Source organism: Mycobacterium sp. IS-1496 (genome assembly GCF_001499995.1).
Classification (GTDB): Bacteria; Actinomycetota; Actinomycetes; order Mycobacteriales; family Mycobacteriaceae; genus Mycobacterium.
This window is the reverse complement of the sequence record NZ_LQIU01000024.1, coordinates 1-57,671: the sequence shown is the minus strand read 5'-3', so window position 1 is coordinate 57,671 and position 57,671 is coordinate 1. Positions and strand designations below refer to the sequence as shown.

Here is a 57,671-nt window from a genome sequence, read left to right as displayed (position 1 = left end):
CGATCACTGATGGGTGAGGTCATCGCCGACGACGTCGAGGTCGCCGAGCGGGCGCTGGCCGACTACGACCTGCCGGCGAACTCGACCCTGCGCCTGCTGAACCTGTCGGAGAACGCCACCTACCTCGTCGAGTGCGCCGACGACCAGAGTTGCTCGATACTTCGGGTGCACCGCCAGAACTACCACCGTCCGCACGAGATCGAGTCGGAACTCGACTGGCTCGAGGCGCTGCGCCGGGACAGCGACGTCACGGTGCCGACGGTGCTGCCCACGCGGGACGGCCGGCGGGTCGTGACCGTCGACCACAACGGAACAGCCCGGCACGTCGTGCATTTCGGGATGGTCGGCGGCGCCGAACCCGATGAGGGGTCGGTGACGCTGGACGACTTCCGCACGCTCGGCGCGATCACCGCGGCGCTGCACGACCACTCCCGGTCCTGGACCCGGCCCGAAGGTTTCGGGCGCTTCGCCTGGGACTGGGAGCACTGCCTGGGTGACCGACCCCGCTGGGGCCGTTGGCATGACGCCGAAGGCGTCGGGTCCGAGGAGCGCCATCTGCTCGAACGCGCTCAGGAACTGCTGCGGCAACGCCTGGCCGAGTACGGCAGCGGACCGGACCGCTACGGGCTCATCCACGCCGACCTGCGGTTGGCCAATCTGCTGGTCGATCCGCCCACGATCACCGTCATCGACTTCGACGACTGCGGGTTCGGCTGGTTCTTCTACGATTTCGGCACCGCGGTGTCGTTCATCGAGGACGATCCGGCGCTACCCGAGTGGCAGGCCTCCTGGGTGGAGGGCTACCGCAGCCGGCGCCCGATGACCACAGCCGACGAGGACATGCTGGCCTCGTTCGTGTTCCTGCGGCGCTTGCTGCTGCTGGCGTGGATGGGCACCCACAGCCATTCCAGGGAATCCAAGACGAAGGCCATCAGTTACGCCGCGGGCAGTTGCGCGCTCGCCGAACGCTATCTGAGCACCGACGGCCGCCGACTCGCCTGACCCCACCTCCCCCACCCCCCCCCGCGACCCCATAGGACCGCACATGTTCACATCACTGCAGGGCCGCTCCGCGATCGTCACCGGCGGCAGCAAGGGCATCGGCCGAGGAATCGCCGAGGTCTTCGCCGACGCCGGCGTCGACGTGCTCATCACCGGACGCAACCATGCCGACATCGACACGACGGTCGCCGACCTGTCCGGTAAGCCGGGGACGGTCAGCGGGCTGGCCGCCGACGTCGCGGACCCCGCCGACTGCCGCCGTGTGGTCGACACCGCCGTCGAGCGCCACGGCGGGCTCGACATCGTCTGCGCCAACGCAGGCATCTTCCCGTCCGGCCGGCTCGAGGAACTCACCCCCGAGGACATCGAGCAGGTCCTGTCGGTGAACTTCAAGGGCACCGTCTACATCGTGCAGGCCGCGCTGTCGGCGCTGGCGGCCGGCGGGCACGGCCGCGTCATCGTCACCTCGTCGATCACCGGACCGGTCACCGGATACCCCGGCTGGTCGCACTACGGTGCGAGCAAGTCCGCGCAGCTCGGCTTCATCCGCACCGCCGCAATGGAACTGGCGCCCAAGCGCATCACCATCAACGCGGTGCTGCCCGGCAACATCATGACCGAGGGCCTGGTCGACATGGGTGAGGACTACATGAACCAGATGGCCGCGGCGATCCCCGCCGGACGCCTGGGCAGCGTCGCCGACATCGGCAACGCCGCGCTGTTCTTCGCGACCGAGGAGGCCGGCTACATCACCGGCCAGAGCCTCATCGTCGACGGCGGGCAGATCCTGCCCGAGTCTCATCAGGCGATCGCCGAGTTGTAACCTTCCCGGCCGACGGGGGGCCGCTAGAATTGGTTCTACCAAATCACCGCGACACGGGAGGTCAGCCGGTGCCGACGCACAGCGAGGAGTTGCGGCGCCGGATCGTGGCCGACATCAACGCAGGCGTCCCCGGGGCGAAGCTGGGCAGTGAACGCGACCTGGCCGATCGGTACGGGACCAGCCGGTCGAGCCTGCGGCAGGTGCTGGCCGCCCTGGAAGAGGCCGGCATGGTGCACCGGGTGATCGGGCGCGCGGGCGGGATCTTCATCAGCCACGGCCAGGTCGAGCGCAACCTCGCCGACGTGGTCGGGGTGCCGGCGTTCCTGGCCAACCAGGGCTACGTCGCGGGCACCCGGGTGCTGTCGACGAAGATCGCGGCGGTCGACGGCGCCACCCAGACCGCCCTGCGGCTGCAACCCACCGACTTCGTGGTGGAGATCCAGCGGCTCCGGCTGGCCGACGGGTCACCGATCTCGTTGGAGCTCGCCCAGTTCCCGGCCGAGGCGTTCCCCGGGCTGCTCGAACAGCAACTCGGCGGCTCGATCTACGAGGTCCTCGAAAGCCGCTACGGCCTGGTGCCGGGTCGGGCGGACGAGCGGATCGAGGCGGTCAACGCCACCACGACGGAGGCGTCGCTGCTCGGGGTGAAGCCGAAGTCCGCACTGCTGTTGATCACCCGGGTCACCTACGACAGCGCGGGGACGCCGTGTGAGTTCTCACGCGACCTGTTCCGCGGTGACCGCATCTACCTCGCCGTCACGGCGCAGGGCAGGGGCATCGGCAAGGGGCTCGGCAACGGGCCCGACGCGAACACCGCCTCGGTCACACTCCAGAGCCAGCTCGCCGTCTAACCCTGCCCGGTCGCCTTCATCAGCTGTTCGGAGACCATTGCCAGCACCGGCCGCGGCGCGATCCGTAACCGAGCGCGAGGATGCGGTTGTGCAGACCGGACACCACCGTCGGGAACGGGCGGTCGAGCGCCTTGAGCGCCGTGTCCACCACCTGCGCCGAACTCTGACGCCCGCGCGTCATGAAGCTCTTGCCCGTGCGGTCGAAGAACTCCGTCTCGGTGGCGCCCGGGCACAGCGTCAACACCTTGACGCCCGACCCGCGGGTCTCCTGCCACAGCGCCTCGGAGAACGACAACACGAACGCCTTGGTCGCGCCGTACACCGCCATGCTGGGTACCGGCTGGAAGCCGGCGGTCGACCCGACGTTGAGCACGACCCCGTGTCCGGCGGCGATCATCGCCGGCAGGAAGTGGCCGGTCAGTTCGACGAGGGTGACGCAGTTGAGCTGGATCTGCGCGGCGTTGGCCGCCGGGTCCTGTTCGGCGAAGCGGCCGTGCAGGCCGATGCCGGCGTTGTTGATCAACACGTCGACGCGACGCCCGAGAGCGTCGACCTGCTGGGCGAGCGAGGAGGCCGCCCCGGGCACCCCCAGATCGGCCGACAGGACGTCGATGTCGATGCCGGGGTGGCGCCCGAGCAGCCTGGTGCGTAACTCCTCGAGCCGTTCGGTGCGCCGGGCGACGAGGATCAGATTGGCGCCGTCGGCGGCGAGCCGGGCGGCGAACTCCTCGCCGATCCCGCCGCTGGCGCCGGTCACGAGTGCGGTGTATCCGGTGAGCTTCATCGTTGGACCTTCATTGGTCCAACGTAACCACCCGCGCGCACCGACCGTCGTATCGTCGGGCACATGGAGGACCTCGAATTCCGGGTCCTCGACGCACACGGCTCAACGAGGAGCGCACGGTGACCATCCACGCGGAATCTCAGGCGACAGCATCTTTCGACGAACAGGTCGCCGACACGCAGCGGTATTTCGACAGCCCGCGGTTCGAGGGCATCACCCGCCTCTACACGGCCCGGCAGGTCGTCGAACAGCGCGGCACAATCCCCGTCGACTACACCGTGGCCCGGGAGGCCGCCAAGGCCTTCTACCCGCGCCTTCGCGAGTTGTTCTCGCAGGGCAAGAGCATCACCACCTTCGGCCCGTACTCGCCGGGCCAGGCCGTGACCATGAAGCGGGTCGGCATCGAGGGCATCTACCTGGGCGGCTGGGCCACCTCCGCCAAGGGGTCCACCGACGAGGATCCCGGACCCGACCTGGCGAGCTACCCACTGAGCCAGGTGCCCGACGAGGCCGCCGGTCTGGTGCGCGCGCTGCTCACCGCCGACCGCAACCAGCACTACCTGCGGCTGCGGATGAACGACCAGCAGCGTGCGACGACCCCGGTGTACGACTTCCGGCCGTTCATCATCGCCGACGCGGACACCGGACACGGCGGTGATCCGCACGTGCGCAACCTGATTCGGCGGTTCGTCGAGGCCGGGGTGCCCGGCTACCACATCGAGGACCAGCGGCCCGGCACCAAGAAGTGCGGACACCAGGGCGGCAAGGTGCTGGTGCCGTCGGACGAACAGATCAAACGCCTCAACACCGCCCGCTTCCAGCTCGACATCATGGGCGTGCCGGGCATCATCGTCGCCCGCACCGACGCCGAGGCCGCGAACCTGATCGACAGCCGCGCCGACGAACGCGATCAACCGTTCCTGCTCGGCGCGACGAATCTGTCGATCCCGTCGTACAAGTCGTGCTTCCTGGCGATGATGCGCAGCTTCTACGACGCCGGCGTCACCGCGCTGAACGGCCACCTGCTCTACTGGCTGCCCGACGGGGAGTACGAGACCGCGCGCGCCTGGCTGGAACGCCACGGCATCGCCGAGGTCATCGCCAAGGCGGCCGACCAGTGGCGCTCCGACGGCGACCCCAGCAACGACGCGCTCTACGACGACGTCGAATCGCAGTTCATCGCCGCCTGGGAGGAGGACGCCGGGCTCAAGACCTACGCCGAGGCGGTGGCCGCCCGGCTGGAGTTCGCCGAACGCGACGGCGAGGCGTTCGCGATGGGTGTCGACGAGTGGCAGCAGTTCGCCAAGCGGGCCTCGCTGTACACCGCCGGGAGGAAGGCCCGCGAGCTGGGCGTCGACGTCGAGTGGGACTGTGAGCTGGCGAAGACCCCCGAGGGGTATTACCAACTGCGCGGCGGCATTCCGTATGCGATTGCCAAGCAGCTGGCCGCCGCGCCGTTCGCCGACATCCTGTGGATGGAGACCAAGACCGCCGACCTCGCCGACGCCAGGGAGTTCGCCGAGGCCGTCCACGCCGAATTCCCCGACAAGATGCTCGCCTACAACCTGTCGCCGTCGTTCAACTGGGACACCACCGGGATGACCGACGACGAGATGCGGGCCTTCCCCGAGGAACTCGGCAAGATGGGCTTCGTCTTCAACTTCATCACCTACGGCGGACACCAGGTCGACGGTGTGGCCTCCGAGGAGTTCGCCACCGCGCTGCGGCAGGACGGCATGCTCGCGCTGGCCCGGCTGCAGCGCAAGATGCGGCTGGTCGAATCGCCTTACCGCACACCGCAGACACTGGTCGGCGGGCCGCGCAGCGATGCCGCCCTGCTCGCGTCGTCCGGCCGCACGGCCACCACCAAGGCGATGGGCAAGGGCTCCACCCAGCATCAGCACCTGGTGCAGACCGAGGTGCCGAAGAAGCTGCTCGAGGACTGGCTGGCGCTGTGGGGTGAGCACTATCAGCTCGGGGAGAAGTTGCGCGTCGCGCTGCGTCCGCGGCGCGCCGGCGGTGAGGTGCTCGAACTCGGCATCTACGGCGAGCGCGACGGCGGGGAGGAGAAGCTCGCCGACGTGCTGGTCGACCCGATCAAGGACCGGTACGGCCGCAGCATCCTGACGGTGCGCGACCAGAACACCTACGCCGAGAAGCTGCGCCAGAAGCGGTTGATGACGCTGATCCACCTGTGGCTCGTGCACCGCTTCAAGGCCGACGCGGTCTACTACGTGACGCCTACGGAGGACAACGTCTACCAGACCGAGAAGATGAAGTCCCACGGCATCTTCAGCGATGTGCACAAGGACGTCGGGGAGATCATCGTCGCCGAGGTCAACCGCGCGCGCATCGAGGAGCTGCTGGCGCCCGACCGCGAAGCGCTCGGACGGCTGATCCGCAAGGAGGACTGACGTGCAGCGCTGAGCCGCTGCTCAACGCCTCCCGCGATGGGTGATGGACGGACATCTGCGCAAACGCACGCCCGGCGATCGAGGGGACGCCTCAAATGGAGTGGACAGCCGCGGTGGTCGGCATCGTGCTGATCGCCGTCATCGTGCGGGACGTCTTCCACACGCTGTTCCACCCGGTCGGCAACGGCAGTATCGCGCCGCTGGTGATGAGGGTGAATTGGCGGCTGCTGGGTCTATTGCCCGCGCAGCGCCGGATGGCCGGGCTGACAGGGCCGCTCGGCATCGCCATGGTCGTGCTCGCCTGGGGTGTGATCGCCGTGCTCGGCTGGACGCTCATCTACTGGGCGCAGATGCCTGAGGGCTTCGCGTACGGCTCTGAGCTGAAACCGGATCAGCGGCACGCTTTCGTCGACTCGCTGTACCTGTCGCTGGTCACCATCTCGACGCTCGGGTTCGGCGACGTCGTGCCGACGTCGGTGACACTGCGGCTGGCCGCCCCCGTCGAGGCGCTCTTCGGCTTCATGCTCCTCACGGCCGCAGTGTCCTGGGTGCTCGAGATATACCCTGCGCTGCACCGCCGACGCGTGCTGGCGCTGCAGCTCTCGACGCTGCGGCGGGCGCGGGAGGCCGATCCCGGACTGACGATCGACAGTGTCCCGGTCGACGTCCTCACGTCGCTGGCGGGCAGCATCGTCGAAGCGCGAAACGACTTCAACCAGTACAGCGCCACCTACTACTTCCGCGACCTGGAAACCGATGCGTCATTGGCGGTATCGCTGGACTACGCGACCCAGCTCGCCGCCGAGGCGGCAGCCAGTGCGCAGCCAACGACCCGTATGGCGGGACTGCTGATGACCACCGCCGTCGACAGCCTCGCCGAAGTGCTCGACCAGGAGTTCCTACAGCTCGGCGGTGGCACCGTCGCCGTCGTGCAGGCCTATGCCGTCGATCACCGGCACACCGGCTGAACCCGGCTTCTCACGTCCACTCGGCGGCTCTCCAGACCACCGCACCCCCGACGATCGTCGTCCGCACCCGGTCGCCGTCGAGGTCGGCCAGCACGTCCCGCGGCGAGCCCTCCAGCACGCACAGGTCGCCGGTTTGCCCGGGGGCGACGGTGCGCGGTGTCGCGGGGTTCTCGGCGGCGCCCAGGAACAGGGCCAGAGCCGTTGCGGCATCGACACATTCGCGCGGGCCGAGGGTGGCCCCGGACGGTGTTCGGCGGTGTACGGCGGCCCGCATCGCCGCCCACGGGTCGCCGTCACCGAACGGGGTGTCGGTCGAGAAGGCCACCTCGACACCGGCATCGAGAAGGGTTGCCACACGCCACAGTTCGTGGTGTTCGGCGGCCGGGACGTCGGTGCGGTACTGATCTCCGCGCTCGGCGACGAAAGCGGGTTGCGTCACCACTGTCGCGCCGAGGCGTGCCAGATCGACGAGGCAGTCGTCGGGCACCACGGCGGCATGTTCGATCCGGTCACGTGGATGCACGCCGGCGACGCGCAGCGCGGCGAGTGTGACCACCAGTTGGGCGGCGGTGACACAGTGCACCGCGACCGGCACACCGTCGCCGTGGCGGCCCTCGATCCACCTCGTCAGCTCGTCGAGGTCGAGTCCGTCGTCGTGCAGGATCCGCTTACCCGGCGCCAGAACGTGCAGGCGTTGCTGGATCTCCCCACTCCACTGCCCCACCGCCCCGACATCGAGATCGGGTGTGGCGTCGGTGAAACCAACGACGCCGCGGCGTGCCAGTCGTCTGCTGAGCTCACCGAGCGGAACCGCTCGGCGCTCCAGTTCGGCACCCCACTGCGGGTCGGCGCTGCGGAGCCGCCCGTCGGGGTGGTCGCCTCGGCCGAGGCGTTCGAGCCCCGCAGAGTTGACCGTCCACAGCACCCCGCTCCGGTGCTGTACGCGCACCGGCACTGCTGGGTTCAGCTCGTCGAGCAGCGCTCGGTCCAGAGATCCGGCGACCGCCTCGTGGTAGCCGACCGCGCGGATCCAGCCGTCGTCGCCGGGTACCGCGAGCCTCAGCGCCCGCGCCAGTCCGTCGCGGTCCCGTACGTCGGCGGGTCCGACCCGCACCGAGTCGAGGGCGGCCGCGGCCGCGTGCAGGTGGACGTGGTGGTCGTATAAGCCGGGGATCACCGTCGCGCCGCCCGCGTCGAGCACCGTCTCACCGCGCGCAGGCGTCAGGCTCGCGGCGACGTCCACGATGCGGTCCGTCGTCCGAATGTCCACGCGTGCCCTGTCGAGCAGGGTGGCTCGCCGTATCAGCATGTCGCCCTGCGGCTTTCGAGTAGCCGGCGGACTGCGGCATTGTCGGCACCCAGGCGCGATGCGGGCTGCGACGGGCCGGGACGGCGGGCGACCAGCTCGACGACACCGGTGGCGGCATGTGCGGTATGAGTCGCCGCGACGGCCGCCATCGAGACCTCGACCAGTTCCCCGCCGCCGCGGCGCAGCGACTCGGTCACCGCGTGCGCGGCGGTCAGCCCCGTGAGCGGATCGGCGATCGCGTCACCGACGAAGACCGGCCCGGGGCCGGACCCGCCGACCAGACCGCCCGCTACGGCGGCGTCGTCGCCGAACGCCACCCAGTCCGCGCCCGGCCCGGAGGTGCCGTGGCCGGTGATCCGCGCCCACACCCGCCCGTCCCGCGCCGGGGCCGTGCCCGGGCCCAGACCGCGCCGCGCCAACGCCGCGGGCCGAGACCCCTCGATCACCACGTCCGCCGCCGCGAGCAGGGTGGCCAGTTCGGCATTATTCTCGAAATCGACTGTGATGCACTGTTTCCCGTTGTTCATCCAGTCGAAGAACTCGGAGGGTCCGCCCCGCGTGCCGTCCGGGCGTGACGCGCTCTCGACCTTGACGACTGTCGCGCCTGCGCGGGCGAGCAACCGGCCCAGCAGCGGCCCGGCCCACATCGATGCGAGCTCGACCACCAGCAGGTCCGCCCACGGACGCGGCGCGGCCTGCGGGGCGATCCGTGTGACGACCGGCGGTGCCTGGGCCGTCTCGGCGAGCACCGCGGCGGGCAAACCGAGCAGACGAGCCCGCCCGACGGCTTCGACCGCCGGGTGGCCGGCCGTCCACTCGGCGACCGCCCGCCACGGGTCCGCACCGATGCCGTCGGTCTCCACCAGGGCGGGGACGGCGGCGATGTCGTCGGGGCGGGACAGCGTGAACGCACACCACCCGTCGCGCGCCCGCATCAGCCGCGACGCTCCGCCCGCGGAGATCCGGCCGGGTGCGGGCAGGCCGAGCAGTGCGGCGCGGCCCGTCAGCAGTTCCGGGACGTCGACCTCGACCGGCAGCGCCTCGGCGGTGCGTGCGGCATGCGTGAGCACCGCAGCCGGGATCGCGAACACACTCACCGGTCCATTGTCCCGCGCGCGCTGATCCGGGTCAGAAGTGCAGCGCGGAGAACTTCCAGTCCAGCACCGGGCGGTCCGCTTCGTCGTCGACGGCGTAGACCAGCGACCGCAGGTCGAGAACCCCGCCACGCCCACCGGGCAGCGGCCTGGCGCCCTCGACGTGCAGGGCGCTGTAGAGCGTGTCGCCCTCGTACACCGGACCGGTGTGGTCACACGACTCCCACGCCAACACCGTCACCAGATCCGGCAGCAGACGCGTCGCCTGCGCCAGCGCCAGCCCGATGGTGTGCCCGCCGTAGACCAGTCGCCTGCCGCCGCCGACCCGTGAATCATGATGTGTGGCAGCGATGTTCAGGGTCAGACGGACCAGCTCCGGGGCGCTGCTGACCACGTCGGCGGTGCTGTGCAGCACCGTGCCGGCCAGCCCGGAATCGAACGACGCGGACGGCACCCGGGTCCGGTAGGCCGGCGCGTCCCAGTCGGCGGTCGGATCGGGCACCGGGGTGGCGGCGCCGATGGTCGAGAGGTCGTCGGCGTGGCCGGTGTCGGCGGCGGCGTCGCGCAACGGCAGCATCGCGCAGCGGTGGAAGTCGAGCACCAGCCGGCCGACCTGGTCGACGGTGGTCATCCGCAACGCCGCCAACCCTGTCGGGGCGCGGCCCGGTTTCGCCGAGTTCTGCTTCAGCCCGACGACCTCGGTGCGGGTGAACAGGCTGTCGCCCAGGACGGGATAGCGGTGGAACGCCAGCCCGCGGTAGAACAGATTCGCCCTGACGCGCTGGGTCACCAGCGTCGACTGGCCGATCGCCACGTCGCACACCAGGCCGGGGTGGGCCAGCGGGGCGGTCGCACCGGTGACCGCGGCGGCGAGTTCACCGTCGAGCGCCAGTCGCAGGCGGTCGCCGAGGATCGACTGGTGCACGGCGGCGGCGCCGGCCGACAGCGTCATCGTCGGCGCCGAGTCGAACACCTGCCCATGCGCGAGGTCGTCGAAGTAGGGCCCACCGGCGAAATGGCCGTACAAAGTCACAGCCGCACATGCTGGCAGTGGTTCATTCGCTGTGTCAATATGGCCGTACATTTGCGAGGGGAACCATGAGCCGGTTGAGTGAAGAAGAGACCATGCTGGTCGAGACGGTCCGCACGTTCGTGGACCGCGACGTCAAGCCGACCGTGCGCGAGGTCGAACACGCCAACGAATACCCCGAGGCGTGGGTCGAGCAGATGAAGCGCATCGGCATCTACGGGCTGGCGATCCCCGAGGAGTACGGCGGCTCTCCCGTCTCGACGCCCTGCTACGTCGAGGTCACCCAGGAGCTCTCCCGCGGTTGGATGAGCCTGGCGGGTGCGATGGGCGGACACACCGTCGTCGCGAAGCTGTTGACGCTGTTCGGCACCGAGGAACAGAAGCGCACCTACCTGCCCGGCATGGCCACCGGCGAGATCCGGGCGACGATGGCGCTCACCGAACCGGGCGGCGGATCCGACCTGCAGAACATGATCACCACCGGGATGCCGTCCGAGGGCGGTGGCCTGGTCATCAACGGCTCGAAGACCTGGATCAGCAACGCCCGCCGGTCCGGGCTGATCGCGCTGTTGTGCAAGACCGACCCGACCGCCACCCCGCGGCACAAGGGCATCTCGGTGGTGCTCGTCGACCAGGGCACGACCGGGCTGTCGGTGTCCCGCGACCTGCCCAAACTCGGCTACAAGGGCGTCGAGAGCTGTGAGCTCGTCTTCGACGACTGCCGGGTGCCCGCGTCGGCGATCCTCGGCGGAGAACCCGGCCGGGGCTTCGCGCAGATGATGAAGGGCCTGGAGACCGGCCGCATCCAGGTCGCCTCACGCGCGCTGGGGGTGGCGACGGCCGCGCTCGAGGACGCGCTGCGCTATGCCCAGGAGCGCGAGAGCTTCGGACAGCCGATCTGGAAGCACCAGTCGATCGGCAACTACCTGGCGGACATGGCGACCAAGCTGACCGCCGCCCGGCAGTTGACCCGCTATGCCGCCGAACGCTACGACAGCGGCGAGCGCGCCGACATGGAGGCCGGGATGGCCAAGCTCTTCGCTTCCGAGGTCGCGATGGAGATCGCGCTCAACGCCGTTCGCATCCACGGCGGTTACGGCTATTCCACCGAGTACGACGTCGAGCGCTACTTTCGCGACGCCCCGTTGATGATCGTCGGCGAGGGCACCAACGAGATCCAGCGCAATGTGATCGCCGCCCAACTGGTCGCCAGGGGCGGGATCTAGGAGCCCGCGATCAAAGCCGAGCCGGCCTACCGGGCGCTGCGCGACCAGCTGCGCGGCGACATCGCCGCGGGTCGCTACCGCGGTGGCATCCGGCTGCCCACCGAATCGGAACTCGTCGCCCGGCACGGCCTTTCACGTCAGACGGTGCGGCGGGCCTTCCAGGACCTGGTGGCCGAAGGCGTGGTGTACCGGGTTCCGGGACGGGGCACCTACGCCCGCGAGGCGGGTCGTTATCTGCGCCAACTGGGTTCCATCGAGGATCTGATGAGCCTGTCGCAGGACACCACGATGGAGGTGGTGTGCGGGCTGGGGCGGCGCGTCGACGTCCAGGCGGCGAGCCGGCTGCGCCTCGATGACGACATCGTGCACACGGTGGTCTTCCGTCGGCTGCACGGACCACCGGGCCAGGGGGTGCCGTTCGTCTCGACGACCGTGCACCTACCGCCCGACGTCGCGTGCCACGTCGCCGGGGACGAGGCGCTCAGAACCGGCGCGGTGAGCACGCACACCGTCATCGGGCTCCTCGAACCGCACCTCACCGCGCCGATCGCCCAAGCGGCGCAGTCGATCACGGTCTCCACGGCCGACGAGGCCGTCGCCGAGGCGGTCGGCTGCACCCCCGGACATCCGATGCTGCGCGTCGACCGGCTCTACTCCGACGAGGCGGACCGGCCGGTCGAGTTGTCGGTCAGCCACTTCGTGCCCGAGCAGTACACCTATCGGGTGACGTTGCGCCGCTCGAGCTGAGGCGCGGCGGTGGCGGCGATGCTGCCGAGCAATCTGAGCGCATCGGCGTTCGGACTGTCCGGTTCGGCGTCGTACACCACCAATTCCTGGCCGGGCGCCGACCGAACGTCGAACGTCTGCATCGTCAGCTCGAGCACCCCGACGTCGGGATGGCGGAACGATTTGCGCGTCAACGACTTCCCACGGGCGTCGTGCCGCTCCCAGAGCGCGCGGAATTCGGCGCTGTTGTTCAGCAGTTCGGCGAGTACCGCCTGGACGCGTGAATCCGCAGGCGCGGCAGCGTAGTTCAACCGGAACCCGGCGACGGCGTTCTCCGCGATGTCCTGCCAGTCGACGTAGAAGGCGCGGGCGCGGGGCTCCTCGAATGCCAGCAGCATGAGGTTGCCACCGGATCCGAAGTCGCCGAAGAGCGCGTGCGCCAGCGGGTTCGCGGCCAGGACATCGTACGCACGGTTGTAGACCAGGGCGGGGTTGTCCGGCCACGCCGCCATCAGCCGCAGCAATGCCGGGTCGACGCGGTCGGAGGTCTTCACGGCCGCCGGCCGGGGCGCCAGACCGGCCAGCCGGAAGAGGTGCCGATGGCCGTCGTGGTCGAGGCGCAGTGCCGCGGCGAGGGCGTCGAGGACCGATGCCGACGGTGAGCGCTCCCGGCCCTGCTCCAACCGCACGTAGTAGTCAACGCTGAGCCCGGCCAGCCACGCGACCTCTTCGCGGCAAGGTCCCGGTACCCGCCTGGTACCCGTCGACACCAGACCCGCGTCGGCGGGCCGAACCTGCGCCCGCCGGCTGCGCAGATAGTCACCCAGTTCGGACATGTCCCCACGATAGGGGCGCGCCACGGCGTCTGCCTGGGTGTGGCGCACCCAGGCACACCGCATCCTGGTTGCGCGCCGCGCACCGCCCGAGGCTGGGATTCATGACCGATTCGAAGATCATCCTCGTCACCGGAGCCAGCAGCGGGATCGGCGCCGCCGTCGCCACCCACCTCGCCCGCGCCGGCCACCATGTCATCGCAGGCGCGCGCCGGGTGGACCGCCTGCGCGAACTCGCCGACGGTACCGCCGATCTCGAGCGCGGCAGCCTGTCGGTGCGTCGGCTCGACGTCACCGACCGCGCCGACGCGGCCGCGTTCGTGGACGACGCCGTGGCCACCCATGGCCGCATCGACGTCATCGTCAACAACGCCGGGATCATGCCTCTTTCGCGTCTCGACGCCCTCCTGGTCGACCAGTGGGACGCGATGATCGACGTCAACGTCCGTGGTCTGCTCCACGGCATCGCCGCGGCCCTGCCGCACTTCCGACGGCTCGGCGGCGGACACTTCGTCATCGTGGCGTCGATCGGCGCGCACGAGGTGGTGCCGACGTCCGCGGTGTACAGCGCGACCAAGTACGCCGCCTGGGCGATCACCGAAGGACTGCGGCAGGAGTCCGACCCGTCGATCCGCGTCACGACCGTCTCACCCGGGGTGGTCGAATCCGAGCTCGCGGACACCATCACCGACCCGGGCGCCGCCGAGGCGATGCGCGAATACCGCGCCGCCGCGATCCCGCCGGAGGCGATCGCCCGTGCCGTCGCCTACGCCATCGGAGAACCCGACGCCGTCGACGTCAACGAGGTGATCGTGCGGCCCGCGCGCCAGCGCTGACGGTAGTGGCGGTTTTCGCACGAGCAGTCAATCACTGCCATGGGAACTAAAACCGGGCCGGACCCGTTTGAATACTTGCGGACGGGTCGGTACCGACCCTCCCCGAAGCGCGAGGAGCGCCCATCCCCCCGGGCGCTCCTCGCCCCTTCTCCCGGTCACTCGACGGCGTCGATCAGACCCCAGTGCAGTGCGGTCGACGGGTCGATCGTGCGCCCCGAGAGCACCAGATAGCCGGTTCGCCACCGTCCGATGCGGCGGGTGATGCTGACCGTGCCGCCCGCGCCGGGGATCAGGCCGAGGGCCAGTTCGGGGAGACCGAACACCGCGTCGGGGGCGCTGACGAGCCACCCGCAGAAGGCCGCCATCTCCAGTCCGCTGCCCAGCACCTGACCGTGCACGTGTGCGCGGCAACCGCGGCCGAGACGTGCCGTCACCTCGTCGAGAACCAACGCCGGGCTGTGCCGGGTGCGGGCGAGGTGAGCCGAGGCCGGGTCGTCGAAGCTGCCGAACTCGGCGAGATCACCTCCGCTGCAGAAGGACCGGCCGATACCGCCGAGCACCACCTCCTCGACCGAGGGGTCCAGACGGGCCACCTCGAGGGCCTCGAGCAGTGCGGCGCGGGCGCCGGTGGAGAAGGCGTTGTGGCGTCCGGGCCGGTTCAAGAGAATGGTCAGGCGACCGTCCTGGCGTTCGGCCACAACGGGATCCGATGTCTCCGGGACGTGCGTCGGACCACGGTCGGCGAGCCAGCGGCCGAACTCCGGCCCGGACTGCAACGTCGAGTAGGCCAGCGATTCGGTGATCACGCCGGCGAACGTGGACCGCGCCGGATCGAAGGCCCGCAGCACGTCGTCGCACACGGCGGCGGCCAGCGGCCAGCGACGGCAGCGCTGGTCGAGTTCGGCCAGCGTGTCGGCCACCGAGGCGACCGTGACCACACGCCGATCGTCGGACGGCTCCTCGGTCAGTGTGAACGAGGCGTCGTCACAGGGGGTTTCGACGGCGACACGGATGCCGCCGCCCAGTTCGACCAGATCGCTCACGAGTACTTCTTGATCAGCTCCTGCTTGTAGAGCTTGCCGGTGTCGGTGCGCGGCAGTTGCGGCTCGAACGACAACGACCGCGGACACTTGTAGTGCGCGAGCCGATCCCGCAGCCACGCGATCAGCTCCTCGGCGAAGGCATCGGTGGCGTCGGCGGGGTCGACGGTCTGCACCACGGCCTTGACGCTCTGCCCCATGTCGTCGTCGGGGACACCGAACACCGCGGCGTCCATCACCTTGGGATGGGTGACCAACATGTTCTCGGCCTCCTGCGGATAGATGTTCACCCCGCCGGAGATGATCATGTGGTGGCGCCGGTCGGTGAGGTAGAGGTAGCCCTCCTCGTCCAGGAATCCGATGTCGCCCACGGTCTTCCAGCCGAGCGGATGCCGTGAGGAGGCGGTCTTCTCGGGGTCGTTGAGGTACTCGAAGTCGTAGCCGCCCTCGAAGTAGATCTCACCGGCCTGCCCCGGCGGCAGTTCGCTGCCGTCCTCCCCGACGATGTGGAGGACGCCGGTCAGCGGCCTACCGACCGAACCGGGGTGCGTCAGCCACTCCTCGGCGGTGATCAGCGTGGAACCGTGCGCCTCCGAGGAGGCGTAGTACTCGTCGATGATGGGGCCCCACCAGTCGATCATCTGTTTCTTGATCTCCACCGGGCACGGAGCCGCCGCGTGCATGACCCGCTCCAGGCTCGACACGTCGTAGGAGGTGTGCACCTGCTCCGGCAGTTTCAGCATCCGGGTGAACATCACCGGCACGAACTGGCCGTGGGTCACCTTGTGTTTCGCGATGGCGTCGAGCGCGCCCTCCGCGTCGAACTTCTCCATCACGACGGTGGTGATACCGCCGGCCTGGGTCTGCATCGACCACACCGACGGCGCGGTGTGGTACAGCGGAGCGGGGCTGAGATACACGGCGTCCGGGTGCATCCAGAACTCGACCAGCGCGGCCATCATGCCGGGCGACTCCGACGGCGGCAGATGCGGCAGTTCGCGCTTGATGCCCTTCGGGCGCCCGGTGGTGCCGGAGGAGTACTGCAGCAGGTCGCCCTCGATCTCGTCGGCGATCGGGGTGTCCGGCTTGTCGGCCACGCACTCGGGGTAGCTCTGCCAGCCGTCGAGCTCGCCCCCGACGATCAGCAGGACGGGCGGCAAGCCGTGCGGGAGTTCGGCGCCCAGCCCGCTCAGGGTCTCGGCGAGCTTCGCCGACCCGACGATCGCCTTGGCGCCGCTGTTGTCGACGATGTAGGCCACCTCGGGCGCGGTGAGATGGGTGTTGATCGGCACGTAGTACAGCCCGGCGCGACGCGCGGCCCACATCACCGCGTGCATGTGCTCGTTGTTCTCCATGAGGATCGCGACGGCGTCGCCCTCGACCAGGCCGGCGTCGCGGAACAGGTGAGCCAGCCGATTGGCCCGCGCCTCGAGCTCCCCGAACGTCACGACGGTGCCGGCGGGATACATGATGACGGCGGGCTTGTCGGGAGTGGCGACGGCGGTGTCACGGATCTGCATGCGCTGACTGTACTAAAGGTGATTTGACAGGTGTCAAGAGCCTGACTATGGCGGTGAACACACCCGTCGACCGAGCGCGAACGTGCGCAAAAAGCACACCGCGAGCGGCGTGTCGGGGATCAGACACGGCACGCTCGCGGTGGAAAGAACTACGCCAGACGGTGCTTGAGTGCGTCGAACTCGTCGCGGATGCCGGTGGGCAACTTCTCGCCGACGAACTCGAACCACTCCTCGATCAGCGGCAGCTCCTGGCGCCACTCCTCGGGCTTGACCTCGAGCGCGGCGTCCACGTCCTCCGGGTCGACGTCCAGGCCCTCGAGGTCGAGGTCCTGGGCTGTCGGCACGATGCCGATCGGGGTGCTGCGACCGTCGGCCTTGTGCTCGATGCGCTCGATGGCCCACTTGAGCACGCGGCTGTTCTCCCCGAAGCCCGGCCACAGGAAACGCCCGTCGTCGCCGCGGCGGAACCAGTTGACGAAGAACACCTTCGGCAGCTTCGACTCGTCGGCCTGCTTGCCGATGTTGATCCAGTGCTGGAAGTAGTCGCCCACGTTGTAGCCGAGGAACGGCAGCATCGCCATCGGGTCGCGCCGTACCGTGCCGACCTTGCCCTCGGCGGCGGCGGTCTGCTCCGAGCCGAGCGTGGCGCCGATGAACACCCCGTGCTGCCAGTCGCGCGCCTCGGTGATCAGGGGGACCGTCGTCTTGCGGCGGCCGCCGAACAGGATCGCCGAGATCGGCACGCCCTGCGGGTCGTCCCATTCCGGCGCCAGCGTCGGGCACTGCGAGATCGGCGTGCAGTACCGCGAATTCGGGTGCGCCGCCTTGGTCTCGGTCTCCCGCAGGATGTAATCGTTGCCCTTCCAGTCGATCAGGTGGTCGGGCTCGCCCTCCAGGCCTTCCCACCACACATCGCCGTCGTCGGTCAGCGCGACGTTGGTGAACACCGTGTTGCCCGCGGCGATGGTCTTCATCGCGTTCGGGTTCGAGTCCCAGTTCGTGCCGGGCGCGACGCCGAAGAACCCGAACTCGGGGTTGGTGGCGTAGAGCCGGCCGTCCTTGCCGAACCGCATCCAGGCGATGTCGTCGCCGACGGTCTCCGCGCGCCAGCCTGGGATGGTCGGCTGCAGCATCGCGAGGTTGGTCTTCCCACAGGCCGACGGGAACGCCGCCGCGATGAAGTACGCCTTGTTCTCCGGCGAGATCAGCTTGAGGATCAGCATGTGCTCGGCGAGCCAGCCCTCGTCGTGCGCCATCGCCGAGGCGATCCGCAGCGAGTAGCACTTCTTGCCCAGCAGCGCGTTGCCGCCGTAACCCGAGCCGTAGCTCCAGATCTCGCGCGTCTCCGGGAAGTGGGTGATGTACTTCGTGTCGTTGCACGGCCACGGCACGTCCTGCTGGCCGGCCTCGAGCGGGGCGCCGACCGAGTGCAGCGCCTTGACGAAGAAGCCGTCGGTGCCCAGCTTGTCGAGCGCCGCCTGCCCCATGCGGGTCATGGTCCGCATCGAGATCACGACGTACTCGGAGTCGGTGATCTCGACGCCCAACTTGGGATCCTCGGCGTCGAGCGGACCCATGCAGAACGGGACGACGTACATGGTCCGGCCCCGCATGGAACCGCGGTACAGGTCGGTCATGATGCCGCGCATCTCGGCCGGGTCCATCCAGTTGTTGGTCGGACCGGCGTCGACCTCACGCTCGGTACAGATGTAGGTGCGCGACTCCACGCGCGCCACGTCCGACGGATCGGACAGCGCGAGGTAGGAGTTCGGCTTCTTCTCGTCGTTGAGCTTCTTGAAGGTGCCTGCGTCGACCAGCTGCTGGGTCAGTCGGGCGCACTCCTCCTCGGAACCGTCGGCGAACACCACACGATCGGGTTGCGTCAGCTCGGCGACCTCCCGAACCCAGGCCAGCAGTCCTTCGTGTTTCGTCGGAGCGGTGTCCAGACCCGGAATGGTGGCTGAAGTCATACTGTGATTCTCCTGCATCTTCCTGCACTAGGTTCCGCCAGGACGCAGGCCCACGATGACGCCGAAGAACGAGATCAACGGCGATCACGGTCGTCCCTTGTTCCCGAGGTTAACGTGGGTGACATACCCGAAGGAATTCGGATCTATGTCCGATGACTCACAGGAACGATTCAGAAAAGCAAATAACGCACGTACCGATCAGTAACCGACGGTTTTTCCGGAATTTCGTTCGCGCACGTCGGTGAATTCGTCGGGTGATTTGTCGTACAACTCGGCACGGACGGCCTCCAGGGCGCGCAGCAAGCTCGGTAGCCGACGGTCGCGCAGGGCCGCGGCGCGGGCCGTGGCGGCCGCGTGCTCCCGCAGTTCGGCGTCGATCTCGGCGATCCGGGCAGCGGCGGAATCGGCGTCGGCCTCCTCCTCCGCGGCCAGCGCGGCGGTCAGCGCCGCCTCGGCGGCCAACACCCGGGTGGCGACCGCCTCCTCCGCCGCCGACCGCAGCGTCGCGGTGACGTCGACGACCCATCGGTCCAGGATGCCGCGGTCGTGCAGCAGTCCGCGGATGCCGACCACCCACACCGCGACCGCCAGCCCGGCCGCCGCACCGGCGAGCACACCGGCGACCGCCAGACCCGGGGCCACCCCGGTGAACAGCCGGCTCACCGCGAGCGCGACCCCGAGTCCGAAGCCGGCGCCGAGCAGCATCATCAGCCGCGTCTCCAGGCGACGCGCCCGCAGCGGCGGCCCGGCGAAGTCGGGGACGGCGACCGGCTCGCCGGTCGGCGGCGCCGGGTCCAGGTGCAGGTCGGCGGAGACGGCGGTGAGGTGGGTGGTGATCCCCTCGTCGACTTCGGTCATCACCTCGGCCGCGCGTCCGCGCACGACGTCCTCGAAGGCCGTGAGCCGCCGTCGGCCCAGTTCGGCGATGTCCTCCTGCAGTTCACCGCGCACCGACGCGCACCGGTTGCGCGCGAAGTACGCCAACTGCACGCGGGCCTGCTGGATCTGACTGCGCAGCGCGATCGTGCGCTGCGACTTCTCCAGCCGTCTTTCGCGGCGGATCTCGTCGCGCTGGGACCGCAGCGCCGACACCCGTGCCTGCCGGTCGGCGCCGTCACCGTCGGCGCGGTAGCGCGCGATCACTTTCTCGAGTTGACTCTCCCACGCCCGCAATCGATTTCGCCGCACCATCTTCGGACCGCCGAGGGTCTCGCGCAGCAGCGCGACCAGATCGTCGACCGCAGGATCGCCGTCTTCTGGGGCGGCCGCCACCCCGACCCACGGCAGTTCGGCGTAGCGCGGGCGGTGCGCGCCGAGCAGGTCGCGGTCGGCGGCCAGGACCTCACGCCAGTCGAGGTGGACGTCGACCTTGGTGACGACGCCGATCACGCAGTCGGTGTGGTCGGCCGCCAGGTCGAGCAGTTCGCAGTCGGAGTCGGCCAGCGGAGACACCGCCGAGACGGCGAACACCACGGCCAGCGGTGCGGTGCCGGCGGGCAGTTCGTCGGCTTCGACGAACGACACCTCGGGCAGCCGGGCGCGCAGGACCGCGATCAGGCTGCTGACCCCGGCCAGCCATGGACCGGTGACCAGGACGGTGTCGCTGCGCTGCACCCCCGGCGAGCTCAGCGCGGGGTCCACGGCGGCGACCACGGCATCGGCGGCCGCGACCGGATCGGGGGCGGCGGTCACCGGCGACGCTCGAACAGTCGTAGCGAGCCACGGCAGATGTCGGCGCCGCACGCACGGTGCAGTGGGCCGACCGGTCCGCGGCTGTAACCGCGCCACCGCACCGCCCGGCGCAGATGCGCGACGGGATCGTCGCCTCGGTCCACCTCCAGTCCTGCGGCCTGCACCACGTCGACGGCCGCCGTCATCACCGCGAGCACCACGTCGTCGCCGGTCAGGAACTGCGCCACCCGCTCGTCGCCCGCGGCGCGGCCCTGTAGATCGGCGAGGGCGGCGCGCACCCGGCGGTACCGCACCGGCGCGGCGAGGGTGTCGATGCGGCCGAGTACCCGGTCGATACCGCTCAGCTCGCGCCACCGCGCAGGCAGATCGCGCGGGTCGGCGCCGTCGCGGAGCGCGCGCACGCCGTACGCGATACCGCGCCGGTCGAGGGCGCGCAGCAGACGCAGGCGGACGTCGCGAGGCAGTGGGTGGGCGCCGTCGAGGAAGGCGTCCGCCGACCGCAGATCGGCCGGGTGCGCGGCCAGCGTCCGCAACGCACTCAGTTCGGCGGCGTCGAGGCCGACGTCGGCGAGCAGCGCGACCGCGGGCTCCACCGGCACCCCGGCGAGCAGGCGCCGCAGCGGACCGGACGGGATCGGCCCGGCGAGGTCGGCCTTGTTGGGCACCACCAGCACGGGCACGCCCGCGTCGCGCCACGCCGCCACCGACGACACGTCCTCCGGTTTGACCGCCTCGGCGACGACCACCACAGCGATGTCGGCGCTGCCGGGACCGTCATCGGCGCGAGCGATCCGACGCCCTTCACCGGCGAGCGCGCGGATCAGCGTGCTCCGGCCCACCCCGGCGCGACCGCTGACCGCCACCCGCAGCGGCGCCCGCGCCCTGGCGGCGACCGCCGACACCGCGGTGTCCCCATACTCCTGCGCGAAGCGTGTCAGCACGTCGACGAAAATGGCGGCACCCTCCCTCCGTCGACCCGTCACGGCTTCCGGGTCCCGGGGAAATCGTGGCATCTGTCGGGGCGCCTCACATACGGATGTTTGGCATACCAGCCGAAGGCAACTGTTGGGTATCAATCTGTACCACGATGGGGGTGGTCCGGCACCGATGAGACACCATGGACGGATGCACGCGCGCGAGTCGGACACCGCCGGCGGGCCGGCGCTCGACTCGGCCGGCGGGCCGGCGCTCGACTCGACCGGTTCACCGGCGCCAGCCGGGGACGACGCCCCCTCAGCGCACCGCCACCGCCGGGTGACGAGCTTCCGGTCGCGCCGTTCGGCGCTGTCCGGTGGGCAGCAGGAGACCTGGGAGCGGCGGTGGCCCGAGCTGGGCACCGAGGCACGCGACGACGACGGCCGGCCCGCAGCGCTGCTCGACACGGCGGCGTGGTTCGGCCGGACTGCACCGCTGGTGCTGGAGATCGGTTCGGGCACCGGCACCTCGACGCTGGCGATGGCGCAGGACGAACCGGACATCGACGTCATCGCGGTGGAGGTGTACCGGCGCGGCCTCGCCCAGCTGCTCACCGGCATCGACCGGGCCGGGGTGCGCAACATCAGGATGATCCGCGGTGACGGCGTCGACGTGCTCGAGCACATGCTCGCGAGCGGCTCGTTGACCGGCGTGCGGGTGTACTTCCCCGATCCGTGGCCGAAGGCCCGCCACCACAAACGCCGCCTGCTGCAGCCGTCGACCGTGGCGCTGATCGCCGACCGGCTGCGGCCCGGCGGCATCCTGCACGCGGCCACCGACCACTCCGGCTACGCCGAGCAGATCGCCGAGGTGGGCGACGCCGAACCGCTCCTGCGCAGGGTGAGCGCCGACGCGGACCTGCCGATCTCGACACACCGGCCCGTCACGAAGTACGAGCGCAAGGCCCTAGCGGGTCCCGACGTCACCGAACTTCTCTGGGAGAAGGCGCCATGAGCGTCACCGAGGACATCCCGCAGGTCGCGCCGCCACCACCGCCCGCGGGTCCGCCCGTAGGCACACAGCGGGTGCTGCTGGTGTGGGACGCGCCGAACCTCGACATGGGTCTCGGCTCGATCATCGGCGGCAGGCCGACGGCGGCGCACCGGCCGCGGTTCGACGCGCTGGGCCGTTGGCTGCTCGCCCGCACGGCGGACCTGTCCGCCGGTCGCGAGGACGTCACGCTGGAGCCCGAGGCGACGGTGTTCACCAACATCGCCCCCGGAAGCGCCGACGTCGTCAGGCCGTGGGTGGAGGCGCTGCGCAACGTAGGTTTCGCCGTGTTCGCCAAACCGAAGATCGACGAGGACAGCGACGTGGACAGCGACATGCTGGACCACATCGCGCTGCGCCGCCGCGAGGGGCTGGCCGCCGTGCTGGTCGCCTCGGCGGACGGTCAGGCGTTCCGGTTGCCGCTGGAAGAGATCGCCCGCGAGGGGATCCCCGTGCAGGTGCTCGGATTTCGCGAACATGCGAGCTGGGCGCTAGCGTCGGATACCTTGGAGTTCGTCGATCTGGAAGACATTCCTGGTGTTTTCCGGGAGCCGTTGCCGCGGATCGGACTCGATTCGCTGCCTGAGCAGGGAGCATGGCTGCAGCCGTTCCGGCCGCTGTCCGCGCTGCTGACCTCGCGTGTGTGACAACTGTGGCCACAGCGCGGTCGACATGAATTGGTAAGGAGCTTACGTGTTCGCCTGGTGGGGTCGAAACGTATACCGATATCGGTACATAGTGATCGGTGTCATGGTGGCGCTGTGCCTTGGCGGCGGCATCTACGGGATCAGTCTCGGTAACCACGTCACGCAGAGCGGGTTCTACGACGAGGGCAGCCAGTCGGTGCAGGCCTCGGTCGCCGGTGACGAGGTGTACGGCCGCGACCGCACGAGCCACGTCGTGGCGATCCTGACCCCGCCGGACGGCGAAAAGGTCGACAACCCGGAGTGGCAGCGCGAGGTCGTCGGCCAGCTCGACACCTTCGTCTCCGACCATCCGGACCAGGTGGTCAGCTGGGTCGGCTGGCTCCGCGCTCCGGACGCCGCCAGCGAGACCGTGCAGCAGATGAAGACCGAGGATCTGTCGAAGACCTTCGTCAGCATCCCGCTCAAGGGCGAGACCGACGACGAGATCCTGAAGAACTACCAGGTCGTCGAACCTGCCCTGCAGGAGATCAACGACGGCGACATCCAGCTGGCCGGCCTCAACCCGCTGGCCAGCGAGCTCACCGGCAGCATCGGCGAGGACCAGAAGCGCGCCGAGGTCGCCGCCATCCCCCTGGTCTGCGTGGTCCTGTTCTTCGTCTTCGGCGGTGTCATCGCCGCCGCGCTGCCGGGACTGATCGGCGGCCTGACCATCGCCGGCGCGCTGGGCATCATGCGCCTGGCCGCTGAGTTCATCCCGGTGCACTTCTTCGCCCAGCCGGTGGTGACGCTCATGGGCCTGGGCATCGCCGTCGACTACGGCCTGTTCATGGTGAGCCGGTTCCGAGAGGAGCTCGCCGAGGGGTACGACACCGAGGCGGCGATCCGCCGAACGGTGATGACCTCGGGCCGCACGGTCATGTTCTCGGCGGTGATCCTGGTCGCCTCGTCGGTCCCGCTGCTGCTGTTCCCGCAGGGCTTCTTGAAGTCGATCACCTACGCGATCATCGCCTCGGTCATGTTGGCGGCGATCCTGTCGATCACCGTGCTGGCCGCCGCCCTGGCCATCCTCGGGCCCCGGGTCGACGCGCTGGGCGTCAGGACGCTGATCAAGTTCGCCCAACCGGACCCGATCGCGTCGGACCCGTCGGTGCAGAAGACCAACACCTTCGCCATCGCGTCGATCCCGCTGGGGCTGTTGGTCCCACCGGTGGGCATCGCGCTCGGCCACATCGCCCGCAAACGCATCAAGCAGACGGGTGAGCAGGGCGCCCACCTGGCTCTCATCGGCCTGGTCCTCGGGTACACGGCGCTCTACGGCGCCATGGCCTACGGCATCACCGCGTTGCGGGACAACGACGTCATCGGCAGCGGCGTCTACGGGATGTTGCTCGGCATCGTGCTGTTCCTCGTCATCGTCACGTTCGGCCTGGCCCTGGCGCGGTACGTGCCGCTGGCGCGTCGCCCCATCGTGTGGTGGCTGAACTGGCTGTCGGACAAGACGCAGAAGACCAAGACCCGCGCCGAGGTGGAGCGCGGATTCTGGGGGAAGCTCGTCACCCGCGTGATGAAGCGCCCCGGCGCCTTCGCCTTCCCGATCATCATCGTGATGATCCTGCTGGTCATCCCGCTGGGACAGCTGTCCCTGGGCGGCATCAGCGAGAAGTACCTGCCTCCGGACAACTCGGTCCGGCAGGCGCAGGAGGACTTCGACCGCAGCTTCCCCGGATTCCGCACCGAACCGCTGACGATCGTGCTCAAGAACGACAACGGTGAGCCGGTCACCGATCAGCAGGTGGCCGACATGCGCGCCAAGGCCATGTCGATCAACGGCTTCATCGACCCGGAGAACGATCCGTCGAAGATGTGGCAGGAGCGGTCGGTCCAGGAGGGCGGCTCCAAGGACCCGTCGGTCCGGGTGATCCAGAACGGTCTGGAGAACCGCAACGACGCCGCGCAAAAGATCGACGAGTTGCGGGCCCTGTCGCCACCGCGCGGAGTCACCGTGTGGGTCGGCGGCACCCCGGCGCTCGAGCAGGACAGCATCCACAGCCTGTTCGACCGGCTGCCGCTGATGGTCACGATCCTGATCGTCACGACCACGATCCTGATGTTCCTGGCGTTCGGCTCACTGGTGCTGCCGATCAAGGCCGCGTTGATGAGCGCCCTGACCCTGGGCTCGACGATGGGCATCCTGACGTGGATGTTCGTCGACGGGCACGGATCCGGGCTGATGAACTACACCCCGCAGCCGCTGATGGCGCCGATGATCGGCCTGATCATCGCGGTCATCTGGGGTCTGTCCACCGACTACGAGGTGTTCCTGGTGTCGCGCATGGTGGAGGCCCGTGAACGCGGGCTGTCCACGGCGGAGGCCATCCGGGTGGGTACGGCCACCACGGGCCGCCTGATCACGGGCGCCGCGCTGGTGCTGGCCGTGGTCGCCGGAGCGTTCGTGTTCTCGGATCTGGTGATGATGAAGTACCTCGCGTTCGGCCTGCTGCTGGCGCTGCTGCTGGACGCGACGATCATCCGGATGTTCCTGGTGCCCGCGATCATGAAGATGCTCGGCGACGACTGCTGGTGGGCGCCGCGCTGGATGAAGCGCCTGCAGGAACGACTCGGCCTCGGCGAGACCGAACTGCCGGACGAGCGCAAGCGTCCCGCCGTCCGCGACCCCGCGGACGATCAGGCCCTCGTCGGTGCCGGCGCTCCGGTGCCGCCGCGGCCGCGTCCCCCGCACGATCCGACACACCCCGGTATCGAGGGCCGTGTCGGACCGACCCGCATTCCCCCGGGTCCGCCTCGTCTGAACGGTCCGTCGGTCGCCGGCACGAGCCGGATCCCGACCAACCGGCCCACCTCCGGACAGGAGCCGCCGACGACGCGGCTGTCGATGGCGAAGAACGCGGTGCGCGGTGCGGTGAACACCGCGACCACACAGCGGACTCCGCGGCCCACCGGTCCGGCCCCGAAGCGCGAGGAACGCGAGATCGAGTCCTGGCTCGGTGAGCTGCGCGGCGGCCCCGCGGGTCCGGGTGGCCCCTCAGGTCCGGGCGGGGGCCAACCGCCCCGGCCGCCCCGGCCCCCGCAGCCGTCGGCCGAGTCGACGACGGCCATGCGGGCAGGCGGCCCGAAGCCCGAGCCCGAGGGCAACGAGCCGACGACCGCGATCCCGGTGCAGCGTCCGGCTCAGCCGGAGGACAGTGACGCGACGACGAAGATCCCGACCCAGCAGGATCCCGAGTCGACGGAGAAGCTCAACGCTCCGGAGGAACAGAAGCGCCGCGGCGGCGGCATGAGCGCGGCGGACCTGCTGCGCCGCGAGGGCCGGATGTAGGTGCCCACCTGACCCTGGCGAGGAGCCCGACCAGCTAGTCGACCTTCTCCTCGACGTCGTCGGGTTCCGCCTGGATGCGCGGTCCGTCGTCGGCCTCGAGCTGCGCCACCTCGGCCTTCTGGTCGCGGGCGAGCAGCACGCGTATCGCGCTGTTGAGGAAGGCGACCGCGGGCACCGCGAGCAGCGCGCCGACGATTCCGGCCAGCACGCCACCGCCGGCGATCGCGAGCACCACGGCCAGCGGGTGGATGGACACCGCGCGGCCCATCACCAGCGGCTGCAGAACGTGTCCCTCCAGCTGCTGGACGGCCAGGATCAGGCCGAGGGTGATCAGCGCGTAAACCAGCCCCTTGGTCAGCAGCGCGACGATGACCGCGAGGAAGCCGGTGACCACCGCGCCGACCAGCGGGACGAACGCACCGAGGAACACCAGCGACGCCAACGGCAACGCCAGCGGCACCCCCATGATCGCCAGGCCCGTGCCGATGCCGACCGCGTCGACCAGTGCGACCAGGAACGTCGCGCGCACGTAACCGATCAGCGAGTGGAACCCGGCGCGGCCGGCGCCGCGGACCCGCTCACGCACCTCCGGCGGGAAGATCCTGGTGATGAACCCGAAGATGTTGCGCCCGCCGTGCAACAGGAAGATCAGCGTGAACAGGACCAACAGCGCGCCGGTGACGATCTCGGTGATGGTGCCCGCGGTCGACAGCGCACCGCTGGTCAACCGCTCCTGGTTGTTCTGCACCGCCTCGATCGCCGCGTTGCCCGCGTTGTCGATCTGATCGCGGCTCAAGTTCAGCGGACCCTCGACCAGCCACACCCGCAGACCGTCGATGCTGCGGGTGACCTGTTCGCCGAGCGCCGGCATGCCCTCGATGAACTGGCTGACGACGAACGTGAGCAGGCCGCCGACCACCGCGATGCCGCTGAGCAGCACCAACGCGACCGCCCCGCCGCGTGGCGCGCCGCGGCGGTCGAGGAAGTCGACCGCGGGCATCAGCAGCGCCGCGAGCATGGTGGCCAGCGCCACCGGCACGACGATGATCTCCAGCTGCCTGACCACCCACAGCACCGCGACGAGCGCGCCGAAGATGATCAGCAGCCGCCACGACCACGCGGCCGCCTTGCGGACGAGCGGCGACACCGACTGGTCGTCCAGGAACACACCGTCTGACATGCGACGAGCGTAACCGTCGTCACGGTCCGCCCCCGGGTGACGGCGCGCCCGCCCAGGCAGGCGAATCCGCGCGGGCACACCGTTAGTCTGTAGAGCGTGTCCCACGACGCGACGGCGAACGACGCCAAGCGAGGACGGGCCGACCCCGACGGATCCACCCGCGGAAAGTACTGGTGGGTCCGCTGGGCGATCATCTCCGTCGCGGTCGTCGTGCTCACCGTCGAAGTGGTGCTGGTCTGGGATCAGCTGGCCAAGGCGTGGAAGAGCCTGCTCTCCGCGAACTGGTGGTGGGTGCTCGCGGCCGTCGTCGCGTCGCTGGCCTCGATGCACAGTTTCGCGCAGATCCAGCGCACCCTGCTGCGGTCGGCGGGAGTGCACCTGCGGCAGTGGCGCTCGGAGGCGGCGTACTACGCGGGCAACGCGCTGAGCACCACGATGCCCGGCGGCCCGGTGCTGTCGGCGACGTTCCTCTACCGACAACAGCGGCTGTGGGGCGCCAGCCCGGTGGTCGCGTCGTGGCAGCTGGTGATGTCCGGGGTGCTGCAGGGTGTCGGCCTGGCGCTGCTGGGCCTCGGCGGCGCGTTCATGCTCGGCGCCAGCAAGAACCCGCTGTCGCTGATCTTCACGCTGGGCGGCTTCGCCGCGCTGCTGGTGCTCGCCCAGGCGGTCGCGAGCCGCCCGGAGCTGATCGACGGCATCGGCGCGCGACTGCTCGCCCGGTTCAACTCGCTGCGCAACAAACCCGTCGACACCGGGTTGGCGAAATGGCGAGAGTTGTTGCAGCAGTTGGAATCCGTGCAGTTGGGCCGTCGCGATCTCGGCATGGCGTTCGGGTGGTCGCTGTTCAACTGGATCGCCGACGTCGCCTGCCTGGCGTTCGCGTGTTACGCCGCGGGCGGCCATCCCTCGCTGGCCGGCCTGACCGTGGCCTACGCCGCCGCCCGCGCCGTCGGCACCATCCCCCTCATGCCGGGCGGGCTGCTGGTGGTGGAGGCGGTGCTGGTTCCGGGTCTGGTGTCGAGCGGGATGACGCTGGCCGGCGCCATCTCCGCCATGCTCATCTACCGGCTCGTCAGTTGGATCTTCCTGGCCGCCATCGGCTGGGTGGTGTTCTTCTTCATGTTCCGCACGGAGAAGGACATCGACCCCGACGCCGTGTCACCCGACTCGAAGTGATGGACGTGAACACCCATGCCGACCGTTGACCGCCGCACCACCGCGCTCGCCCTGCTGGCCGATCTGATCGCCGTCGTGGTGTTCTGCACGATCGGGCGGCGCAGCCACGCCGAGGGACTGACGGTCGCGGGCATCGCCGAGACCTCGTGGCCGTTCCTGGCAGGCACCGCGGTCGGATGGCTGGCCGCGCGGGCGTGGCGGCAGCCGCTCTCGCTCGCCCCGACCGGGGTCATCGTGTGGGTGTGCACGATCGCGGTCGGCATGGTGTTGCGCAAGCTGAGCGGCCAAGGCGTGGCGGTCAGCTTCATCATCGTGGCGTCACTGGTCACCGCGCTGCTGCTGTTCGGCTGGCGAGGCGCGGCGACAGCCCTGCGGCACAGGCAGATTCAGCGCCGCTGAGGGTCCCCACCCTCGGGTGACGTGGACACCGTCAGGGTGGCGCGCAGCCCGCCGAGCGGACTGTCCTCCAAATGGATTGTGCCGCCGTGTAATTCGGCCTGCTGCGCGACGAGCGCGAGTCCCAGGCCCGACCCACCCGGGGCCGCGGTGCTACCGCGGCGGAACCGGCCGAGCACCGTCTGGTGTTCCTCGGCGGGCAGACCGCGCCCGTCGTCGTCGACGACGATGGTCAGCCACCCGTTGGTGCGCCGCGCGGTCAGCACCACGCGGCCGGCTCCGCCGTGGGTGATCGCATTGCGCACCAGGTTGTCGACGGCGAGACGCAGACCGTCCGGAAAACCCCACACCGTACCGAGATCCTCGGCGTCGACCAGGATCTCGACCCCCGGGGCCGAGCGCATGTTCTCGCGAGCGACGCGGTCGAGGGTGTCGGTGATGTCGATCTGTTCCCGGTCCGCGGCCTGGGCCAGCTGACCGGACGCCAATTGCCCCAGCGCGGTGATGATCGCCTCGACCCGGCGCTGCGCGCGGGACAGGTCGGCGACCACCTCGTCACGTTCGTCGTCGGGCAGATCGTGGATCCGCAGCGTGTCCAGGTCGGCGCGCATCGCGGTGAGCGGCGTCCGCAACTCGTGGGCGGCGTTGGCGGCGAAGTCCTGCGCGGCCTGTAATGAGTTCGTCGTGGCCTGCTGGGCGGCGGCCAGTCGCCGCAGCATCGCCGACATCGCCTCGGACAGCTCCTCGGCCTCCCGAGCGCCCCGCACCTCGGGCATCTCGTCGGTGCCCGTGCTCAGCTTGGAGGTCTGCTCGGTGAGTTTGCGCAGCGGACGGATCGCCGGGCCGGCCAGCAGCCAGCCCAGTCCGCTGGCGATGAGCACCGTCACCAGGCCCACGAACACGTATTCGGGGATGCGGCCGCGGCTGAGCAGGATGCTGTCGGCGCGGATGCCGATCGACACCAGCACGCCGCCCTCCTGTTCGACGACGAGGGTGCGAACCCGGTACTCCACGCCGTTGACCTCGACGGACTCGGTGCCCGGCGGCAGCTTCGGCAGCTGGAACCCGCGCTGGAACACCACCTGCCCGGTCGACCGGTCACGCCCCGTGGTCAGCACCCCGCGCCGGGGGTCCTGCAGCTGCTCCGGGTACATGCTCGCGTCGACGATCGAGTCGAGCCGGCGGTCGAGCTGGGCGGCGTCGTTGTTGGCCAGCACCACAGAGGTGAGGATCGTGAACGCCGCCACGACGGCCGACGCCGCGGCCGCGGACGCCACGGCGACCCGGGTGCGCAGGGAAGCCGAACGGAAGACGCGGGGCAACCACACGACGTCAGGGCTCGTCCCGCAGCACGTACCCGATCCCGCGGACGGTGTGGATCACCCGCGGCAGACCGTCGCGCTCGAGCTTGCGCCGCAGGTAGGAGATGAACACGTCGGCGACGTTGGTGTCGACGTCGAAGTCGTAACCCCACACCAGCTCGAGCAGCCGCTGACGCGACAGCACTACGCCGTTGTTCTCGGCGAGCACCGCGAGCAGGTCGAACTCCCGTTTGGTCAGGTCGACCCGTTCCCCGTCGACGAACACCAGGCGGCGGGCCGTGTCGATGGTCAACGGCCCGACCGTCATGGTGTCCGACGGACGGTCCGAGTGGTGGGCCCGGCGCAGCAGCGCATGCAGCCGGGCCACCAACTCGCCGAGGTCGAACGGTTTGGTGAGGTAGTCGTCGGCGCCCGCCTCGAGCCCGGCGATGCGGTCGTTGACGGTGTCGCGCGCCGAGAGCACGCAGATGGGGATGTCGTTGCCGAGCGCGCGCAGCGCGGTCACCACGGCCACACCGTCGAGTTCCGGCATCTGCACGTCGAGCACCAACGCGTCGTGCGATTCGGCCGACAGCAGCCGGAGCGCTTCTTTACCGTTCGCGGCGACGCGGACGTCGAACCCCGAATGCCGCAGTCCGCGCGCGACGGACGTGCGGACATCGGGGTCGTCGTCGACCATCAGCACCGTGCGACCGGGGGTGTCCTGCGCCGCGTGTTCGGGCTGCTCCCCGGATTCAGCCCGCACGCCGACTACGGCGTGTCGATGTCGTCTTCAGGCGGAGTCGCCGTGCCGCACCGGTTCTTCAGATCGACCAGCGGCTGGCGGATGCCGGTCAGGTCGGCCTTCACCTGCGGGTTGGCGTTGAGGTACTCCTCCACCTGCGGCCGGATCTGGTCACGCGACTGGCCCTCGAGGCTGGTGAAGAAGTCGTTCACCGGCGGGTGGGTGAACAGGTACGCCGACGTGGACGCGGAGACGCCGGAGGCGACACCCGCGAGATCGGCGGCGGTGCAGTTCGGCGGGAGCGGCGGAGGAGGCGCCGGCTGGGCCATCGCGGGCACCGCGCCGAACATCATCGCACCGGCAATCGCGCCGATGCCGGCCGCGCCGGCCACCACACGTCGTGCGGTACGGGCAGGAAGCAACATGGACATGCTCCTTCATCTGTTCTGAGAGGCCGAAACCACGATGGTTGACGGCACAGCACAGCTAATCAGAATCCGGTCGGACTTTCCTGTCTTAACGTAAAGAGCAGGGAAAAAGTCCGATCTTGCGGACCTCGTCAGCGCTGACTGGTCGCGACGGCCGGCGATCCCGCCGCGGGCGACACCGGCGCCGCGGGCTGGGCCGCGCCGCTCTGCTGTGCGGCCTGCATCAGACCGAGCACCTGCGGGATGGTGACGGGCAGCTTGCAGCGCCCGGACAGGTTCGTCAGCGGCTGCTGCAGCTTCTGCATGTCCGACCCGACCTGTGGGTTGGCATCGAGGAACGCCTTGAGGGAGGCGAGCGACGCGGGACCGGCCTGCTGCTGGGCGATGGTCGTCAGCGCCTGATCGGTCTCCGGGTTGGCGGCCAGGTAATTGGAGGTGTTGGTGGCCACGGCGGCGACGGTCTTGGCGACCTGGCTGGCCGCGCACGGATCCGGTGCCGCGGTCGCCGGGGTCGCGGGCATGGTCAACGCGGCGGCCGCGACACCGCCCGCGGCGGTGACGGCGAACGCGGCGAACACGGTTCGGCGCAGGCTGATCGATGGCATGGCACTCCTGGAGAAGGTCCGGACGTCGCTGTAGGTCCCCCGACGCTTGGACAGCCGACGGCCATCCTGCCATCCGCGTGCGGGCACCCGCCAATCCGACGAGGCGCCGATCGGGCCCCGGCGGCCGGTGTAACACCGGCGGCCCGATGCGCGAGATCGGTATCAGAGCAGGTTAAAGGCTTGGTCACAGCTTGCTCGCAGCTCGGTTGAGGGCGCGGTACCTTACCGCACGCTGCGGTACGCTCTCGCTCAGCAGGCCGCGAAACGCCGGGAAAGTACTCAGGAGACACCATCCAGCAGTTCATGATGCGCTTGAGCGGCACCCTGCGCAGATTCCGCTGGGCGGTCTTCGGCGCCTGGGTGCTCCTGCTGCTGCCCTCGATCTACCTCGCGCTGAACCACTCGTCGAACCTCACCGGCGGTGGTTTCGAGGTCGAGGGTTCGCAGTCGCTGCATGTGCAGTACGAACTCGAGGACCACTTCCCCGGTCAGGGCGCGTCACCGCTGGCGCTGGTGGCCGCACCGCGCGCCGACGCCTCCTACGACGACATGAACGCCGCGGTCGCGCACCTCGAACAGATCGCCACCGAGGTGCCCAGCGTCAAGATCTCGCCCAATCCGCAGCAGCCGGCGCCGCAGCCCGACCGGCCGTACGTGATCACCCTGTCGCTGGACTTCAACAACACCGGCGCCACCGACGTGGCCAAGGACCTGCGCACGCGGGTGGGCATCGACGGCGAGGAACCGGGCGAGTTCCGCGACGGCAAGGTCAAGATGTACGTGATCGGCCAGGGCGCGCTCGGTGCGGCGGCCTCGGGGGCGATCAAGACCGACATCGCCCAGGCCGAACAGTGGAACCTGCCGATCGTGCTGATCGTGCTGCTCGCGGTGTTCGGGTCGTTCGCCGCCGCGGCGATGCCGCTGTTGCTCGGCGTGTGCACGGTCGCGGTGACGATGGGCCTGGTCTATCTGCTGTCGACATTCACCACGATGTCGGTGTTCGTCGCCTCGACGGTGTCGATGTTCGGGATCGCCCTGGCCGTCGACTATTCGCTGTTCATCCTGATGCGGTTCCGGGAGGAGTTGCGCGCGGGCCGCGACGCCCAACAGGCCGCCGACGCGGCGATGGCGACCTCGGGGCTGGCGGTGCTGCTGTCCGGGATGACCGTGATCGCCTCGGTCACCGGCATCTACCTGATCAACACGCCCGTGCTGACGTCGATGGCGACCGGCGCCATCCTCGCGGTGGCGGTCGCGGTGCTCACCTCCACGACGCTCACCCCTGCAGTGCTCGCGACGTTCGGTCGGGCCGCCGCCAAACGCTCGTCCTACCTGCATTTCTCGCGCCGTCCCGACACCACCCAGTCCCGGTTCTGGACGCGCTGGACCGGGTGGGTGATGCGCAGGCCGTGGGTGGCAGCCACGGCGGCCGCCGTGGTGCTGCTCAGCATGGCGGCGCCGGCGTTCATGATGGAACTCGGCAACAGCATGCAGCGCCAGTTCGAGCCCACCCATGAGGTGCGCGGCGGCGTCAACGCCGCGGCCGAGGCGCTGGGTCCCGGCGCCCTCGGGCCCGTCCGGGTGCTGGTCACCTTCCCCGACGGCAACGCCGCATCGGCCGCAGGTAAGGAACCCACACTCGAAGCGGTGCGGGCCAAGATGACCGAGGCGCCCAACGTCGCCACGGTGTCGCCTTTGGAGTTCGGCGACGACTACCGCAGCGCGCTGCTGTCGGGCGTGCTGACCGTCGACCCCGAGGACAAGGGCGCCCGCGAGACCGTCGACTGGATGCGGGCCAACCTGCCGTCGACGGCCGGGCCGAACGTCTCGGTGGACGTGGGCGGGCCCACCGCGCTGATCAAGGACTTCGACGACCGGGTCTCCCAGACGCAGCCGCTGGTGTTCGGTTTCGTCGCGCTGATCGCGTTCCTGATGCTGCTGATCTCGATCCGCTCGGTGGTGCTCGCCCTCAAGGGCGTGCTGATGACCGTGCTGTCGGTCGCCGCCGCCTACGGCAGCCTGGTCGCCGTCTTCCAGTGGGGGTGGCTCGAACCGCTGGGCTTCGAACCGATCCCGTCGCTGGACAGCACGATCCCGCCGCTGGTGCTGGCGATGACGTTCGGCCTGTCGATGGACTACGAGATCTTCCTGCTGACCCGCATCCGCGAACGCTTCCTGCAGACGGGCAACACCCGCGACGCCGTGGCCTACGGCGTCAGCACCAGCGCCCGCACCATCACCAGCGCGGCGCTGATCATGATCGCGGTCTTCATCGGCTTCGCGTTCGCCGGTATGCCGCTCGTCGCACAGCTGGGCGTGGCATGCGCGGTGGCGATCGCCGTCGACGCGACGATCGTGCGGTTGATCCTCGTACCCGCGCTGATGGCGATGTTCGACCGGTGGAACTGGTGGCTGCCGCGATGGCTGGACCGGCTGCTGCCGTCGGTGGACTTCGAGAAACCGCTGCCCAAGGTGCAGATCGACGATCTGGTCATCATCCCCGACGACATCTCCGCGCTCGGCCCGTCCGGCGCCGACCTGCGCGGCATGGTGAAATCCGCCGCCCGGATGAAGAACCTGGCACCGGTGACCGTCACGGTCGCCGACCCCCTGGCGTTCAGCGGCTGCCAGCCGATCAAACAGCGGATGGTGGCCCGCAACGGCGGCGACCAGACGGTCCGCTTGCGCACTCCCGGGCGCCGCGGCCGAAACGGCCACGCCGACGGCAACGGGTCGACGGTGCGCACGACGCTGCCGGTGCATCCCGTCACGCTGTGGCGCGGGCGGCTGTCCGTCGCGCTCGACGCGCTGGAGACCGAGGCCGACACCGAGCGGGCGCCGGTGGAGCGGCGCGGCCCGGTGGAGACCACGAACGTGCAGCTGCCGACGGGCGACCGGCTGCAGATCCCGACGGGCGCTGAGACCCTGCGCCTGAAGAGCTACCTCATCATGTGCCGCAACAGCAGCCGCGACTACGCGGAGTTCGCCGACCTGGTGGAGTCGATGGAAACGCAGACCGCCGCAATCGTGCTGTCCGGAATGGACCGGTATTACTGTGGGCAGCAGCCGAGAAAGCAGTGGGTGGCCACCCAGCTGGTGCGCCGCCTGGCCGATCCGCAGCCGTCCGATGAGCACGACGCCGCGATCTCGGACCCGGACGCGGAGTCCGACTGGGCAGTGGTCAGGCAACGATGCCTGTCGGTGGCCGTGGCAATGCTCGAGGAGGCGAGGTGACGTTGACGAGCGACGCGCGGGGGACCCGTCGCGACGCTGCTTCCGACGAGACCCGTCCGCTGACGACGGCGTCCCGGCGCGCGTCGATCGATGACCGGCCCGTGGAGTTCTGGTCCACAGCGGCCATCCGCGACGCCCTCGAGACCGACGATCTCACGGTGTGGCAGCGCATCGTCACCGCGATCAAGCGGGATCCGTACGGCCGCACCGCACGCCAGGTCGAAGAGGTCCTCGACAAGGCGAAGCCCTACGGGGTGTCCAAGGCGCTGGCGGAGGTGCTGGTGCGGACCCGTGAACAGATGGCGGCCGCCGAGCGCGCCGAGGTCGGCCACCATGTGCAGCTGCTGCTCAACCGGTCGGGGCTGGGCGCCCCGGAGTTCGCGTCGCGCATCGGTGTCGCGGTCGACGAGTTCCAGAGCTACATCGACGGCGACGTGAGCCCGTCGGCGTCGTTGATGATCCGGATGGGCCGGCTGTCGGAGCGGTTCGCCAAGATCCGCGCGCAGCGCGCCAACAACCCGCGCTGACGTGTGCGTCGCGGCGGCGGCAACCGGGAATGCTCGGGGTATGACCGAAACCGCTGAGTGGATCGAACCGGAGCACGACGACCTGCGCCGCATCATGCGCGAGACCCGCACGGTGGCGGTGGTGGGCGCGTCGGCGAATCCGATGCGCCCGAGCTACGGGGTGTGGGACTACCTGCGCTCGGCCAGCCACTTCGAGCTCTACCTGGTGAACCCGACGGTCAGCGAGATCGACGGAACGCCGGTGTATCCGTCGCTGGCCGATCTGCCCGTCGTGCCCGACATGGTCGACGTGTTCCGGCGCAGCAGCGAACTGCCCGGGGTGCTGCGCGACACCATTGCGGTGGGGGCGAAGACGCTGTGGCTGCAGCAGGGCCTGTGGGACGAGCAGATCGCGCGCGACGGCGTCGCCGCGGGTCTCCAGGTGGTGATGGACCGCTGCCTGAAGGTCGACTACGCCCGTCTGTTGTAGCGATTTCGGCGCGCTCCCGTCCGCTCAGCGCACGCAAGCGCACCGAAATCACCGGGCGTGGATCGGCGTGACGTCGTCGACCATCCAGCGCCCGTCGGACTTCGACAGCGTGACCCGCAGCGCGAGCACCGCGTTGTCGACGGGCTCACCAGGGACGCTCTGCGTGCCGCGCAGCACCACCGCAACGCTGGCGACCTGCGGGCCGATCGCCTCGACTCCCGCCGACACCGTGCTGGCCTGGGCGGAGACGTTCTTACTCGTCAGCTCCTTGGCCACCCCGGCGAACTCGTCCTTGAACGCCTGGGCCCGCTCGGGCACCATCTGCGCCGCCGCGCGGTCGATGGAGGCGGTCGGGCTCTGCGGTGAGAACGTCGCGGTCGCCTCCGAGACGCTGCTGGCGATGCGCACCACCTCGGCACTGTCCGCGGTGAACGCGCGGTCGGGCACCGTCCAGCGCTGGTAGCCCAGCACGACGGCGGCCACCACCGCGACCGTCGCCAGACCCATCACCGCCAACCGCAGCCCGGGCCCGTCGTCGTCGGTACCGACGGTGACGCCGTCGCGCCGCATGAGCACGACGTTGACGATCACGGCCTGCACGATCAGCAGGCACAGCACCGAACAGACCGACACCCACCACAGCGGCCAGCCGAGCGCGAGCCCGATGTAGAGCAGCCCCGCGATCGCCGCGACGGGTGCCAGGATGTCGAAGACCAGGACGCGCAACCGGTTCCTCATCGGATCGGCTCCAGCCGGGAGATCATCAGTTTCCCGTCGACGTCGGAGACATCGAGGCGCAGCGTCCAGCGCACGGTCTGTGGTTCCCTGTTGCCGACGTTCTCGCTGATCGACGTCGCGACCACCAGGACGGTGTCGGTGCGGGCGGCGAACGCGGACAGCTGCGGATCCGGCGGGGGTGCGAGCGCGGGCCCGCCGTCGGGACCGGGTGCCGGGTGGTGCAGCGATTCGATCGAGACCGAGTCGACCTGGCCGGTCGTTCGGGTCTGCAGCCGCTGCACGAGCTGGCGGTACGGCTCCACCGCGGAATCGAAGTCGGCGTTCAGATCGCCGATGGTGTTCTCGTGCAGCCGCTGCATGCTGGCGTCGACGGTGTCCTTGTTCATGTTGACCAGCACGCTGGTCCAGTCGGCGGCGGTCTGCAGCACGCGGGTCTGGTAGGCGCGCTCCGCGGAGTCCTCACGGTGCCCCGACCAGATCATCACGGCCAGCACGATGGCGGCCACGGAGAGGGCGGCCAGGACCGCCGAGGCGACACCGAATCCGGTGAACACCCGGTCATCGGCGGATTCGGCCACGTCGGCACGCTCGTCGGTGGGCTCGTCGGGCATGGCCGTGAGGGTACCGGTGCGCTTCTGGCAGCATGTGGGGGTGACGGATAGAACCATCAGCGGCGGAGCGGCAGCGACCATCAAATCGGGCATCGACCTCAGTTACCTCGACACTGCGGCCCGCGCGCAGGACGACCTGTTCGGCCACGTCAACGGCCGGTGGTTGGCCGAGTACGAGATCCCGGCCGACCGGGCCGCCGACGGTGCGTTCCGCACCCTCTATGACCGCGCCGAGGAGCAGATCCGCGATCTGATCACCGAGGCGGCGGAGTCGAACGCCCCCGACGGCACCGACGAGCAGCGCATCGGCGACCTCTACGCCAGCTTCCTCGACGAGGCGACGGTGGCACGGATCGGCGTCCAGCCGCTGCTCGACGAACTGGCGCTCGTCGACGCCGCCGACAGTCCCGACGCGCTCGCGGCGGTCCTCGGTGGCCTGCAGCGCACCGGCGTCGGCGGTGGCGCCGGGGTGTACGTCGACACCGACTCCAAGAACTCGACCCGCTACCTGTTGCACTTCAGTCAGTCCGGGATCGGGTTGCCCGACGAATCGTATTTCCGCGACGAGCAGCACGCCGAGATCCTCGCCGCCTATCCCCGGCACATCGCGGCGATGTTCGCGCTGGTGTACGGCGGGGAGCACACCGACACCGCAGAGCGCGTCGTCGCGTTGGAGCGCAAGCTGGCCGCCGCGCACTGGGATGTGGTGAAGCGCCGCGACGCCGACCTGACCTACAACCTGCGCACGTTCGCCGACCTGTCGGCCGAGGCGCCCGGCTTCGACTGGGCCGGCTGGGTGACGGCGCTGGGCACGACGCCGGACGCGGTGGCCGAGGTCGTGGTGCGCCAACCCGACTACCTCACCGAGTTCGCGGCCGCCTGGTCGAGTGAACCGCTGGAGGACTGGAAGCAGTGGGCGCGGTGGCGCCTCATCCACGCCCGCGCCTTCCTGCTGACCGACGAGCTGGTGGCCGAGGACTTCGCGTTCTACGGACGCCTGCTGTCGGGCACCGAGCAGATCCGCGACCGCTGGAAGCGTGGGGTCTCCGTGGTGGAGAACCTGATGGGCGAGGCGCTCGGCAAGCTCTACGTGCAGCGTCATTTCCCGCCGAATGCCAAGGCGCGCATGGACGAATTGGTCGCCAACCTGCGCGAGGCCTACCGGGTCAGCATCAACCGGCTCGAGTGGATGACACCCGAGACCCGCGAGAAGGCGCTCGCCAAGCTGGACAAGTTCACCCCGAAGATCGGCTACCCCGCCCGCTGGAAGGACTACTCGCAGCTGGTCATCCGCCGCGACGACCTCTACGGCAACTACCTGCGCGGCTACCAGCTGGCCTCCGACCGTGAGGTGCACAAGCTCGGCGGTCCGGTGGACCGCGACGAGTGGTTCATGACACCGCAGACGGTCAACGCGTACTACAACCCCGGGATGAACGAGATCGTCTTCCCCGCAGCGATTCTGCAGCCGCCGTTCTTCGACGCCGACGCCGACGACGCCGCCAACTACGGCGGGATCGGCGCGGTCATCGGCCACGAGATCGGGCACGGTTTCGACGATCAGGGCGCCAAGTACGACGGGGACGGCAACCTGGTCGACTGGTGGACCGACGCCGACCGCACCGAGTTCGGCGCCCGCACCAAGGCGCTGATCGAACAGTACGAGCAGTACACGCCGCGCGAGCTCGAGGGCCAGAACGGCCATCACGTGAACGGCGCGTTCACCGTCGGCGAGAACATCGGCGACCTCGGCGGGCTGTCGATCGCCCTGCTGGCCTACGAGTTGTCGCGCAACGGCGAGCCGGCACAGGTGATCGACGGGCTGACCGGTGTGCAGCGGGTGTTCTTCGGCTGGGCGCAGGTGTGGCGCACGAAATACCGTTCGGCAGAAGCGATCCGGCGGCTGGCCACCGATCCGCACTCGCCGCCGGAGTTCCGCTGCAACGGCGTCATCCGCAACATCGACGCGTTCTACGAGGCGTTCGAGGTGGGCGAGGACGATGCGCTCTACCTGGAACCCGATCGCCGCGTCCGCATCTGGAACTAGCGACTCCGGTGATACGGCCGCAGGGCCAGCACATAGCCGGCCAGCAGGGCGATCGGCGCCGCCAGCGGTAGCCACGGGATGTGGGTCGGCAGCGCCACCACCGCGGTGGCCGTGAGCGCGAAGCCGACGGCGGCGACCATCGTCGGCGGGGTGGCGCGGCCGTCGTTGTGCCGCAGCACGAGGTAAGCCGTCGCGGCCAGTCCCGCCAGCGCGGTCGCCATCGGCGCACTGGGCGCGAGCACGACGGCCGAGATCGTGAGCAGGACCGCGACGACCGCCGCGGTCGGCCACCGCACCGAGGCCGCCACCGCCACCGAGGCCGCGCCCGCGGCCACGAGCGCGGGGCCGTCCGCGCGGTACGCGACCGCAACCACCATCACGACGCCGAACACGAAGGCCGGCAACGCCTTCACCGTCGTGCCCCGCTGCGCCGGTGGCGGGTCAGCGCCATCGCCTGGTCGAGGGTGGCATCGGTGGGCCATGACACGACGTCCACGCCGATGGTCCCCATGTCGCGGTACATGAACGAGCGCTGCAGCGCCCACATCCGGTCGATCAGCGGGTCCCGCTCGCCCTCGAGCGGACTGCCCTCGAGGACGTCGACGGCGATCACCGTGTGCCCCCGTTTGCGGAGGTCGATCAGCGCGAGCGCGAACTCGGTCTCCAGCATCGTGGAGAACGCCACGACGATCGCGCCCGGCGGCACGGCGGCCTGAGGCGCGAGAGTGCCTGTGGTGGCGTCGGATTCGCCGGCCGCCAGCAGGACGTCGAGGATGCGGTAGAACTGCCGCTGGCCGATGTCGGCGGCGAGCCAGCGGGTGCGGCGGCTGCCGAGGGTGACCAGTCCGGCGCGGTCGCCGTAGCGCAGGGCGCTCTGCACCACCTGAACGGCGCCGCGGGCGATCCGCTCGGTCGCGGCGGTGGCCGGTCCCGGCGGCTGCGCATAGGTGTCGGCGAGCACGACCACGTCGGCGGACCGGTCGGTCAATCGCTGTGTGACATGCAGATTCCGGCGCCGGGCGCTGACCGGCCAGTTCACCGTGCGGAGCTGGTCTCCCGGCACGTAGCCGCGGATGTCGGCGTACTCGACGCCCGGGCCGAGATGACGGGTGAGGTGGGTGCCCAGCCGGTCGAGCAGATCGGTGCGCGGGACGGTGACGGAGTGCGGTGGCGCGAGCGGGAACACGCACACGTGCGCGGCGTCGACGGACCCCGTCCCCTCGAGCAGTCCGCCGCGGGCCGCCACGCGGACCTGCGCCCGCACCGGATAACGGCCCCACCGCGAGGCCGTCAGCGTCACCGTCAGCCGCGTGCCGTCGGCCGTGGTGGTGAGGTCCGCCCCGTCGACGGTCGACGGGGTCAGCGTGACGTCGCTGCCGTCGTCGGCGGTCGCCGAGATCTCGACCGCCGACGGTTCGCCCTCGAAACACCGCTGCAGCGGCGAACTGCTGGACACCCGGACTCCCGGCGCGCGCGGTTGCCAGCCGATCGAGCACAGCACGCCGAGCAGCGGCGCGGCGAAGGCCACCAGCTCCCACCGCACCGTCAACAGCGCCGCCATCAGCGCGACCGCCGCGCACGTCGCCAGCGCCCGCGTCAAAGGCGCTGCCCGCCAGCGCAATTCGACGGTGTCGCTCACGAGCTGTTCCCGGTGCGCGGCACCGGCAGGCGGCGCAGCAACTCTTCGACCACGTCGGCGCCCTGCACCCGCCGGACCCACATCTCCGGGCGCAGGCTGATCCGGTGGGCCAGGACCGGGACGGCCAGCGACTTGACGTCCTCGGGGATCACGAAATCGCGCCCGGCCAGCAACGCGCGGGCCCGGGCGAGCTGGACGAGGTCGAGTTCGGCGCGCGGACTCACCCCGACCGCGACCTGGGGGTGCTGACGTGACGCCGTCGCCAGCGACACCACGTACTGGAGCACGTCCTCGTGCACCGTCACCTGTTCCACCGACTCCTGCATGGCCAGCAGCTCTGCGCCGTCGACCACGCGCTGCACCGTCGGCTCCGCCGAACCGCGGTCGAGCCTGCGCTGCAACATCAGCACCTCGTCGGGCCCGGACAGGTAACGCAGTTCGAGGCGGACGGCGAAGCGGTCCAACTGCGCCTCGGGCAGCGGATAGGTGCCCTCGTATTCGATCGGGTTGTCGGTGGCCAGCACCAGGAACGGCGCGGGCAGCGGGTGGGTGACGCCGTCGATGCTGACCTGGCGTTCGGCCATGGCCTCGAGCAGGGCGGCCTGGGTCTTCGGCGGGGTCCGGTTGATCTCGTCGGCGAGCAGCAGGTTGGTGAAGATCGGTCCCTTCCGGAATTCGAAACGGCCGGAGTGCATGTCGTAGATGGTGGAGCCGAGCAGGTCGGCGGGCAGCAGGTCCGGGGTGAACTGCACGCGGGTGAACTGCAGACCGAGCGCCGCGGCGAACGACCGGGCGATCAGCGTCTTGCCCAGACCGGGCAGATCCTCGATGAGGATGTGGCCGCGGGCCAGCACGGCGGTCAGGATCAGCGCGAGGGCGCGGCGCTTGCCGACGACCACCGCTCCGATCTCGTCGAGGACCGCCTCGCAGTAGGCCGTGGTTGTCGCCGCAGGCATGTTCATGGTTCCCCCGTCACACCCGTTCCAGTCGTCGCAGGATCTCGTCGAGCGCCTCGCGGCCCGGACCGGGTTCGTGTGCGCCGGTGCGGGAGACGTTCTCCGGATCCACCCACTGCCACAGCTCCGCCCCGAACAGCATCTGACCTGTCGCGTGAAAAGCCCTGACGTCTTTCGCTTTTCGTTGACCGGTGGCCAGCTCGAACTGGCGTGCCAGCATCGGGCGCAGCCGCCGGTCCCAGTCCGCGCGGCTGGCTTCCGACCAGCCGACCATGGTCTCGGTCCGGTCCACCCACCGGCGCAGTGCCGCGCCGCGCTCGTCGGCGTCGGTGGCGGTCGACGGCCCGCTGTCGTCACCCGCCAACGCGAAACGCGCGGCGAGCAGCGCACCGGCCAGCGCGACACCCGAGACCGTCAGCACGTCGTCGCGGTCGAGCCGGGCGACGGCGTAGATCTCCACGGCGAGCAGCAGGACCAGCGCGGCGGCGACGGCGCGGGTCACGCCGCGTCCTGCAGTTCGCGCAGCACCAGCCGCAGTACCCGCACCGCCGCGTCGCGGTGGTCCTCCCCCATCACATGGGTGCTGAACCGGGCTTCCTCGAACAGCTCGACGAGTTCGGCCGCGCTCTCACCGTGCAGCAGGCGCCGGTCGACGGCGCGGGCCAGCACCTCCGTCGGGGTGTCGGAGTCCTGGGGCATGGCGCCGGGTGACTTGCCCAGTTCGCGCTCCATGGCCGCGTAGCAGGCGATGATCGCCTCGCGCGGTTCGCGGCTGAGGTCGCCGATCTCAATCAGCCCGCGTTCGGCCGCGCGCGCCAGGGACTGTGTCCTGCTGACCGCCGGTGGATCGTCGTCGACCGCGGTGGACACCGCCGCACCGGGACGGCGCCGCGCACTGCGGCCCGCCATCGCCCCGACCACCGACAGCACGACGAAAAGCGCTGTCGCAACGGCGAAGTAGCCCAGCACGGCGGTGGAGCCCGGCGCCTCAGGAGGTGGTGGTGGTGGGGGCTCGGCACCGGCTTCGGCCCCCGGCTCCGAATCCGGCGGCGGCGCGTCCGGTGGGTCGACGGCCACGTCCAGCCAGCCGCTGATGCGCATCAGCGTCAGCACCACCACCAGCCACAGCAGCAGGGCGCCGACCATCACGAGCGCCATCCGCCAGGTGAACCGCCGGCCCTCACCGCCGCTCCCGCGGGGCAGCTCGCCCGCGCCGTCCGAGCGGGCGACGGGGTGGCGTGCCTGGCTGATCACCGAGATCGCGATGACCACCATGGACAGACCGAGCATCACCAGGACGGCGACGAGCGGTGCCGGGCCCCTGTCGGCGGGTTCGTCAGCGGCGGAATCGGCGCCGGGCAGCCGGCCCCGCAGGGCGATCCCGGCGAGCAGGATCAGCACGATCACCGTGACCGTGCGTGCTGTCGCCTTGTCGGCACCCGGCATCGGCTAACCCTCGGCAGATCGCCGGCCGCCGGTGCGACGGCCGGCCGCCCTCATCCTGACACGGGGTGCCGCGCGGGCGGCGCCGAACGGGCGTCAGGTCAGAACATCTGCCAGTCCGACGCACCGTCGGGCTGGTTGTAGATGCCGGTCGAGTTCTTGATCACGACGGCGTCACCGCTGCCGAAGTTGTCGAAGAACCATTGAGCGTTGGCGGGGCTGAGGTTGATGCACCCGTGGCTGACGTTGCTCTCGCCCTGGGAGCCCACCGACCACGGCGCGCTGTGCACGAAGACGCCGCTGTTGTCGATGCGGACCGCATCCTGCACCTTGAGCTTGTACCCCTCACCGGACGGATCGTCGACCGGCACCCCGTAGGTGGAGGAGTCCATCACGATGTCGGCGAACTTCTCCAGCACGTAGTAGGTGCCGTTCTTCGTGTCGTAACCCTTCTTGCCCATCGAGACGGGGAAGGTCTTCACCAGTTCGCCGTTGCGGTGGACCTCCATCGTCAACGACTTGTTGTCGATGGTGGCCACCAGCTGCTCGGGGACGGTGAAACTCGACTTGGTGCCCGACGCGTCGATGTTCACCACCGTGCCCGCCGGCCAGAAGTCCTGCGGACGCCAGCGCACCTGGGTGTCACTGGTCCAGTAGAAGCGGCCCGGCACCGGCGGGTTCGACGAGATGTGGATCGCCTGTTCGGCCAGCGCGCGGTTGGCGATGGGTCGCTGGAAGTTGATGTAGATCGGCTTGGCCGCACCCGCGATCGACCCGTTCACCGGGTTGAACGTCGGCGGCGCGAACACCGGCTTGCCGACGTAGGGCGTCGGGTTCTGGCCGGCCGGGGTGCCCTCGGGAATCGGCAGGGGCTGCGCGGTGGCCGCCAAGGGGTCGGTCGCGGCCGGCGCCGGGTAGGCGAACGGATTCGCCGGCGGTGGCGCCGGGGCGGCCGGAGGCGGCGGTGGGGCCAACGGATCGACCGGTGCCGGCGGTGGCGGCGGCGGCGCCGGTTGTGCCAGCGCCGGCGGCGCGCTCAGCACCAGCCCTCCCAGCAGTCCGGCCGCGAAGATCGCGGTGGTCAGCTTCCGCACAGTCCGCTGCGGCATGCGATACCTCCAGTCCCAGATCAAGGTCCAGTGTCGCACAGGACCCGGGCCCGCCACCCCCGGTCGGGGTTCACGATCACCGCTCCCACGCCACCGCGGGGGTCCTGAACAGGTCGGATCGGCCCACCGCACAGGCCAGCACCACCGCGGTGACGGCGGTGGAACCGGCCAGCACCGGGCCCGCACCCGCCCACTGGTAGAGCACACCGCCGCCCAGCGCGCCGGCCACGATGCCGACCTGGAAGGCCGCCACGTACACCCCGGACGCCCCGTCGGGATTGTCCGGGGCCGTCCGCATGACCGCCGCCTGCAACATCGGCGGGACCGCCGTCGAGGCCGCACCCCAGGCCACGACCGCGACCGCGCCCACGAACAGCAGGAGCCGCCCGGTGTGATCTGCGTACGCCAGGGCGGTCAGCACACCGAACGCCGCCGCCATCACCCCGAGACAGCCGACCACCGCCAGGTGCGGCCGCCGGTCCCCCGGCCGGGCCAGCGCCGCCATCCCGATCAGGCCGGCGATCCCGAATGCCGCCAGCAACCACGCCGAGCGCGCGCCGGGCACGCCCACCACGTCCTGGATGACGACGACGATGAACGTGTACGCCAGGAAGTGCCCGGTCACGCCGAGCAACGTCAGCACCGCCAGTGTGACCAACCGGGGGTTGCGGGGCCGCGGGGTCTCCCGGCCGGCCGCGCTCGCCGGCGACCGCATCGGCGGCAGCGCCCGCCAGGCCGCGATCGTGACCGTCGCGGCCGCTGCGGTGACGACGACGACCGCCGTCCGCCACCCCCATAGCTGGCTCATCGCCGCGGTGAGCGGATTGCCCACCACCAGGGCCAGGCCGGTGCCGGCGTAGACCGCGGTGGTGGCGCGGGCGGCGTGGCCGGCCGGCACCAGGCGCACGCCGATCGGGGCGATGACCGACCACATCAGGCCGTGGGTCAGCGCGCACAGCACCCGGCCGGAGGCGAGCACCGCGAAGTTCGGGGCGAGCGCGCAGACGGCCTGCGATCCGGTCAGGCACACCAGCGTCAGCAACAGGGTGCGGCGCCGCGGCCACGACGCGGTCAGCCGCACCAGCGGCATCGTCGTGACCGCGGCGATCAGCGCGTATCCCGCGAGCAGTGTGCCGACCAGCGCCTCGCTGACGCGCAGGTCGGCCGCGATCGCCGGCAGCGCGCCGATCGGCAGCACCTCCGCGGTCACGTACACGAACGCGGCCGCCGCCAGCACCGTGAGCTGCCCGGCGACCCGCGGCGTCCAGGCCCGGGTCAATCGACCGTCATCGCACTCCGGCCGGCACGGCGACCTCCCAGCGCCACAGCGGTCCGTCGTCGGGATCCTCGATCTCGGCGACCCGCTGGAAGCCGAGGCGGCGCAGTACCCCGGTGGACGGGTTCTCGTTCGCGCGGGTGTGGGCGACGACGGTTCTCAGCCGTCCCGTCGCGGACATCGCCTTGCCGATCATCGCCCTGGCGGCGGCGGTGGCGTAGCCGCGGTTGCGGAACTCCGGGGCGATCTCGTAACCGATCTCCACCACACCGTTTCGCGGTGGCCCGACGAAACCCCCCGACCCGACCAGCAGCGCACCCCCGTCGGCGAGAAAGAAGTGCATCCACCACCCCGCCTCGTGCGGATGGTCGGTCAGCTTCCCGAGCGTGAACTCGATCGCCTCGGGGAACTCCGGCCAGCCGTCGGGCACGGCGCATCCGAGGAGTTCACCGAACGCCGTCCGGTCGCTGCGCAGCGCGGTCAGATGCTCGACGGTGGCGGGCAGCACGACGACATCGGTCACCTCAGCAGTGTGTCAGGACCGCACGAGCCGCGCGATCGCCGCGCTCGCCTCGGCGAGTTTGGCGTCGGCCTGTTCACCACCCTCGGCGACGGCCTGGCTGACGCAGTGCCCGAGGTGCTCGTCGAGCAGGCCCAGCGCGACGGACTGCAGCGCGCTGTTGACAGCGCTGATCTGGGTCAGGACGTCGATGCAGTACTTGTCGTCCTCGATCATCTTGGCGATGCCGCGGACCTGACCCTCGATGCGGCGCAGCCGTTTGGCGTAGTTCGCCTTCTGCGCCGAATAGCCATGTACCGCAACGTCTTCGGGATCACCTGTGGACATAGCTAACCCTCCAGCATCTGCTTCATCTGGGCGATCTCGGCCTGTTGGGTCTCGACGATGTGCTCGGCCATCGCCTTGGCGTCGGCGTTGTCGCCGTTGGCGATCTCGGCCTTGGCCATCTCCACGGCACCCTGGTGGTGGCTGATCATCGATTCCAGCCACAGTGTGTCGAATTCGGCGCCGCGCAGCGACTCGAGGCGCTTCATGGTGGCGTCGTCGACCATGCCGGGCATCGCCATGCCGTGGCCGCCGTGGTGCATCCCGGCCTCGGGGTCCTGACCCCAGCTGCGCAGCATCCCCGCCAGCTGGTCCATCTCGGGGCCCTGCGCGGCGGCGATCGCCGAGGCGAGTTCGAGCAGCGCCGGGTCGCTGGAGCGGTCCCGCGCCAGATCCACCAGCTGCAGCGCCTGCTCGTGGTGCGGCATCATGTCCCGGGCGAACACGATGTCGTCGGCGTTGTGCGGCGCCTGGCCGGCACCGGCGGCCTGATCGTGGCCGGCTCGGTCGTGGCCGGCGACCTCGTCATGGCCGGGCCCGGAATGCTGACCGTGGTCGGTGTTGCCGTCGCCCTGCTGCGGCTCGGTGCTGGTACACGAGGACAGGAACAGCGCCGCGAGGAGCGCGGCGAACAGGGCGAGCGGCCGGAGGGTGCGTGACGTCATGACCCCACCCTACCTGGATACCCCAAGGGGGTATGAGAATTGGTTTGGCCGGGTGAAACGCCGGAGGCATAATCGATAGATGCCCTCAGGAAGTTCAGAGACCGGAGCCGCACGTCCGGCGGAGCCCGACATCAAACCCCGCAGCCGCGACGTCACCGACGGTCTCGAGAAGACCGCCGCCCGCGGGATGCTGCGCGCGGTCGGCATGGGCGACGACGACTGGGTCAAACCGCAGATCGGGGTGGGCTCGTCGTGGAACGAGATCACGCCGTGCAACATGTCGCTGCAGCGGTTGGCGCAGGCTGTCAAGGGCGGTGTGCACTCCGGCGGCGGTTACCCGCTCGAGTTCGGCACCATCTCGGTGTCCGACGGCATCTCGATGGGCCACGAGGGCATGCACTTCTCGCTGGTCTCCCGCGAGGTGATCGCTGACAGCGTCGAGACCGTCGTGCAGGCCGAGCGCCTCGACGGCACGGTGCTGCTGGCCGGCTGCGACAAGTCGATCCCCGGCATGCTGATGGCCGCCGCGCGCCTCGATCTGGCGTCGGTGTTCCTGTACAACGGCTCGATCATGCCCGGCGTCGCGAAGCTCACCGACGGCTCCGAGAAGGAAGTCACGATCATCGACGCCTTCGAGGCGGTCGGGGCGTGTGCCCGCGGGCTGATGTCGCGCGAGGACGTCGACATCATCGAGCGCGCGATCTGTCCCGGCGAAGGCGCCTGCGGCGGGATGTACACCGCCAACACCATGGCGTCGGCGGCCGAGGCGCTCGGTATGTCGTTGCCGGGCAGCGCCTCTCCGGTGGCCATCGACAAGCGGCGCGACGAGTACGCGCGCCGGTCGGGTGAGGCGGTCGTCGAGATGCTGCGCCGCGGCATCACCGCGCGCGACATCCTCACCAAGGAGGCCTTCGAGAACGCGATCGCCGTCGTCATGGCGTTCGGCGGGTCCACCAACGCCGTGCTGCACCTGCTGGCCATCGCGTGGGAGGCCAACGTCAAGCTGTCGCTGGAGGACTTCACGCGCGTCGGGCAGAAGGTGCCGCACCTCGCGGACGTCAAACCGTTCGGCCGTCACGTCATGAAGCACGTCGACGAGATCGGCGGTGTGCCCGTGGTGATGAAGGCACTGCTGGACGCCGGGCTGCTGCACGGCGACTGCCTGACCGTCACGGGTCAGACCATGGCCGAGAACCTCGCCCACATCGAACCGCCGGACCCCGACGGCAAGGTGCTGCGCGCGATGAACAACCCCATTCACCCCACCGGCGGCATCACGATCCTGCACGGATCGCTGGCTCCGGAGGGCGCGGTCGTGAAGTCGGCAGGCTTCGACTCCGACGTGTTCGAGGGCACCGCAAGGGTTTTCGAGCGGGAGCGGGCCGCCCTGGACGCACTCGAGGACGGCACGATCACGCACGGCGACGTCGTCGTCATCCGCTACGAGGGCCCCAAGGGCGGGCCCGGGATGCGCGAGATGCTGGCCATCACCGGTGCGATCAAGGGCGCAGGCCTCGGCAAGGACGTGCTGCTGATGACCGACGGCCGGTTCTCGGGCGGCACCACCGGCCTCTGCGTCGGCCACATCGCCCCGGAGGCCGTCGACGGCGGGCCGATCGCGTTCGTGCGCGACGGCGACCGGATCCGGCTCGACGTCGCCAACGGCACGCTCGACCTGCTGGTCGACGAGGACGAATTCGCCTCGCGCAAGACCGGTTTCGAGCCGTTGCCCCCCGTGTACACCACCGGCGTGCTGGCCAAGTACACGAAGCTGGTCGGCTCGGCCGCGGTCGGCGCGGTCTGCGGCTAGGCCTCTCCGCCGACGCCGACCATCCGATCGATGCGCTGCAGCGCGACGGCAAGCACCGGCAGATAGGCGCCGGCCCACACCGGTGCGCTCATATACAGGCGGGTCCCGGCCTCGGTCGGTTCGACGCCGTGCGCGGTCGCGGGTACGCCCGCCACCTGCCACGCCCAACGCCGGACCGGCTCGAATTCGGTGATCGTGAACGGCAGCGGGATGCCCACCGGCGTGTAGACCTTCCCGCGTTCCCCGAGGCCGAGTTCGGTGCCGTCGAGCAGCTCGGCGCCTGCCACGGTCGGACCCCATTTCGGCCAGGCGTCGAGGTCGACGAGCACCGACCAGACCGCCGCGGGCGAGGCGTGGACCACCCGGTCGACGGTGAGCATGCCGTTTCGGAAACAGATCCCCATGCCGCTCTGATACCCCGTTTCGCGGCTACGTCACGAAACCGGATTCGCGACTACGTCACGACGGCGACCGCGAAACCGTCCCAGTTCTTGGCACCGACGGTCTGGATCGCCGCGGTGCTCAACCTCGGGTGGCTGCCCATCATCTCGAGCATCTCGCGCACGGCCTGAGCCTGCAGGTCGTCGGGCGCCGGGTCGTAGATGCGGCCCATGCGGGTGACGTTGTCGACGACGATCACCGTGCCCGGCCTGCCGAGCTTGATCGCCCACTCGACGTAGGCGACGTTGTTCTCCTTGTCGGCGTCGATGAACACCAGGTCGAACGGCGCGCCGTGCTGCAGGGTCGGCAGGGTGTCGAGCGCCGCCCCGACCAGCACCTCGACCCGGTCGGCGACACCGGCGCGGGCCAGGTTCGCCCGGGCCACCTCGGCGTGGCGGGGGTCGAACTCGAGGGTGATGACGTGCCCGTCCGGCCCGGCACCGCGGGCCAGGTTGATCGTGCTGTAACCGGCGAGGGTGCCGATCTCCAGCACTTGGCGCGCACCGGTGACGGCCGCCAGGATGGACAACAGCCTGCCGTGCTGTGCGGACACCTCGATCTGCGGCATCCCGGCTGCCGCGGCCGACTCCCTGGCCGCGATCAGCGCTTCGTCCTCGGTGTGCAGCACACGGTCGAAGAGCTGGTCGACCACCTGTGGATTGGGCTCGCTCACGTCGCACACGTTAATCCGTGGAACCGCCACCCAACCGGACCCCCTCCTCGGCGTACACCACCCGCAGCACGTGGGACACCTCCGGACCCATCACGGCCTCGGCGACCTCGCAGAACGTGGACGCGAACGCGGGGCCGTGCGCCGGTTCCGCGCGGCACAGATGGTGGGTGATCTCGTGCAGCACCACCAGCTCGCGCAGCGCCCAGGTGGTCTGCCGCTCGGGGACGGCGATGACGGCCCGGCCGTCGGCGACCTCGTAGTGCGCGGCCGTCACGCCCCGGCGGGCCCGCACCGTGAGCGGACCGGCCTCGGGCCAGCCGTGCCGGATGTGCGGGTGGGCGAGGACGCGGTCCACGTAGGCCTGCACCGAGGCCACCGACGCGAAACGCGCCTCAGTCGGCAACGTCAGCTGGGCGCCGAGGAACTCGATCACCTGGTTGCCCCGCTCGGCCGCCCGGTCGAACAGCGTCCGGACGAACTGCTCCGCGGCGTAGACCTTCGCGCGCTGGGTGTCGCGGCCGCTCACGTCTCCAGCGCCGTGCGGGCGCCGGCCAGTTCCTGGCTCGGACCCAGCCGCGCCCGCCGTCCGGCCCGGTCCCCGGCCCGTCGCGCCGCCGACGAGTACCCGGCCGTCGCGCTCGTCGCGCGCCAGGTCCCGCGCGCCTGCGACGCCTCCCGGTAGAAGTCCTTGAGCTCGAGGTCTTTGTCCCGCAACGCGATCGCAGTGCCCGGCCGGCCGTTCTCCTCCTTCGCCGCCGCGGCCAGCGCCTCCTCACGGGCCTCGCTGAGCCGCCGGCCGATCCGCGCGCCGAACGCCAACTGGAAGTTCAGCCGCGCCGTGATGGCCGGAGTGGGCCGGTGCGCGCCCGAGGCGATGTAGGCCTGCGACGCCTTGACCATCTGCATCACCAGGCCCGCATACAGCGCATGGCTGGCGTCGATGTCCTCGGCGAAGCCGTAGGCGTGCACGAACGTCGAGTTGGACGCGACGTCGCATTTGACGTCGTTGGCGGCGGCGATGACCACGAACAACTGCACGTACGTCCGTAGGCCGCGGGTGCCCGCTTCGCCGATCGTGATCGTGCGCTGCACGGGCATCTGCGCCTTGGTGCGCTGATCGGTGTGGGAACGCGCCACCGCGAGGTCGATCGACGTCGCCGTGGCCAGGCGCTGCGCGGCCGCCATGAACGCGTCGGCCTCGTGCACGTTGTCGGTGCCCTCGGCCTGGCGCAGCAGGGCCGCGATGCGCGCCAGCATCTTGTCGTCACTCATGCGCAATCCGCTGCGCTTCTCGCTTGTCACTCATGCGGCCAACCTAGGCGAGAGACCCGACATCACTTGGTGACGAACCCGTCCAGCGCCTCCACCACCTGTGGAGAAAGTGGCGCCTGTTGAGCGTAGTTCGCGACGTTGTCGGTCGGGTCGTCGCGCAGCACGTGGTTGACGCCGTCGAGTTCGACGACGGTCAGTTCGGTGTGCCGCAACGCGTCCGTCAACGGCCGCAGCGCATCGCACGTGGCCTGCCCGTCGGAGTTCGAACACGTCAGCAGGACCGGGGTACCCGCGGGCACCTTCGCGGCCAGCGCGATCGGATCCACCTTGTCGGCCTCGATGACGGCCTTGATGTTGCCGGGGTTGACGATCGCGCCGAGGCCTTCCGGGAGTTGTGCGGGCACGGTGCCCCTGGTGCGGATCTCCTCGACCGCGGCCAGCCAGTTGGCCAGCACGGTGGGATCGGCTTCGCCGCGGACGCGTCCGGTGATGATGTCGAGGTAGCGGGCGGCCAGCGGCTGCAACAGCGCCAGCGAATGCACCGCCGGATCGTTCGCGGCGGCCAGCGACATGGCGTGGACGGTGCCCTCCCCGAGCGCGTAGACCGAGATCCGGTCGCGCGCGGTGGCCGGCTGTTCGGCCAGGAACCGCAGCGCGGCGGCCGCGCCCGCGGTGTAGACGGCGGTGCCGACGTCGGCCGGCCTGGTGGCGTACGGCCCGAGGCCGGTGCGCCCGGTGCCCACCTTGTCGTAGCGGAGGCTGGCGACGTCGCGTTCGGAGAGCAGTTCGGCGAGTTGGCGCATGTTGCCGACGGGGCCCGCCACCGCGTTGTCGCCGTTGCGGTCGGTCTGTCCGCTCTCGGAGATCAACAGCGCGGCCGGGCCGGGGGTGTCCGTGTGCCGGTAGGTGCCGTGGATGGTCAGGCCGTCGGCGGCGAAGGTGACCTCATCGTCGGTCCAGCCCGCCTGGGCGGCCGGCGCAGACCTGTCCTCGCCGGCCGAGCCGCACCCGGCCACCAGCAGCACCGTCGCCGCGCACGAAACAATCCGCCCGACAACGTGTTTCACAGGCGGACCTCGATCCACGAGGTGACGTCGTCGAGAACCAGCGCCTGCTCCGGCTCGTTGAACACCTCGTGGAACAGATCCGGGTACACCTTCAGGTGCACATCCTGGGCGCCCACGCACTCGACCAGCCGGTGGCTGCCCTCGACCGGGATCAGCCGGTCCTTCTCGCCGTGCACCACCAACAGCGGTGCGGTCACCGCGCCGGCGCGCTGCGGCATGGTCTCGCCCACGGTGAACAGCCCGCGCGCGACGCCGGCGGGCAGCTTGCCGTGGTGCACGAGCGGATCGGCCTTGTAGGCGGCCACCACCTCCGGATCGCGCGACACCGCGTCGGCGTCGAGTTCTTCGACCGGCACCCCGGGGGCGATGCGGCCCACCAGCTTCGCGACGGTCACCAGCCACGGCTTGACCGCGGACTGCGCATAGACCGCGGGTCCGGACAGCACCATCGCCGCGTAGTCGCCCGGGTGCTCGGCGCCGTAGGCGAACACCACGCCGCCGCCCATGCTGTGCCCGAGGACGATGCGGGGCAGGTCCGGGTGCTCACGGGCCGCGATGCCGACGAGGGTGTGGAAGTCGCCGGTGTATTCGGAGATGTCGCGCAGGTAGACGCGCTTGCCGCCGGAGCGGCCGTGGCCGCGGTGGTCGAGGGCGTAGACCGCGAGCCCGGCGTCGCCGAACCGCTGGGCGACGTGGTCGTAGCGGCGGGCGTGTTCGGCGTAGCCGTGGGAGAGCACGACCACGCCGCGCGCGGGCACGTCGGGCGTCCAGGTGTCGTAGACGATCCGTACCCCGCCGACGCCGTCGAATTGTCGCTCGCTGCGGGTGCTGGCCATGGCTCGAAAGACTATCGGTCGCCGCCGGCCTGACGGGGTGCCGGATGTCGGTCATCGTGCGTAAGCTCGCGACCGTGACCGTCCTGGCTCGCACCGTCGATGACGGCCGTGACGACAGCCGCGCCGAAGACGCGTTCCTCGCCGATGCGCAGAAGTATCGGCGGGAACTGCTCGCGCACTGCTACCGGATGACCGGGTCGCTGCACGACGCCGAAGACCTCGTGCAGGAGACATACCTCCGGGCGTGGAAGTCCTACAGGGGGTTTCAGGGCAAGTCGTCGGTGCGCACCTGGCTCTACCGGATCGCGACCAACACCTCGCTGACCGCACTCGACGGCCGGGCGCGGCGCCCGTTGCCGACGGGTCTCGGCGCCCCCAGTTCCGACCCGGTCGACGACATCCACGAACGCGCCGAGGTGCCGTGGCTGCAGCCGCTGCCCGACGATGCCGGCGATCCGTCGAGCATCGTGGGCTCGCGTGAGTCGGTGCGCTTGGCGTTCATCGCGGCGCTGCAGCACCTCTCCCCGCGGCAGCGCGCGGTGCTGGTGTTGCGGGAGGTGCTGCAGTGGAAGGCCGCCGAGGTCGCCGACGCCCTCGGCACGTCGACCGCGGCGGTGAACAGCCTGCTGCAGCGGGCACGGGCCCAACTCGACGCCATCGGCCCGAGTGAGGACGACGTGCTGAGGCCGCCGGAATCACCCGAGGCGCAAGATCTGCTGGCGCGCTACATCGCGGCGTTCGAGACCTACGACATCGACAAACTGGTCGACCTGTTCACCGCCGACGCCGTGTGGGAGATGCCGCCGTTCGACGGGTGGTACCAGGGCCCGCGCGACATCGTGCTGCTGTCGAAGACGCACTGCCCGGCCGAACGGGCCGGTGACATGCGGTTGATCCCCACCACCGCCAACGGGCAGACCGCGGCGGCGCTGTACATGCGAAACCCTGAGACCGGCAGGCACGAGGCCTTTCAACTGCATGTGCTCGACGTGACGCCCGACGGGGTGTCGCACGTCGTGGCGTTCCACGCGACGACGTTCGCGCCGTTCGGGTTGGCGGACACGCTGTAGGTCGTCGAGTCTCGGAGTTTCGTCACAGCCCCGGTCCTGCTGACCACGTGGCTCACTGGTGAGGTAGATCACGCAAGATGTACCGTTGAACCTGTAACGATCTTGACCCTAGCCAGCAAACGCAATAATGCACGCTCAACCCCGTTGAACGCGAGGGAAAACCCTCTATAGCGAATCTCGATCGACAGATATCTTCGATCCCACAGCCTTAGAGAAACCTTAAAGGGAGCGAAGAGAGTGATGAAGATGTCGCATAAAGCCGAGGGCGCGCGGGCGCGGAGGCGGCGGCTCAGCAAGAAGCAGGTCAAGAAGGCCGGCCTCATGGGCGGCATTGCAGCAACGGCCGTCGCCGTCGGGCTCACACCGACGCTGGCTAACGCCGCATCGAGCGAGACCTACTTCGTCGGGTTCCCGGACTGGCTGCCGATTTCGGAGGGCGCGACGCTGCCGTCGGACCCAGTCGCGATCAACAACGCAATCGTCGCCGCCAAAGACGACGATCCGCTGATCGGCTGGGGCACCGGCGGCGTCGACCTGAAGCCGGTGTTTGTGCCCTGGTACACGCCGGTCAATCCGCTGGACCCCACCAACGCGAATCAGGATCAGTACTACACCCCCGGCGACTGGGGTCAGACCGGCTCGCAGACGGTGAGCTACAGCGGCCCGAATCCTCTGTATAAAGACGCTTACGACAAGGCCTACCAGTTGGCCTACAACTACGACGTCGCATACACCGTCGTCTATGCCCGCATCTCGAAGTCGGAATATGACAAGGCGTATGCGCGATTCTCGGCGGGGTGCGGCGGCGGGTTCGGAGGCAGCCTCTGCAAGGCAGACGCTGTTAGGAAGGCGACCGCCGAAGCAAAGCGCATCGCCGACGCACAGGCACCGGCGGTAGCCCAGGCCGAGGCCACGCAAATCGCGCTCGATGCGGCCCGCGCCGCTGTAAAGAACATCCCGCAAACCATCAACTTCAGCGAGGAGATCCCCGAGTACGGCTGGGTCGAAGACGGCTACTGGACCACGACGACGTCGGGTCAATGGGTCGCCTCGCCCGCGGACGTCGCTGACCTCCCGACTGCCGGTCAGCTGGTCTACCTCGCGAAGGCGGTCGACAACGGTGACCTCAGCGCGCTGGCTCCGATCCTGAACTGGACCGCGTACCTCACCAACGTCAACCTGATCGCCTACGGCGACGGTGCCATCGCGGCCGGCCAGGCATATCAGGCCTTCATCGACAGCGCGCGAGGCGAAACGCACGAGGGCTACGACGCGTTCGTCATCGGCGATCCGCAGACCGGGCCCCGCAGAATCCGAATCACCTTCGGCGACGGCGTGGTCACGGTGCACCAGACGGATACCACCAACAACCCGTTGGAGATCCCACTGCCGAATGACCTCGAGTTCCCCGATGCCCCGCCGGTCGGCTGGGAGTCGGTGCAGGACGGCGGTGTCGTCGACCTGACCGTGCTGTCCCTCGTGCTCGTTCGCAACCCGGGACGGGCGAACGGTGGTCTCTACGCACGGTTCGCGCCGATCTATGAAGAACTGACCGGCGTCAACCCGGTCAGCCCCGAACGGCAGGACGTGCTGCCCGAAGGTGTCGATCCGGAGCTCATCACCAAGCTCCTCACCGGCAATGCCGGTGATATCTCAATGGACGAACTGGGCAACATCCAGGCTGTCATCGATTCGGTCGACGGCAAGCCGATCGTCGTCACGCTCAAGGCGGACGTCGGCTGGCAGTACGACCTGATGTCGGACGCACCGGCCACGGCGAATCCAATCGCTTGGGCGAATTCTGTTGCGTCCGCGATCTTCTTGACCAACCTCATCACCGGCACAGACTTCAACAATCTCGGTGACGGGGCGAAAATCGGCCCCGACGGGACCCTGTACTACACCGTCCCGGTGGACGAACTGCCGCTGCTGGCCCCGCTGCGGATGCCGTCGCAGGCTCTCGGCCTGGCGACCGGCGACCTGAGTCAGAACGCCCCCCTCGCGGATGCCCTCGAGCCGGCGCTGAAGATTCTCGTCAACTCGGCATACACCGACGTCAAGCGCAATCCGGACGGCACGTGGACCCGCACCCTCGACGAGTTCGGAACCCCGACCCTCTTCGGAACGCCCACCCTGACCCGTGGGGAGGAAGCGTTGATGGTGGGCGACGTGATCGCCGCTCTGGGGCGTGGTTTCGGCGGAGAGCTGAACGAAGCGCTCCTGGAAACGGCCTTGCAGATGGCCGAGCGGCTCGATGTAGACGTGTCTGCGGAACAGCGCGCTGTGATCGACCAGGCGCTGCAGACGCCCGGCACATCGTTGACCGATGTCAGCCGACAGGTCGGCAACCAGGTGTCCAAGGTGCTGACCGCTGCAGACCAGCGGCTGCCGGAACGCCCGGCCGTCACTCAGGAGCAGCTGGCCGACGGGCAGCGCGAGGTCGGCAAGCGGCTCGCGGACGCACGTGACCAGGCCGAGGAGACCGCCGGCAACGTGTCGTCGGCGGCGAAAGAGGCTCGGAAGACGGTGGACGACGACCAAGCCTCCAAGCTGATCCGTCGCAATACCGTCTCGGTCAACGACGCAGTGAAGAAGGTCGGCGACGACCTCCAGAAGGGCGTCAGCAGAATCACCGACACGGTGAAGACCGCCGGCGAGAACCTGCGGCCGCAACGCACCGAAGCGGCGAAGTCGGACAGTAGCTCTGACGAATCAGGCGCTACGTCGTAACAACCGGCACAACGAAGCCCCGGGGTCCAGTGACCCCGGGGCTTCTGTAACTCCTCGAGTGTCGGGTTGTGGCACGGCCCGGCGCCTTGGGTTCAAGGCGTCTATGCAACAGCGGGTGGATTGAGTGGGTCGCACAGTAGCGCGTCGAGGGTTTCGGCGGGTGTTTTCCAGCCGAGGGTCTTGCGTGGTCGGTTGTTGAGCTTGGTTGCGACGTAGTCGAGGTAGTCGGCCGGAAAGACCGAGAGATCAGTGCCTTTGGCAAAGTACTGACGCAGCAGTCCATTGGTGTTTTCGTTGGTGCCGCGTTGCCACGGGG

The 57,671-nt window shown here is 69.8% G+C and carries 54 protein-coding genes and 1 pseudogene (1 of these 55 running past the window's edge); 21 read left to right on the top strand and 34 right to left on the bottom strand.

The window, feature by feature from the left end; all coding sequences use genetic code 11:
• From AU195_RS14610 to AU195_RS14595, 4 genes are all read left to right on the top strand, one after another.
• Positions 1–10, top strand: the final stretch of a protein-coding gene (locus tag AU195_RS14610; protein ID WP_059159788.1) for a hypothetical protein. The gene continues 644 nt to the left of window position 1, outside the view; the window shows 10 of its 654 coding nt (coding positions 645–654); the start codon falls outside the window, past its left edge; it ends in the stop codon at positions 8–10.
• Entirely contained in the window at positions 10–1,002 is a 993-nt protein-coding gene (locus AU195_RS14605; RefSeq protein ID WP_059159787.1) for a phosphotransferase enzyme family protein, read from the top strand. Before AU195_RS14610 ends, AU195_RS14605 begins: the two co-directional genes overlap by 1 nt.
• Before the next feature lie 43 nt (positions 1,003–1,045).
• Positions 1,046–1,825, top strand: coding sequence for a 3-oxoacyl-ACP reductase FabG (gene fabG, locus AU195_RS14600; protein ID WP_059159786.1), 780 nt, complete (start codon positions 1,046–1,048; stop codon positions 1,823–1,825).
• Between the two features lie 68 nt (positions 1,826–1,893).
• Positions 1,894–2,676 carry a GntR family transcriptional regulator gene (locus AU195_RS14595; protein ID WP_059159785.1) on the top strand — a complete coding sequence of 261 codons (783 nt, stop codon included), beginning with the start codon at positions 1,894–1,896 and terminating at the stop codon, positions 2,674–2,676.
• Here the strand turns inward: AU195_RS14595 and AU195_RS14590 are convergent.
• Positions 2,673–3,460, bottom strand: a pseudogene (locus AU195_RS14590) (SDR family NAD(P)-dependent oxidoreductase). The gene AU195_RS14595 and the pseudogene AU195_RS14590 overlap by 4 nt on opposite strands.
• A gap of 119 nt (positions 3,461–3,579) precedes the next feature.
• Here AU195_RS14590 and aceA point away from each other — a divergent pair.
• Both aceA and AU195_RS14580 read left to right on the top strand, forming a co-directional pair.
• Positions 3,580–5,874, top strand: coding sequence for an isocitrate lyase ICL2 (aceA, locus tag AU195_RS14585; RefSeq protein WP_059159784.1), 2,295 nt, complete (start codon positions 3,580–3,582; stop codon positions 5,872–5,874).
• 95 nt (positions 5,875–5,969) lie between these two features.
• Positions 5,970–6,842 (top strand): potassium channel family protein, encoded by an 873-nt coding sequence (locus AU195_RS14580; RefSeq protein ID WP_082703070.1) that lies wholly within the window; start codon positions 5,970–5,972, stop codon positions 6,840–6,842.
• A gap of 10 nt (positions 6,843–6,852) precedes the next feature.
• On the opposite strand, the gene AU195_RS14575 is transcribed toward AU195_RS14580, so the two are convergent.
• Genes AU195_RS14575 through AU195_RS14565 form a run of 3 tightly spaced genes read right to left on the bottom strand, consistent with a single transcriptional unit; the run spans position 6,853 to position 10,278 of the window.
• The gene (locus AU195_RS14575) at positions 6,853–8,151 is read right to left on the bottom strand and encodes an amidohydrolase family protein (RefSeq protein WP_059159782.1); all 1,299 of its coding nucleotides are present in this window, start codon (positions 8,149–8,151) and stop codon (positions 6,853–6,855) included.
• The gene (locus tag AU195_RS14570; RefSeq protein WP_059159781.1) at positions 8,145–9,248 is read right to left on the bottom strand and encodes a CoA transferase; all 1,104 of its coding nucleotides are present in this window, start codon (positions 9,246–9,248) and stop codon (positions 8,145–8,147) included. The genes AU195_RS14575 and AU195_RS14570 overlap by 7 nt, the downstream gene beginning before the upstream one ends.
• A gap of 31 nt (positions 9,249–9,279) precedes the next feature.
• The gene (locus AU195_RS14565) at positions 9,280–10,278 is read right to left on the bottom strand and encodes a MaoC family dehydratase (RefSeq protein ID WP_082703069.1); all 999 of its coding nucleotides are present in this window, start codon (positions 10,276–10,278) and stop codon (positions 9,280–9,282) included.
• Between the two features lie 65 nt (positions 10,279–10,343).
• Here AU195_RS14565 and AU195_RS14560 point away from each other — a divergent pair, with 65 nt between their 5' ends.
• Both AU195_RS14560 and AU195_RS14555 read left to right on the top strand, forming a co-directional pair.
• A complete protein-coding gene (locus AU195_RS14560; protein WP_059159779.1) occupies positions 10,344–11,501 on the top strand; it encodes an acyl-CoA dehydrogenase family protein in 1,158 nt (385 codons plus the stop codon).
• A gap of 9 nt (positions 11,502–11,510) precedes the next feature.
• Positions 11,511–12,248, top strand: coding sequence for a GntR family transcriptional regulator (locus tag AU195_RS14555; RefSeq protein WP_082703068.1), 738 nt, complete (start codon positions 11,511–11,513; stop codon positions 12,246–12,248).
• Here AU195_RS14555 and AU195_RS14550 read toward each other — a convergent pair.
• On the bottom strand, positions 12,218–13,063 hold the full coding sequence (locus AU195_RS14550; RefSeq protein WP_172800581.1) for an MmyB family transcriptional regulator: 846 nt from the start codon (positions 13,061–13,063) through the stop codon (positions 12,218–12,220). The genes AU195_RS14555 and AU195_RS14550 overlap by 31 nt on opposite strands.
• A gap of 101 nt (positions 13,064–13,164) precedes the next feature.
• Between AU195_RS14550 and AU195_RS14545 the strand changes: the two genes are divergently transcribed.
• Entirely contained in the window at positions 13,165–13,896 is a 732-nt protein-coding gene (locus AU195_RS14545; RefSeq protein WP_059159777.1) for an SDR family oxidoreductase, read from the top strand.
• Positions 13,897–14,051: 155 nt separating this feature from the next.
• On the opposite strand, the gene AU195_RS14540 is transcribed toward AU195_RS14545, so the two are convergent.
• The 5 genes from AU195_RS14540 to AU195_RS14520 form a co-directional block, all read right to left on the bottom strand.
• On the bottom strand, positions 14,052–14,939 hold the full coding sequence (locus AU195_RS14540; RefSeq protein ID WP_059159776.1) for an enoyl-CoA hydratase/isomerase family protein: 888 nt from the start codon (positions 14,937–14,939) through the stop codon (positions 14,052–14,054).
• Positions 14,936–16,456, bottom strand: a complete 1,521-nt coding sequence (gene fadD4 / locus AU195_RS14535) for a fatty-acid--CoA ligase FadD4 (protein ID WP_059159775.1) — start codon at positions 16,454–16,456, stop codon at positions 14,936–14,938. Before fadD4 ends, AU195_RS14540 begins: the two co-directional genes overlap by 4 nt.
• A 149-nt stretch (positions 16,457–16,605) precedes the next feature.
• Positions 16,606–18,426, bottom strand: a complete 1,821-nt coding sequence (locus AU195_RS14530) for a phosphoenolpyruvate carboxykinase (GTP) (protein WP_059159799.1) — start codon at positions 18,424–18,426, stop codon at positions 16,606–16,608.
• A gap of 198 nt (positions 18,427–18,624) precedes the next feature.
• Complete coding sequence (locus AU195_RS14525) at positions 18,625–20,118, bottom strand: hypothetical protein (protein ID WP_059159774.1); 1,494 nt, start codon at positions 20,116–20,118, stop codon at positions 18,625–18,627.
• On the bottom strand, positions 20,115–21,131 hold the full coding sequence (locus AU195_RS14520) for a hypothetical protein (protein ID WP_059159773.1): 1,017 nt from the start codon (positions 21,129–21,131) through the stop codon (positions 20,115–20,117). Before AU195_RS14520 ends, AU195_RS14525 begins: the two co-directional genes overlap by 4 nt.
• Before the next feature lie 94 nt (positions 21,132–21,225).
• Here AU195_RS14520 and trmB point away from each other — a divergent pair, with 94 nt between their 5' ends.
• From trmB to AU195_RS26475, 3 genes are all read left to right on the top strand, one after another.
• A complete protein-coding gene (gene trmB / locus AU195_RS14515) occupies positions 21,226–22,047 on the top strand; it encodes a tRNA (guanosine(46)-N7)-methyltransferase TrmB (RefSeq protein WP_059159772.1) in 822 nt (273 codons plus the stop codon).
• On the top strand, positions 22,044–22,730 hold the full coding sequence (locus AU195_RS14510) for an NYN domain-containing protein (protein ID WP_059159771.1): 687 nt from the start codon (positions 22,044–22,046) through the stop codon (positions 22,728–22,730). The genes trmB and AU195_RS14510 overlap by 4 nt, the downstream gene beginning before the upstream one ends.
• A gap of 103 nt (positions 22,731–22,833) precedes the next feature.
• Complete coding sequence (locus tag AU195_RS26475) at positions 22,834–26,067, top strand: MMPL family transporter (protein ID WP_502687343.1); 3,234 nt, start codon at positions 22,834–22,836, stop codon at positions 26,065–26,067.
• A gap of 34 nt (positions 26,068–26,101) precedes the next feature.
• On the opposite strand, the gene AU195_RS14500 is transcribed toward AU195_RS26475, so the two are convergent.
• On the bottom strand, positions 26,102–27,247 hold the full coding sequence (locus tag AU195_RS14500; protein ID WP_059159769.1) for an AI-2E family transporter: 1,146 nt from the start codon (positions 27,245–27,247) through the stop codon (positions 26,102–26,104).
• 96 nt (positions 27,248–27,343) lie between these two features.
• On the opposite strand from AU195_RS14500, the gene AU195_RS14495 reads away from it, so the two are divergent.
• Both AU195_RS14495 and AU195_RS14490 read left to right on the top strand, forming a co-directional pair.
• Entirely contained in the window at positions 27,344–28,423 is a 1,080-nt protein-coding gene (locus AU195_RS14495) for a lysylphosphatidylglycerol synthase transmembrane domain-containing protein (protein ID WP_059159768.1), read from the top strand.
• A gap of 15 nt (positions 28,424–28,438) precedes the next feature.
• Entirely contained in the window at positions 28,439–28,822 is a 384-nt protein-coding gene (locus AU195_RS14490) for a DUF3054 domain-containing protein (protein ID WP_059159767.1), read from the top strand.
• Here the strand turns inward: AU195_RS14490 and AU195_RS14485 are convergent.
• From AU195_RS14485 to AU195_RS14470, 4 genes are all read right to left on the bottom strand, one after another.
• Positions 28,810–30,147, bottom strand: a complete 1,338-nt coding sequence (locus AU195_RS14485) for a sensor histidine kinase (protein WP_059159766.1) — start codon at positions 30,145–30,147, stop codon at positions 28,810–28,812. The two genes, AU195_RS14490 and AU195_RS14485, sit on opposite strands and share 13 nt — an antisense overlap.
• Before the next feature lie 4 nt (positions 30,148–30,151).
• Positions 30,152–30,886 carry a response regulator transcription factor gene (locus AU195_RS14480; RefSeq protein WP_059097277.1) on the bottom strand — a complete coding sequence of 245 codons (735 nt, stop codon included), beginning with the start codon at positions 30,884–30,886 and terminating at the stop codon, positions 30,152–30,154.
• Positions 30,887–30,891: 5 nt separating this feature from the next.
• Complete coding sequence (locus tag AU195_RS14475; RefSeq protein ID WP_059159798.1) at positions 30,892–31,290, bottom strand: heme-binding protein; 399 nt, start codon at positions 31,288–31,290, stop codon at positions 30,892–30,894.
• Between the two features lie 134 nt (positions 31,291–31,424).
• Positions 31,425–31,898: a hemophore gene (locus tag AU195_RS14470; protein WP_059159765.1), complete on the bottom strand. Its 474-nt coding sequence runs from the start codon at positions 31,896–31,898 to the stop codon at positions 31,425–31,427.
• A gap of 303 nt (positions 31,899–32,201) precedes the next feature.
• Here AU195_RS14470 and AU195_RS14465 point away from each other — a divergent pair, with 303 nt between their 5' ends.
• From AU195_RS14465 to AU195_RS14455, 3 genes are read left to right on the top strand one after another with little or no spacing between them, the layout of a single operon-like run.
• Complete coding sequence (locus AU195_RS14465; RefSeq protein WP_059159764.1) at positions 32,202–35,132, top strand: MMPL family transporter; 2,931 nt, start codon at positions 32,202–32,204, stop codon at positions 35,130–35,132.
• Entirely contained in the window at positions 35,129–35,659 is a 531-nt protein-coding gene (locus tag AU195_RS14460) for an SDR family oxidoreductase (RefSeq protein ID WP_059159763.1), read from the top strand. The genes AU195_RS14465 and AU195_RS14460 overlap by 4 nt, the downstream gene beginning before the upstream one ends.
• Positions 35,660–35,699: 40 nt before the next feature.
• Positions 35,700–36,128: a CoA-binding protein gene (locus AU195_RS14455; protein ID WP_059159762.1), complete on the top strand. Its 429-nt coding sequence runs from the start codon at positions 35,700–35,702 to the stop codon at positions 36,126–36,128.
• Between the two features lie 48 nt (positions 36,129–36,176).
• On the opposite strand, the gene AU195_RS14450 is transcribed toward AU195_RS14455, so the two are convergent.
• On the bottom strand, positions 36,177–36,866 hold the full coding sequence (locus AU195_RS14450) for a hypothetical protein (RefSeq protein ID WP_059159761.1): 690 nt from the start codon (positions 36,864–36,866) through the stop codon (positions 36,177–36,179).
• Positions 36,863–37,477, bottom strand: coding sequence for a hypothetical protein (locus AU195_RS14445; protein ID WP_059159760.1), 615 nt, complete (start codon positions 37,475–37,477; stop codon positions 36,863–36,865). The genes AU195_RS14450 and AU195_RS14445 overlap by 4 nt, the downstream gene beginning before the upstream one ends.
• 79 nt (positions 37,478–37,556) lie before the next feature.
• Between AU195_RS14445 and AU195_RS14440 the strand changes: the two genes are divergently transcribed.
• A complete protein-coding gene (locus AU195_RS14440; protein WP_172800583.1) occupies positions 37,557–39,524 on the top strand; it encodes a M13 family metallopeptidase in 1,968 nt (655 codons plus the stop codon).
• Here the strand turns inward: AU195_RS14440 and AU195_RS14435 are convergent.
• From AU195_RS14435 to AU195_RS14390, 10 genes are all read right to left on the bottom strand, one after another.
• The gene (locus tag AU195_RS14435; RefSeq protein ID WP_059159759.1) at positions 39,521–39,937 is read right to left on the bottom strand and encodes a hypothetical protein; all 417 of its coding nucleotides are present in this window, start codon (positions 39,935–39,937) and stop codon (positions 39,521–39,523) included. The genes AU195_RS14440 and AU195_RS14435 overlap by 4 nt on opposite strands.
• Positions 39,934–41,163, bottom strand: a complete 1,230-nt coding sequence (locus AU195_RS14430; protein WP_059159758.1) for a DUF58 domain-containing protein — start codon at positions 41,161–41,163, stop codon at positions 39,934–39,936. Before AU195_RS14430 ends, AU195_RS14435 begins: the two co-directional genes overlap by 4 nt.
• The gene (locus AU195_RS14425) at positions 41,160–42,125 is read right to left on the bottom strand and encodes an AAA family ATPase (protein ID WP_059159757.1); all 966 of its coding nucleotides are present in this window, start codon (positions 42,123–42,125) and stop codon (positions 41,160–41,162) included. The genes AU195_RS14430 and AU195_RS14425 overlap by 4 nt, the downstream gene beginning before the upstream one ends.
• 10 nt (positions 42,126–42,135) lie before the next feature.
• On the bottom strand, positions 42,136–42,621 hold the full coding sequence (locus tag AU195_RS14420) for a hypothetical protein (RefSeq protein ID WP_059159756.1): 486 nt from the start codon (positions 42,619–42,621) through the stop codon (positions 42,136–42,138).
• On the bottom strand, positions 42,618–43,565 hold the full coding sequence (locus AU195_RS14415; RefSeq protein WP_059159755.1) for a DUF4129 domain-containing protein: 948 nt from the start codon (positions 43,563–43,565) through the stop codon (positions 42,618–42,620). Before AU195_RS14415 ends, AU195_RS14420 begins: the two co-directional genes overlap by 4 nt.
• A 98-nt stretch (positions 43,566–43,663) precedes the next feature.
• On the bottom strand, positions 43,664–44,671 hold the full coding sequence (locus AU195_RS14410; protein WP_059159754.1) for a L,D-transpeptidase: 1,008 nt from the start codon (positions 44,669–44,671) through the stop codon (positions 43,664–43,666).
• Between the two features lie 76 nt (positions 44,672–44,747).
• Positions 44,748–45,950: an MFS transporter gene (locus AU195_RS14405; protein ID WP_059159753.1), complete on the bottom strand. Its 1,203-nt coding sequence runs from the start codon at positions 45,948–45,950 to the stop codon at positions 44,748–44,750.
• Between the two features lie 7 nt (positions 45,951–45,957).
• Positions 45,958–46,470: a GNAT family N-acetyltransferase gene (locus AU195_RS14400; protein ID WP_286149255.1), complete on the bottom strand. Its 513-nt coding sequence runs from the start codon at positions 46,468–46,470 to the stop codon at positions 45,958–45,960.
• A 12-nt stretch (positions 46,471–46,482) separates the two neighbouring features.
• Entirely contained in the window at positions 46,483–46,794 is a 312-nt protein-coding gene (gene ricR, locus AU195_RS14395; protein WP_059159752.1) for a copper-sensing transcriptional repressor RicR, read from the bottom strand.
• 2 nt (positions 46,795–46,796) lie between these two features.
• Complete coding sequence (locus tag AU195_RS14390) at positions 46,797–47,456, bottom strand: DUF305 domain-containing protein (RefSeq protein ID WP_059159751.1); 660 nt, start codon at positions 47,454–47,456, stop codon at positions 46,797–46,799.
• 79 nt (positions 47,457–47,535) lie between these two features.
• Here AU195_RS14390 and ilvD point away from each other — a divergent pair, with 79 nt between their 5' ends.
• The gene (gene ilvD / locus AU195_RS14385) at positions 47,536–49,266 is read left to right on the top strand and encodes a dihydroxy-acid dehydratase (RefSeq protein WP_059159750.1); all 1,731 of its coding nucleotides are present in this window, start codon (positions 47,536–47,538) and stop codon (positions 49,264–49,266) included.
• On the opposite strand, the gene AU195_RS14380 is transcribed toward ilvD, so the two are convergent.
• From AU195_RS14380 to AU195_RS14355, 6 genes are all read right to left on the bottom strand, one after another.
• Positions 49,263–49,670: an SRPBCC family protein gene (locus tag AU195_RS14380; protein ID WP_059159749.1), complete on the bottom strand. Its 408-nt coding sequence runs from the start codon at positions 49,668–49,670 to the stop codon at positions 49,263–49,265. The two genes, ilvD and AU195_RS14380, sit on opposite strands and share 4 nt — an antisense overlap.
• Positions 49,671–49,720: 50 nt before the next feature.
• The gene (locus AU195_RS14375; RefSeq protein WP_059159795.1) at positions 49,721–50,380 is read right to left on the bottom strand and encodes an O-methyltransferase; all 660 of its coding nucleotides are present in this window, start codon (positions 50,378–50,380) and stop codon (positions 49,721–49,723) included.
• A gap of 10 nt (positions 50,381–50,390) precedes the next feature.
• A complete protein-coding gene (locus AU195_RS14370; RefSeq protein WP_059159748.1) occupies positions 50,391–50,906 on the bottom strand; it encodes a TIGR04338 family metallohydrolase in 516 nt (171 codons plus the stop codon).
• Positions 50,903–51,652 carry a DUF2786 domain-containing protein gene (locus AU195_RS14365; protein ID WP_059159747.1) on the bottom strand — a complete coding sequence of 250 codons (750 nt, stop codon included), beginning with the start codon at positions 51,650–51,652 and terminating at the stop codon, positions 50,903–50,905. The genes AU195_RS14370 and AU195_RS14365 overlap by 4 nt, the downstream gene beginning before the upstream one ends.
• Before the next feature lie 62 nt (positions 51,653–51,714).
• Entirely contained in the window at positions 51,715–52,719 is a 1,005-nt protein-coding gene (locus AU195_RS14360; RefSeq protein WP_059159746.1) for an alpha/beta fold hydrolase, read from the bottom strand.
• Positions 52,716–53,555 carry an alpha/beta hydrolase gene (locus AU195_RS14355; RefSeq protein ID WP_059159745.1) on the bottom strand — a complete coding sequence of 280 codons (840 nt, stop codon included), beginning with the start codon at positions 53,553–53,555 and terminating at the stop codon, positions 52,716–52,718. The genes AU195_RS14360 and AU195_RS14355 overlap by 4 nt, the downstream gene beginning before the upstream one ends.
• Before the next feature lie 44 nt (positions 53,556–53,599).
• On the opposite strand from AU195_RS14355, the gene AU195_RS14350 reads away from it, so the two are divergent.
• Both AU195_RS14350 and AU195_RS26215 read left to right on the top strand, forming a co-directional pair.
• Entirely contained in the window at positions 53,600–54,625 is a 1,026-nt protein-coding gene (locus tag AU195_RS14350) for a sigma-70 family RNA polymerase sigma factor (protein ID WP_059159744.1), read from the top strand.
• A 240-nt stretch (positions 54,626–54,865) separates the two neighbouring features.
• Complete coding sequence (locus AU195_RS26215) at positions 54,866–57,355, top strand: PE-PPE domain-containing protein (protein ID WP_059159743.1); 2,490 nt, start codon at positions 54,866–54,868, stop codon at positions 57,353–57,355.
• Between the two features lie 101 nt (positions 57,356–57,456).
• Here AU195_RS26215 and AU195_RS14340 read toward each other — a convergent pair.
• Positions 57,457–57,671 (bottom strand): IS30 family transposase (locus AU195_RS14340; RefSeq protein ID WP_172800580.1); only part of this gene is annotated, 215 nt, incomplete at its 5' end.

Excerpts from the sequence above, each read along its gene's own strand:
- AU195_RS14580 (WP_082703070.1), top strand. The coding sequence starts at position 5,970 with ATGGAGTGGACAGCCGCGGTGGTCGGCATCGTGCTGATCGCCGTCATC.
- ricR (WP_059159752.1), bottom strand. The coding sequence starts at position 46,794 with ATGTCCACAGGTGATCCCGAAGACGTTGCGGTACATGGCTATTCGGCG.
- AU195_RS14365 (WP_059159747.1), bottom strand. The coding sequence starts at position 51,652 with ATGAGTGACGACAAGATGCTGGCGCGCATCGCGGCCCTGCTGCGCCAG.
- AU195_RS26215 (WP_059159743.1), top strand. The coding sequence starts at position 54,866 with ATGAAGATGTCGCATAAAGCCGAGGGCGCGCGGGCGCGGAGGCGGCGG.
- AU195_RS14490 (WP_059159767.1), top strand. The coding sequence starts at position 28,439 with ATGCCGACCGTTGACCGCCGCACCACCGCGCTCGCCCTGCTGGCCGAT.
- AU195_RS14410 (WP_059159754.1), bottom strand. The coding sequence starts at position 44,671 with ATGCCGCAGCGGACTGTGCGGAAGCTGACCACCGCGATCTTCGCGGCC.
- AU195_RS14510 (WP_059159771.1), top strand. The coding sequence starts at position 22,044 with ATGAGCGTCACCGAGGACATCCCGCAGGTCGCGCCGCCACCACCGCCC.
- AU195_RS14425 (WP_059159757.1), bottom strand. The coding sequence starts at position 42,125 with ATGAACATGCCTGCGGCGACAACCACGGCCTACTGCGAGGCGGTCCTC.
- AU195_RS14475 (WP_059159798.1), bottom strand. The coding sequence starts at position 31,290 with ATGTTGCTTCCTGCCCGTACCGCACGACGTGTGGTGGCCGGCGCGGCC.
- AU195_RS26475 (WP_502687343.1), top strand. The coding sequence starts at position 22,834 with ATGGTGGCGCTGTGCCTTGGCGGCGGCATCTACGGGATCAGTCTCGGT.
- AU195_RS14465 (WP_059159764.1), top strand. The coding sequence starts at position 32,202 with ATGATGCGCTTGAGCGGCACCCTGCGCAGATTCCGCTGGGCGGTCTTC.
- AU195_RS14605 (WP_059159787.1), top strand. The coding sequence starts at position 10 with ATGGGTGAGGTCATCGCCGACGACGTCGAGGTCGCCGAGCGGGCGCTG.
- ilvD (WP_059159750.1), top strand. The coding sequence starts at position 47,536 with ATGCCCTCAGGAAGTTCAGAGACCGGAGCCGCACGTCCGGCGGAGCCC.
- trmB (WP_059159772.1), top strand. The coding sequence starts at position 21,226 with ATGAGACACCATGGACGGATGCACGCGCGCGAGTCGGACACCGCCGGC.
- AU195_RS14550 (WP_172800581.1), bottom strand. The coding sequence starts at position 13,063 with ATGTCCGAACTGGGTGACTATCTGCGCAGCCGGCGGGCGCAGGTTCGG.
- AU195_RS14520 (WP_059159773.1), bottom strand. The coding sequence starts at position 21,131 with ATGCCACGATTTCCCCGGGACCCGGAAGCCGTGACGGGTCGACGGAGG.
- AU195_RS14500 (WP_059159769.1), bottom strand. The coding sequence starts at position 27,247 with ATGTCAGACGGTGTGTTCCTGGACGACCAGTCGGTGTCGCCGCTCGTC.
- AU195_RS14350 (WP_059159744.1), top strand. The coding sequence starts at position 53,600 with ATGTCGGTCATCGTGCGTAAGCTCGCGACCGTGACCGTCCTGGCTCGC.
- AU195_RS14445 (WP_059159760.1), bottom strand. The coding sequence starts at position 37,477 with ATGCCCGACGAGCCCACCGACGAGCGTGCCGACGTGGCCGAATCCGCC.
- fadD4 (WP_059159775.1), bottom strand. The coding sequence starts at position 16,456 with ATGCAGATCCGTGACACCGCCGTCGCCACTCCCGACAAGCCCGCCGTC.
- AU195_RS14575 (WP_059159782.1), bottom strand. The coding sequence starts at position 8,151 with ATGCTGATACGGCGAGCCACCCTGCTCGACAGGGCACGCGTGGACATT.
- AU195_RS14545 (WP_059159777.1), top strand. The coding sequence starts at position 13,165 with ATGACCGATTCGAAGATCATCCTCGTCACCGGAGCCAGCAGCGGGATC.
- fabG (WP_059159786.1), top strand. The coding sequence starts at position 1,046 with ATGTTCACATCACTGCAGGGCCGCTCCGCGATCGTCACCGGCGGCAGC.
- AU195_RS14380 (WP_059159749.1), bottom strand. The coding sequence starts at position 49,670 with ATGGGGATCTGTTTCCGAAACGGCATGCTCACCGTCGACCGGGTGGTC.
- AU195_RS14470 (WP_059159765.1), bottom strand. The coding sequence starts at position 31,898 with ATGCCATCGATCAGCCTGCGCCGAACCGTGTTCGCCGCGTTCGCCGTC.
- AU195_RS14450 (WP_059159761.1), bottom strand. The coding sequence starts at position 36,866 with ATGAGGAACCGGTTGCGCGTCCTGGTCTTCGACATCCTGGCACCCGTC.
- AU195_RS14455 (WP_059159762.1), top strand. The coding sequence starts at position 35,700 with ATGACCGAAACCGCTGAGTGGATCGAACCGGAGCACGACGACCTGCGC.
- AU195_RS14415 (WP_059159755.1), bottom strand. The coding sequence starts at position 43,565 with ATGCCGGGTGCCGACAAGGCGACAGCACGCACGGTCACGGTGATCGTG.
- AU195_RS14560 (WP_059159779.1), top strand. The coding sequence starts at position 10,344 with ATGAGCCGGTTGAGTGAAGAAGAGACCATGCTGGTCGAGACGGTCCGC.
- AU195_RS14355 (WP_059159745.1), bottom strand. The coding sequence starts at position 53,555 with ATGGCCAGCACCCGCAGCGAGCGACAATTCGACGGCGTCGGCGGGGTA.
- AU195_RS14390 (WP_059159751.1), bottom strand. The coding sequence starts at position 47,456 with ATGACGTCACGCACCCTCCGGCCGCTCGCCCTGTTCGCCGCGCTCCTC.
- AU195_RS14530 (WP_059159799.1), bottom strand. The coding sequence starts at position 18,426 with ATGACTTCAGCCACCATTCCGGGTCTGGACACCGCTCCGACGAAACAC.